52 protein-coding genes and 1 pseudogene (1 of these 53 running past the window's edge) are annotated in these 57,671 nt (G+C 44.6%); 20 read left to right on the forward strand and 33 right to left on the reverse strand.

Annotation, left to right across the window (positions count from 1 at the left end; all coding sequences use genetic code 11):
* Nucleotides 1-170: 170 nt before the first annotated feature.
* Complete coding sequence (gene cysQ / locus AC06MN_RS14770; RefSeq protein WP_475673141.1) at nucleotides 171-992, reverse strand: 3'(2'),5'-bisphosphate nucleotidase CysQ; 822 nt, start codon at nucleotides 990-992, stop codon at nucleotides 171-173.
* 196 nt (nucleotides 993-1,188) lie between these two features.
* Between cysQ and topA the strand changes: the two genes are divergently transcribed.
* Entirely contained in the window at nucleotides 1,189-3,510 is a 2,322-nt protein-coding gene (topA, locus tag AC06MN_RS14775) for a type I DNA topoisomerase (RefSeq protein ID WP_475673142.1), read from the forward strand.
* 75 nt (nucleotides 3,511-3,585) lie between these two features.
* Nucleotides 3,586-4,623 (forward strand): 1,9-bis(guanidino)-5-aza-nonane synthase, encoded by a 1,038-nt coding sequence (locus AC06MN_RS14780; protein ID WP_475673143.1) that lies wholly within the window; start codon nucleotides 3,586-3,588, stop codon nucleotides 4,621-4,623.
* 155 nt (nucleotides 4,624-4,778) lie between these two features.
* On the opposite strand, the gene AC06MN_RS14785 is transcribed toward AC06MN_RS14780, so the two are convergent.
* The 3 genes from AC06MN_RS14785 to AC06MN_RS14795 form a co-directional block, all read right to left on the reverse strand.
* A complete protein-coding gene (locus AC06MN_RS14785; RefSeq protein WP_475673144.1) occupies nucleotides 4,779-5,297 on the reverse strand; it encodes a hypothetical protein in 519 nt (172 codons plus the stop codon).
* A 211-nt stretch (nucleotides 5,298-5,508) separates the two neighbouring features.
* Entirely contained in the window at nucleotides 5,509-5,895 is a 387-nt protein-coding gene (locus AC06MN_RS14790) for a hypothetical protein (RefSeq protein ID WP_475673145.1), read from the reverse strand.
* A 197-nt stretch (nucleotides 5,896-6,092) separates the two neighbouring features.
* Entirely contained in the window at nucleotides 6,093-6,812 is a 720-nt protein-coding gene (locus tag AC06MN_RS14795) for a hypothetical protein (protein ID WP_475673146.1), read from the reverse strand.
* 96 nt (nucleotides 6,813-6,908) lie between these two features.
* On the opposite strand from AC06MN_RS14795, the gene radA reads away from it, so the two are divergent.
* The 4 genes from radA (at nucleotide 6,909) to ruvC (ending at nucleotide 9,701) form a co-directional block, all read left to right on the forward strand.
* Nucleotides 6,909-8,285 carry a DNA repair protein RadA gene (gene radA, locus AC06MN_RS14800; RefSeq protein ID WP_475673147.1) on the forward strand — a complete coding sequence of 459 codons (1,377 nt, stop codon included), beginning with the start codon at nucleotides 6,909-6,911 and terminating at the stop codon, nucleotides 8,283-8,285.
* Nucleotides 8,286-8,506: 221 nt separating this feature from the next.
* Nucleotides 8,507-8,761: a type II toxin-antitoxin system HicA family toxin gene (locus AC06MN_RS14805; RefSeq protein ID WP_475673148.1), complete on the forward strand. Its 255-nt coding sequence runs from the start codon at nucleotides 8,507-8,509 to the stop codon at nucleotides 8,759-8,761.
* A 10-nt stretch (nucleotides 8,762-8,771) separates the two neighbouring features.
* Nucleotides 8,772-9,107 (forward strand): type II toxin-antitoxin system HicB family antitoxin, encoded by a 336-nt coding sequence (locus AC06MN_RS14810; RefSeq protein WP_475673149.1) that lies wholly within the window; start codon nucleotides 8,772-8,774, stop codon nucleotides 9,105-9,107.
* Nucleotides 9,108-9,701: a crossover junction endodeoxyribonuclease RuvC gene (gene ruvC / locus AC06MN_RS14815; protein ID WP_475673150.1), complete on the forward strand. Its 594-nt coding sequence runs from the start codon at nucleotides 9,108-9,110 to the stop codon at nucleotides 9,699-9,701.
* Between the two features lie 240 nt (nucleotides 9,702-9,941).
* Here the strand turns inward: ruvC and AC06MN_RS14820 are convergent, their stop codons facing one another.
* Together AC06MN_RS14820 and AC06MN_RS14825 are read right to left on the reverse strand one after the other, a co-directional pair.
* Complete coding sequence (locus tag AC06MN_RS14820) at nucleotides 9,942-12,461, reverse strand: sodium:solute symporter family protein (protein WP_475673151.1); 2,520 nt, start codon at nucleotides 12,459-12,461, stop codon at nucleotides 9,942-9,944.
* A gap of 92 nt (nucleotides 12,462-12,553) precedes the next feature.
* Nucleotides 12,554-13,468, reverse strand: coding sequence for a dihydrodipicolinate synthase family protein (locus AC06MN_RS14825; protein WP_475673152.1), 915 nt, complete (start codon nucleotides 13,466-13,468; stop codon nucleotides 12,554-12,556).
* Nucleotides 13,469-13,603: 135 nt separating this feature from the next.
* Here AC06MN_RS14825 and AC06MN_RS14830 point away from each other — a divergent pair, with 135 nt between their 5' ends.
* The 3 genes from AC06MN_RS14830 (at nucleotide 13,604) to AC06MN_RS14840 (ending at nucleotide 17,141) form a co-directional block, all read left to right on the forward strand.
* Complete coding sequence (locus AC06MN_RS14830; RefSeq protein ID WP_475673153.1) at nucleotides 13,604-14,176, forward strand: hypothetical protein; 573 nt, start codon at nucleotides 13,604-13,606, stop codon at nucleotides 14,174-14,176.
* A gap of 75 nt (nucleotides 14,177-14,251) precedes the next feature.
* Entirely contained in the window at nucleotides 14,252-14,971 is a 720-nt protein-coding gene (locus tag AC06MN_RS14835) for a hypothetical protein (protein WP_475673154.1), read from the forward strand.
* 52 nt (nucleotides 14,972-15,023) lie between these two features.
* Nucleotides 15,024-17,141 (forward strand): GDSL-type esterase/lipase family protein, encoded by a 2,118-nt coding sequence (locus AC06MN_RS14840; protein ID WP_475673155.1) that lies wholly within the window; start codon nucleotides 15,024-15,026, stop codon nucleotides 17,139-17,141.
* Nucleotides 17,142-17,251: 110 nt separating this feature from the next.
* On the opposite strand, the gene AC06MN_RS14845 is transcribed toward AC06MN_RS14840, so the two are convergent.
* The 6 genes from AC06MN_RS14845 to AC06MN_RS14870 all read right to left on the reverse strand — a co-directional run bounded on the left by AC06MN_RS14845 (nucleotide 17,252) and on the right by AC06MN_RS14870 (nucleotide 25,470).
* Nucleotides 17,252-19,117 (reverse strand): MBOAT family O-acyltransferase, encoded by a 1,866-nt coding sequence (locus AC06MN_RS14845; protein ID WP_475673156.1) that lies wholly within the window; start codon nucleotides 19,115-19,117, stop codon nucleotides 17,252-17,254.
* A 1-nt stretch (nucleotide 19,118) separates the two neighbouring features.
* Nucleotides 19,119-20,384, reverse strand: a complete 1,266-nt coding sequence (locus AC06MN_RS14850; RefSeq protein ID WP_475673157.1) for a GDSL-type esterase/lipase family protein — start codon at nucleotides 20,382-20,384, stop codon at nucleotides 19,119-19,121.
* Nucleotides 20,381-21,895, reverse strand: a complete 1,515-nt coding sequence (locus AC06MN_RS14855; protein WP_475673158.1) for a GDSL-type esterase/lipase family protein — start codon at nucleotides 21,893-21,895, stop codon at nucleotides 20,381-20,383. Before AC06MN_RS14855 ends, AC06MN_RS14850 begins: the two co-directional genes overlap by 4 nt.
* Nucleotides 21,892-22,815 (reverse strand): lytic transglycosylase, encoded by a 924-nt coding sequence (locus tag AC06MN_RS14860; protein WP_475673159.1) that lies wholly within the window; start codon nucleotides 22,813-22,815, stop codon nucleotides 21,892-21,894. The genes AC06MN_RS14855 and AC06MN_RS14860 overlap by 4 nt, the downstream gene beginning before the upstream one ends.
* A gap of 290 nt (nucleotides 22,816-23,105) precedes the next feature.
* Nucleotides 23,106-23,714, reverse strand: coding sequence for a deoxynucleoside kinase (locus AC06MN_RS14865; RefSeq protein ID WP_475673160.1), 609 nt, complete (start codon nucleotides 23,712-23,714; stop codon nucleotides 23,106-23,108).
* Between the two features lies 1 nt (nucleotide 23,715).
* Nucleotides 23,716-25,470, reverse strand: a complete 1,755-nt coding sequence (locus AC06MN_RS14870) for an FRG domain-containing protein (RefSeq protein WP_475673161.1) — start codon at nucleotides 25,468-25,470, stop codon at nucleotides 23,716-23,718.
* Between the two features lie 313 nt (nucleotides 25,471-25,783).
* Between AC06MN_RS14870 and AC06MN_RS14875 the strand changes: the two genes are divergently transcribed.
* Together AC06MN_RS14875 and AC06MN_RS14880 are read left to right on the forward strand one after the other, a co-directional pair.
* Complete coding sequence (locus AC06MN_RS14875) at nucleotides 25,784-27,172, forward strand: MATE family efflux transporter (RefSeq protein WP_475673162.1); 1,389 nt, start codon at nucleotides 25,784-25,786, stop codon at nucleotides 27,170-27,172.
* Nucleotides 27,173-27,306: 134 nt separating this feature from the next.
* On the forward strand, nucleotides 27,307-28,122 hold the full coding sequence (locus AC06MN_RS14880; RefSeq protein ID WP_475673163.1) for an EFR1 family ferrodoxin: 816 nt from the start codon (nucleotides 27,307-27,309) through the stop codon (nucleotides 28,120-28,122).
* 2 nt (nucleotides 28,123-28,124) lie between these two features.
* Here the strand turns inward: AC06MN_RS14880 and AC06MN_RS14885 are convergent, their stop codons facing one another.
* Nucleotides 28,125-30,341 carry an alpha-N-acetylglucosaminidase gene (locus tag AC06MN_RS14885; RefSeq protein ID WP_475673164.1) on the reverse strand — a complete coding sequence of 739 codons (2,217 nt, stop codon included), beginning with the start codon at nucleotides 30,339-30,341 and terminating at the stop codon, nucleotides 28,125-28,127.
* A gap of 86 nt (nucleotides 30,342-30,427) precedes the next feature.
* Between AC06MN_RS14885 and AC06MN_RS14890 the strand changes: the two genes are divergently transcribed.
* Genes AC06MN_RS14890 through AC06MN_RS14900 form a run of 3 tightly spaced genes read left to right on the forward strand, consistent with a single transcriptional unit; the run spans nucleotide 30,428 to nucleotide 32,240 of the window.
* Nucleotides 30,428-31,063 carry an Lcl C-terminal domain-containing protein gene (locus AC06MN_RS14890; protein ID WP_475673165.1) on the forward strand — a complete coding sequence of 212 codons (636 nt, stop codon included), beginning with the start codon at nucleotides 30,428-30,430 and terminating at the stop codon, nucleotides 31,061-31,063.
* Nucleotides 31,064-31,067: 4 nt separating this feature from the next.
* Entirely contained in the window at nucleotides 31,068-31,535 is a 468-nt protein-coding gene (locus tag AC06MN_RS14895; protein ID WP_475673166.1) for a nucleoside deaminase, read from the forward strand.
* 12 nt (nucleotides 31,536-31,547) lie between these two features.
* The gene (locus AC06MN_RS14900) at nucleotides 31,548-32,240 is read left to right on the forward strand and encodes an HAD family hydrolase (protein ID WP_475673167.1); all 693 of its coding nucleotides are present in this window, start codon (nucleotides 31,548-31,550) and stop codon (nucleotides 32,238-32,240) included.
* A 24-nt stretch (nucleotides 32,241-32,264) separates the two neighbouring features.
* On the opposite strand, the gene mreD is transcribed toward AC06MN_RS14900, so the two are convergent.
* The 4 genes from mreD to purH form a co-directional block, all read right to left on the reverse strand.
* Entirely contained in the window at nucleotides 32,265-32,780 is a 516-nt protein-coding gene (gene mreD, locus AC06MN_RS14905) for a rod shape-determining protein MreD (RefSeq protein ID WP_475673168.1), read from the reverse strand.
* A 5-nt stretch (nucleotides 32,781-32,785) separates the two neighbouring features.
* A complete protein-coding gene (gene mreC, locus AC06MN_RS14910; RefSeq protein WP_475673169.1) occupies nucleotides 32,786-33,598 on the reverse strand; it encodes a rod shape-determining protein MreC in 813 nt (270 codons plus the stop codon).
* A 3-nt stretch (nucleotides 33,599-33,601) separates the two neighbouring features.
* Complete coding sequence (locus tag AC06MN_RS14915) at nucleotides 33,602-34,624, reverse strand: rod shape-determining protein (RefSeq protein ID WP_475673170.1); 1,023 nt, start codon at nucleotides 34,622-34,624, stop codon at nucleotides 33,602-33,604.
* Nucleotides 34,625-34,764: 140 nt separating this feature from the next.
* Complete coding sequence (gene purH, locus AC06MN_RS14920; RefSeq protein WP_475673171.1) at nucleotides 34,765-36,282, reverse strand: bifunctional phosphoribosylaminoimidazolecarboxamide formyltransferase/IMP cyclohydrolase; 1,518 nt, start codon at nucleotides 36,280-36,282, stop codon at nucleotides 34,765-34,767.
* Between the two features lie 279 nt (nucleotides 36,283-36,561).
* On the opposite strand from purH, the gene recJ reads away from it, so the two are divergent.
* Complete coding sequence (recJ, locus tag AC06MN_RS14925) at nucleotides 36,562-38,343, forward strand: single-stranded-DNA-specific exonuclease RecJ (protein ID WP_475673172.1); 1,782 nt, start codon at nucleotides 36,562-36,564, stop codon at nucleotides 38,341-38,343.
* Between the two features lie 103 nt (nucleotides 38,344-38,446).
* Here the strand turns inward: recJ and AC06MN_RS14930 are convergent, their stop codons facing one another.
* The 7 genes from AC06MN_RS14930 to AC06MN_RS14960 all read right to left on the reverse strand — a co-directional run bounded on the left by AC06MN_RS14930 (nucleotide 38,447) and on the right by AC06MN_RS14960 (nucleotide 47,232).
* Complete coding sequence (locus tag AC06MN_RS14930; protein WP_475673173.1) at nucleotides 38,447-40,435, reverse strand: glycoside hydrolase family 97 protein; 1,989 nt, start codon at nucleotides 40,433-40,435, stop codon at nucleotides 38,447-38,449.
* An 8-nt stretch (nucleotides 40,436-40,443) separates the two neighbouring features.
* Nucleotides 40,444-41,919: a TrkH family potassium uptake protein gene (locus AC06MN_RS14935; RefSeq protein WP_475673174.1), complete on the reverse strand. Its 1,476-nt coding sequence runs from the start codon at nucleotides 41,917-41,919 to the stop codon at nucleotides 40,444-40,446.
* A gap of 165 nt (nucleotides 41,920-42,084) precedes the next feature.
* On the reverse strand, nucleotides 42,085-43,425 hold the full coding sequence (gene trkA / locus AC06MN_RS14940) for a Trk system potassium transporter TrkA (protein WP_475673175.1): 1,341 nt from the start codon (nucleotides 43,423-43,425) through the stop codon (nucleotides 42,085-42,087).
* Between the two features lie 226 nt (nucleotides 43,426-43,651).
* On the reverse strand, nucleotides 43,652-45,229 hold the full coding sequence (locus tag AC06MN_RS14945; protein WP_475673176.1) for a right-handed parallel beta-helix repeat-containing protein: 1,578 nt from the start codon (nucleotides 45,227-45,229) through the stop codon (nucleotides 43,652-43,654).
* 22 nt (nucleotides 45,230-45,251) lie between these two features.
* A complete protein-coding gene (locus AC06MN_RS14950) occupies nucleotides 45,252-45,653 on the reverse strand; it encodes a HigA family addiction module antitoxin (protein WP_475673177.1) in 402 nt (133 codons plus the stop codon).
* Nucleotides 45,637-45,957, reverse strand: coding sequence for a hypothetical protein (locus AC06MN_RS14955; protein ID WP_475673178.1), 321 nt, complete (start codon nucleotides 45,955-45,957; stop codon nucleotides 45,637-45,639). The genes AC06MN_RS14950 and AC06MN_RS14955 overlap by 17 nt, the downstream gene beginning before the upstream one ends.
* Nucleotides 45,958-46,089: 132 nt before the next feature.
* Entirely contained in the window at nucleotides 46,090-47,232 is a 1,143-nt protein-coding gene (locus AC06MN_RS14960; protein WP_475673179.1) for an AAA family ATPase, read from the reverse strand.
* 240 nt (nucleotides 47,233-47,472) lie between these two features.
* Here AC06MN_RS14960 and AC06MN_RS14965 point away from each other — a divergent pair, with 240 nt between their 5' ends.
* Nucleotides 47,473-48,207, forward strand: coding sequence for a LysE family translocator (locus tag AC06MN_RS14965; protein WP_475673180.1), 735 nt, complete (start codon nucleotides 47,473-47,475; stop codon nucleotides 48,205-48,207).
* A gap of 3 nt (nucleotides 48,208-48,210) precedes the next feature.
* Entirely contained in the window at nucleotides 48,211-48,786 is a 576-nt protein-coding gene (locus tag AC06MN_RS14970; protein ID WP_475673181.1) for an HdeD family acid-resistance protein, read from the forward strand.
* Between the two features lie 197 nt (nucleotides 48,787-48,983).
* Here AC06MN_RS14970 and AC06MN_RS14975 read toward each other — a convergent pair whose 3' ends face one another.
* From AC06MN_RS14975 to AC06MN_RS14990, 4 genes are all read right to left on the reverse strand, one after another.
* Nucleotides 48,984-49,658 carry a DUF2461 domain-containing protein gene (locus AC06MN_RS14975; RefSeq protein WP_475673182.1) on the reverse strand — a complete coding sequence of 225 codons (675 nt, stop codon included), beginning with the start codon at nucleotides 49,656-49,658 and terminating at the stop codon, nucleotides 48,984-48,986.
* Between the two features lie 103 nt (nucleotides 49,659-49,761).
* Nucleotides 49,762-50,625: a carboxypeptidase-like regulatory domain-containing protein gene (locus AC06MN_RS14980; protein ID WP_475673183.1), complete on the reverse strand. Its 864-nt coding sequence runs from the start codon at nucleotides 50,623-50,625 to the stop codon at nucleotides 49,762-49,764.
* A gap of 124 nt (nucleotides 50,626-50,749) precedes the next feature.
* Nucleotides 50,750-50,956 carry a helix-turn-helix domain-containing protein gene (locus AC06MN_RS14985; RefSeq protein WP_475673184.1) on the reverse strand — a complete coding sequence of 69 codons (207 nt, stop codon included), beginning with the start codon at nucleotides 50,954-50,956 and terminating at the stop codon, nucleotides 50,750-50,752.
* Nucleotides 50,957-50,959: 3 nt separating this feature from the next.
* A complete protein-coding gene (locus AC06MN_RS14990) occupies nucleotides 50,960-51,454 on the reverse strand; it encodes a hypothetical protein (RefSeq protein WP_475673185.1) in 495 nt (164 codons plus the stop codon).
* A 188-nt stretch (nucleotides 51,455-51,642) separates the two neighbouring features.
* Here AC06MN_RS14990 and AC06MN_RS14995 point away from each other — a divergent pair, with 188 nt between their 5' ends.
* Complete coding sequence (locus tag AC06MN_RS14995; RefSeq protein ID WP_475673186.1) at nucleotides 51,643-52,098, forward strand: NanQ anomerase/TabA/YiaL family protein; 456 nt, start codon at nucleotides 51,643-51,645, stop codon at nucleotides 52,096-52,098.
* 110 nt (nucleotides 52,099-52,208) lie between these two features.
* A complete protein-coding gene (locus AC06MN_RS15000; RefSeq protein ID WP_475673187.1) occupies nucleotides 52,209-52,976 on the forward strand; it encodes a creatininase family protein in 768 nt (255 codons plus the stop codon).
* A 761-nt stretch (nucleotides 52,977-53,737) separates the two neighbouring features.
* Here the strand turns inward: AC06MN_RS15000 and AC06MN_RS15005 are convergent.
* A pseudogene (locus tag AC06MN_RS15005) lies at nucleotides 53,738-54,376 on the reverse strand (IS982 family transposase); the annotation flags it as partial.
* 30 nt (nucleotides 54,377-54,406) lie between these two features.
* Here AC06MN_RS15005 and AC06MN_RS15010 point away from each other — a divergent pair.
* Nucleotides 54,407-54,538, forward strand: a complete 132-nt coding sequence (locus tag AC06MN_RS15010) for a T9SS type A sorting domain-containing protein (protein WP_475673232.1) — start codon at nucleotides 54,407-54,409, stop codon at nucleotides 54,536-54,538.
* A gap of 186 nt (nucleotides 54,539-54,724) precedes the next feature.
* On the opposite strand, the gene AC06MN_RS15015 is transcribed toward AC06MN_RS15010, so the two are convergent.
* The 4 genes from AC06MN_RS15015 to AC06MN_RS15030 all read right to left on the reverse strand — a co-directional run.
* Nucleotides 54,725-55,369 carry a helix-turn-helix transcriptional regulator gene (locus tag AC06MN_RS15015; RefSeq protein ID WP_475673188.1) on the reverse strand — a complete coding sequence of 215 codons (645 nt, stop codon included), beginning with the start codon at nucleotides 55,367-55,369 and terminating at the stop codon, nucleotides 54,725-54,727.
* The gene (locus AC06MN_RS15020; RefSeq protein WP_475673189.1) at nucleotides 55,353-56,030 is read right to left on the reverse strand and encodes a DUF3990 domain-containing protein; all 678 of its coding nucleotides are present in this window, start codon (nucleotides 56,028-56,030) and stop codon (nucleotides 55,353-55,355) included. The genes AC06MN_RS15015 and AC06MN_RS15020 overlap by 17 nt, the downstream gene beginning before the upstream one ends.
* A 127-nt stretch (nucleotides 56,031-56,157) precedes the next feature.
* Nucleotides 56,158-56,796, reverse strand: a complete 639-nt coding sequence (locus AC06MN_RS15025) for a nitroreductase family protein (RefSeq protein ID WP_475673190.1) — start codon at nucleotides 56,794-56,796, stop codon at nucleotides 56,158-56,160.
* Between the two features lie 75 nt (nucleotides 56,797-56,871).
* Nucleotides 56,872-57,671: the 3' portion of an ATP-binding protein gene (locus AC06MN_RS15030; protein WP_475673191.1), read on the reverse strand. 511 nt of this gene lie beyond the right edge of the window; 800 of the gene's 1,311 nt are visible here — the last part of the coding sequence; its start codon lies beyond the right edge, outside the window; it ends in the stop codon at nucleotides 56,872-56,874.

Consider the following 57,671-nt stretch of genomic DNA (forward strand, 5'->3'; position numbering starts at 1 on the left):
ATTTCAGCAAAATTTCGTACTTTTGACATCGCAAGCTTTTTTGCGATTCCCCCAATTTTCACTTTTTCGCGGTGGTTGGGGGAATTCTGTTTCCCAATATCAAAGATACAAAATTCTAATGAATTATTAATCAATTTGTTAGAAAAGTTTTCAACATTTCCCGACTGCCCCTAATATAATCCTGCCGCAAACGCCACAAACGGCGGGTTAGGGTAATCCTCTTTGCTGTAGGCCAAAGGCTGTCCATCGCTGATGCGCATCACCTTGCCGCCTGAGGCACTGAGAATGGCATCGGCGGCGGCGGTGTCCCATTCCTTGGTCTTGCTGTAGCATACATACACGTCGGCACTGCTTTCGGCGAGGCGGGCAAATTTCAGGCTGCTGCCGCATGAATCGATGAGCAAATCGGAATGTTCGGGGCGAAGATGCTTGTCGATGTAATCGTCTACTTCCTGAGTGCGGTGCGAGCGGCTGACCAAAACCGTGAAAGGCCTTTCTGCATTCGGTTTGTGTGCTTTTTTCCAAATTTCACAATCCATAAGTCCATAAGTCAAATAGTCTAATTGTCTAAAAGCCCTATTGTCATGAACCATCGCAACTTTTCTTACACCTTTATTATTAATGGCATACCACAGCGTATCGGAAACAGGCGCATAAATCACGCCCAAAACGGGTCTTGCATTATCAATAAGCGCAATGTTCACGGTAAATTCTCCGTTTCGGTTGACAAATTCCTGAGTACCGTCCAAAGGATCGACGAGCCAATATTTAGAGAATTGCGAACGGTCGTCGGGCATATCCTCTTCGCTGACAAATGGCAAATTGCTAGTTTTCAGCATTTCCTTAATGAGATTACTGGCGTGCAAATCGGCTTGCGTGACGGGCGAATCATCGCTTTTCACATACACATCGAAAGGCGTGGCATACACCTCCATGATGATTTTTCCAGCTTCGAGGGCGGCATTGATGGCCAATGATAACAAAGTTTCCATGAGGGCAAAGGTAGGAATTTTTTTGTTTCTGGCTTTTGGTTGTTACTATTAGCTTTTAACCATTAGACATTGTCTTGCCAATAGCCAAAAGTAAAAATTATCTATCTGATTTTCAATAAAGTAAAAAAATAATTACAAAAAAGTTTCTTTTGTGCGCTTTTATTCTACTAATTTTGCGCCCACAAAACCCACACAAATGGCAAAGAATTTAGTAATCGTCGAGTCACCAGCCAAGGCTAAAACCATCGAAGGTTTCCTTGGAAAAGAATATACGGTGAAGTCAAGCTACGGACATGTCCGTGATTTAAACAAGAACACGCTTAGTGTCAATATAGAAAAGGATTTTGAACCTGAATACGAAATCAGCGACGACAAGAAGGCCTTGGTCGCCGAACTGAAGAAGTTAGCCAAGAGCGCCGAAACGGTGTGGCTCGCATCCGATGAGGACCGTGAGGGAGAATCCATTTCATGGCATCTTTATGAGACCCTTGGTTTGAAAGGCAAGAATACGAAACGTATTGTCTTCCACGAAATTACAAAGACTGCCATTCTGAACGCTATCGAAAATCCACGTACCATTGATATGGATTTGGTGGCTGCTCAGCAGGCTCGCCGCGTGCTCGACCGCCTTGTCGGTTACGAATTGTCGCCATTGTTGTGGAAAAAGGTTAAGCCGTCGTTGTCGGCTGGTCGCGTGCAGTCGGTGGCCGTGCGCCTCATCGTTGAACGCGAAGAGGAAATCAAGAATTTCGTGCAGACCAGCGCCTACCGCGTCACCGCACAATTCATGTTCAAGAAAGACGGGCTGGATTACAATATCGCAGCCGAACTTCCAACCCGTTTCGATACTGAAGCCGAAGCCCGCAAGTTCGTGGAATCGTGCGTCAAGGCTTCCTATCAGGTCGACAACATCGAAAAGAAGCCCGCTTCGAGATATCCGGCACCGCCTTTCACCACTTCAACCCTGCAACAGGAAGCCGCCAGAAAACTCGGTTTTTCGGTTGCCAACACCATGCGCATTGCCCAGCAGCTCTACGAATCAGGTAAAATCACTTATATGCGTACCGACTCCGTGAACCTTTCGAACCTTGCCCTCGGCATGGCCAAAAAGGAAATCGCTGCCAATTACGGTGAAGAATATGTGAAGACCCGTCAATATCAGACCAAGACCAAAGGTGCCCAGGAAGCGCACGAAGCTATCCGCCCGACTTATCTGGACCAGCACACCATTAAAGGCACTGCCGATGAACGTCGTCTGTACGAACTGATTTGGAAACGTACCATCGCTTCGCAAATGGCTGATGCACAGTTGGAAAGAACCAATGTAAACATCGCCGTTTCAAGTTCCGACAAACAGTTTGTCGCCACAGGTGAAGTCATTCTGTTCGAAGGTTTTCTGAAAGTCTACATGGAAAGTTTCGATGACGACCGCAACGAAGACAGCGCTGCCATTTTGCCACCAATCGAAATCGGCATGCCTCTCGACCTCGACAAGATGGAGGCCCAGCAACGCTACACACGCCATCCGTTGCGCTACACCGAAGCCAGTCTGGTCAAGAAAATGGAAGACCTCGGCATTGGCCGTCCTTCAACCTACGCGCCGACCATTTCCACCATTCAGAAACGTGAATACGTGGCCAAAGGCGATGTGAAGGGCGAAATGCAATCCTATAAAATTATCACGCTGAAAAACGACAAGGTCAGCGAGAAGACTGGAAAAGAGACTTACGGCACCGAAAAGGGTCGTCTGTTGCCTACCGACATCGGCGTTTTGGTCAACAAGTTCCTGTTGCAATATTTTGAAAGCATCATCGACTATAATTTCACTGCCAACGTGGAAAAGGAATTCGATAAAATCGAAGAAGGTCAGCGCGAATGGAATGCCATGATTAAGGAATTCTATCAAGGTTTCCATACGCAAATCGTCTCCACGACCGAAAATTCGGGCAAGTTCAGCGGCGAAAAACTCCTTGGCCTCGATCCTGCTTCTGGAAAGAAAGTATATGTGAAAGTTGGTCGTTTTGGTCCAGTAGCTCAAATCGGCGATACCGATGCTGACGAAAAACCGCGTTTTGCCGGTTTAAAGAAGGATATGAGCATCGAAAGCGTGACTTTGGAAGAAGTGCTCAAGCTGTTTGAGTTCCCACGCACATTGGGCGAATTTGAAGGCAAGGAAGTCAGCGTGTCCATTGGCCGTTTCGGTCCTTACATCAAGCACAACAGCGCATTTTTCAGTCTCGCCAAGACCGACGACCCGAACATGGTTGATTTGGAACGCGCCATCGAAATCATCAATGAAAAACGCCAGAAAGACCTGCAAAGTATCATCCGCACCTTCGACAACGATCCTGACATGCGCGTGCTGAATGGCCGTTTCGGTCCTTATATCTCTTACAAGAAGAGCAATTATAAGATTCCGAAGACCACCGACCCGGCAACTCTTACCTACGAAGACTGCCTGAAGATTGTGGAAGACCCTGCCAACGCACCGAAAAAGAAGGTGGCGAAGAAGAAATAAAGACGAGTTTTTTGGTATGAATTTTGAATTATCCTATCTTTGCAAATCAAATAATCACATAAAACACCTCAATCAATGGAGAAAAAAGAATTACTGAAAGAAGTTGTCGAACACATCGACATTAAGAGCTACGACTCAACCGAACTGATTAACGCCATGCGCAAGATGTCGTTCACTTCACGCGACACCGCCCGCGCTGCCGATATCCTGATGATGATGTGCCAGGAAAAGACCTGCACCAACATCCTCACCATCGCCGGTTCAACCTCAGCCGCCGGCTGCATGCAGGTTTACGTCGACATGGTACGCAACAAGATGGTCGACGTCGTCGTTTCGACAGGTGCTTCCATCATCGACATGGATCTGTTCGAAGCTCTTGGCTTCAAGCACTATATCGGCGAAAAGGAAAACGTCATTCCTGACACCACCCTTCGCGAACTTTACATCGACCGCATCTACGACACCTATATCGACGAAGAGCAGCTTCAGGCTTGCGACAACGCCACTTACGAACTGTCGAACATGCTCGAACCACGCCCATATTCATCACGCGAATTCATCTGGAACCTCGGCAAATGGCTTCACGATGGCCGTTACGTGAAGAAAGACAGCCTCATCCAGACTTGCTACGAATGTGGCGTGCCGATTTTCTGCCCTGCTTTCAGCGATTCATCAGCTGGCTTCGGCATCGGCAAACACCAGTGGGAACGCACCCACAAAGGCGAAAAATATGTCAGCATCGACTCAGTCCGCGATTTCATCGAACTGACCGAAATCAAGATGCAGGCTCCTGAAACTGGTTTGTTCATGGTCGGTGGCGGCACTCCTAAGAACTTCGCTCAGGATACCGTCGTTTGCGCCGAAATCCTCGGTTACGATGTTCCAATGCACAAATATGCCATCCAAATCACCGTGGCCGATGTGCGCGATGGCGCTTGTTCATCATCAACGCTGCTCGAAGCTGGTTCATGGGGAAAGGTGAGCGAAAAGCTCCAGCAGATGGTCTATGCCGAAGGCACAACCGTCATCCCGCTGATTGCTTCCTACGTCTACCACAACGGCCCATGGCAGGAAAGAGAGTACAAGAACTGGCAGAAGATTTACCAGAAATAAAAATATCCAAGATGAAATGAAAAAGCGTAGCGGAATCGTTCTGCTGCGCTTTTTTTATCGGTATATAGAATTCGAAACAGGGAAATCTCCTATACGATTTCGATTTTAGTCATACTTCCCACATGCCGACAAACTATCATGATCAGAAATGATTTCTAAAACAAAGAAACAAATGTCTTTGCGTCAGCGTCTTTCATGACCATGATTTTGCTTTCGGGACGAAACTCAAACGGTACATAGCGGAACACTTGCGCAGCCGCAAACTGGTTGTCTTTCGACCGTATGACGCGCATACGCACATTGCCATCGCATTGCGCCTTCATTTGCTTGATGCCGTTCAGATTTTTGTTTTCCAACGACTGTTTCAGACTTGCAAAATCATCGGCACCATAATAATAATCGTGGCAGCATGTGACGGAATTGGTCGGCGTGTAAAACCATTTTTTTGATTGCCAGATGATTTGGAAAGCACCGTAACAAACCAGTACGATGCCGACAAAAATCATAGCGTATGCTAATAATGTGTTTGCACTCATTTTCTGAATGATGAACAAGGCAATGCCCACTACGCAGGCAACGATGCCCAAGGCCAAAGCCGAAACGTTTGTTTTTCTTTCCAGACCTTCGATTTCGTATTTGTTGATGTCCGGGATATTGTTGATTTCAGTTGTCATTTTTATGTGTATTTATTGGTTGATAGTTTGGCTACTGGCTATCGGCTTTTAGCTACTGGCTTGGCTGTTCATCAAATAACGGTTTTTACTTTGTTTAGATGAAATACTAAGCCAGAAGCCAGCGACTAATAGCCAGAAGCCATTTAAAATCTAAGGCAACATGTGTAATGTCACCGATTAGTGAATTCAAAATACGTTTTTCTGGAAACCGCTAAATCAGGAGGCGTCTCAGCCGGATGATGTTACAATCCTTCGGGAACGCAACTAAATGGGTGATGGATTTGCGGCTCAGCTTGAACGAATTTGGCGTGCGGGCCGAAATCAAAGTGACGAAATGAACGGTATGGTTTGAATTGGTTCGGTTTCTTTCCGTCAGGTTGCGTAAGCTTGAAACAGGCAGCACGTTGGCCACTTCCTGCTGAACGGCGTTCCGCTGACTTGCCGTAGCATTGTAAAGCGACATTCGGGCGGCTTCGATATTGTCGGCGATGACAGATGTCTGCTTGTCGTTCAATTCATTGGTCGAAACTGACGAATTTCCAGTGCATCCGCAAAAGCAGAACAACAACAGAAACAATATGATGCCTTTTATTTTCATGCAAACCTATTTCGATACAAAAATAGAAATTATTCCAATTTGGTTCATTTTTTTGTCACAAAACTTTCAAAACTATGGCAAAATCTGAAATAATACTAATAACGGCGCACAACTGTGCCGCCGTTGGAAGCGTGCCAGTTGGCCGCTTCCTTACCAAAAGAAAAAGTTTTGTACAGGTTTTGATAGTTTTGTGAAACCTATCTCCGGCGGTTTCTCCGTCCACGGCCTTCAACGATTCTCGAGAACTTGTTCTTCGACCGTTTCATCTTTGAGAACGAAGTGACGGTTCCAGCCTTAGGTCCTTTCAGGCTCAAAATATGAGAACGCGCCGCCACGAAGCCATTTTCATCGGTATCATCAATCTTGCCGAACTTGTTCTTCTTGGAAGCGAAAATGATGACATTGTCGACAAACCAGCTGTTGACGTAGGCACCTTCACCCGTATAGTAAAGGCAGAAATACTCCGATTTGCTCGGCCATTCCTCCATGTCGAAAGTCAGCAGATACTGGCTTTGGACGACGCTGCCGGTTATCGTGTCTTCCCAAATGCTTTCCCACGATTCGCCGTCCTGCGAAATGCCAATGCCGATTTGTACGTTCAAGGTGCCCGCCGTCGCTTCCAGGCAATGATTAAACTGAAAGTTGATGAAATCGTATTTTTCCAATTCCACAATTGGCGTGATGAGCCGCGTTGTGCCGACAAAATTGTAATCGGGCGACATCTGCATTTCGCGTGCCTTGCCGCCGGCATTGACGGTGTTTGAGATATACCAGACCGCCCAATTGTCGCCTTTCACATCCCAGCCTTCCTCAAGCCAAGGGTTGAAAAAGCCCTCGCACAACACCACATCACCCCGCTGCGCAAACAGCGGCGCAAAGGCAAACAATGCGATGATGATGAGCAATCGGCTTTTCATAGAGGGCAAAATTAGGAAATGTTTCGATTGGTTGAGAAAAAACTCGCACTTTGCACAGACTAATTATGTACTTTTGCCTCATAAAGCACAAAAATCATGGCAGCAAAAGAGAAAACAGCGTTTTTTTGCAAGGAATGTGGCAACGAATCGCCCAAATGGTTCGGCAAATGTCCGGCCTGCGGCGCATGGAACACTTGCATGGAAGAAACCGTCGTGACGGGAAAAGACAGCAAATCGGTGCGGAAAAACATCGGTTCGGATTTGATACAGACGCTTCCCGTTCCCATTCAAGACATCACCAATGCCAAGGAACAACGCATCATCTTGCCTTACGAGGAACTGAACCGCGTGCTTGGCGGCGGCCTGGTGTTAGGCTCGCTTACCTTGGTCGGCGGTGAACCTGGCATTGGAAAATCGACCTTGCTTTTGCAGACGGCCTTGCAACTTGCTGATAAAAAGGTGCTTTACATTTCGGGCGAGGAAAGCCAGACACAAATCAAGATGCGTGCCGACCGCATCGGCATCAACAACGAAAACTGCTTCATCCTCACCGAGACCAACACACAGGAAATACTGAAACATTTCAAGGCTGTGAATCCCGACATCGTAGTCATCGACTCCATTCAGACCTTGGAATCGCCTTATATTGACGCAACGGCGGGCAGTCTGACGCAAATCCGCGAGACCGCCGCCGAGATGAACAAAATAGCCAAAGCCTATCAGGTGCCGGTTTTCCTCATCGGGCATATCACCAAGGACGGCAGCATTGCCGGACCAAAGATTTTGGAACATATTGTCGATACCGTCTTGCAATTTGAGGGCGACCGCCATTATGGTTTTCGCATCTTGCGCACCATCAAGAACCGCTTCGGTTCCTCATCGGAATTGGGCATTTTCGAAATGAATGCCAACGGTTTGCGCGAAGTGACAAATCCAAGCGAAATCCTCCTTTCGCAACGCGATGAGGAAGTGAGTGGCATTGCCATTGCTGCCACTATGGAAGGTCAGCGCACCATGCTCATCGAGACGCAGGCTTTGGTGAGCACGGCGGCCTACGGCACGCCGCAACGCTCGGCAACCGGTTTCGACATCCGCCGCCTGAACATGCTGCTTGCCGTGTTGGAGAAACGCGCAGGTTTCCGCCTTTCCACGAAAGATGTCTTCCTTAACATTGCCGGCGGCTTGCGTGTCGATGACCCGGCCATCGACATGGCTGTGGTGGCTGCGGTTTTGTCGTCGAATGCCGACATCCCGATTCCATCTGGTTACACGTTTGCTGCTGAAATTGGTCTTTCGGGCGAAGTCCGTGCCGTCACGCGCATCGATTCCCGCATTGCCGAAGCCGACAAGTTGGGCTTTGAGAAAATCTTCATTTCGAAATACAACGCCAAAGGCTTGGACACCAGCCGTTTCCATATCGCCATTGTGCCAGTGGCCACGGTTTATGAATTGGCGGGAGAGCTGTTTGGGTAAAATAACGAGAGATGTTACGCGCAACGTCGCTACACCGATACTTCTTCCGTAAGTCTTATTTTTTACGCGTTACGGAACAAATATAGTGTGATACTTCTTCCTTAACTCGATTTTTTTTAGCGTTACGGAAGAAGTATCGAATGATAGAGAAAGGCAAATATAATTAGAAAAACATTGTTTGTAACTAAAAAATAGTTACATTTGCCGCCAGAAAATGATTTATGGGAACTATTGACAAACTAATAGAGAGATTTAAAAGTCTTCCAACAGATTTCACTTTCAGTGAGTTGGAAAGGCTTCTTAGATATTTCGGTTATGAAAAATACGAGAAAGGGAAAACATCTGGTTCGCGAATAATATTTAAAAATACAGAGGGTTCTCCTATTATGATTCATAAGCCTCATCCCGGAAATATTGTAAAAGGATATGCTCTCAAACAGATTTTAGAAGAATTAAAACAAAAAGGTCTCATTTAATAATCGAAAAATGAACACATTATCATATAAAGGCTTTATCGGTTCCGTCAGTTTTTCGGAAAAAGACGGAGTTTTCTTTGGAAAAATCGAAGGTATTGATGGCATGGTCAACTTTGAAGGTGAAAGTGTGAATGAACTTACAAACGCTTTTCACGAAGCTGTTGACGATTACCTTGACTATTGTAAGGATATGGGCATTGAGGCTCACAAAAGCTACACTGGCGTTTTGAACATCAGAATCAACCCTGAAACACACAGCCGTATTGCTGTAATCGCCAAGCAGACAGGTGTTTCCATCAATGCTTTTATTAAGGCTGCATTGGAAAAAGAGGTTTCCTTAAACTGATTGTCTGAAATGGAAAACGAAAAAATCATTTTAGGCATCGACCCGGGCACCATGGTGATGGGCTACGGACTTATCAAGGAGCAAGGCAAGAAGATGGAACTCATGCAAATGGGCGTCATCAATCTGAAGAAACTGGAAAACCAGGCTCTGAAACTGAAGAGAATCTTCGAGCGCATTTTGGAAATCATCAACGAATATCATCCCGATGAGCTGGCCATCGAAGCACCATTTTTCGGGAAAAACGTGCAGTCGATGCTGAAATTGGGCCGTGCGCAAGGCGTGGCCATGGCCGCCGCCCTTTACCGCGACATTCCGATTTTTGAGTATTCGCCCAAGACCATCAAGCAGACCATTACGGGCAACGGCAACGCCTCGAAGGAACAGGTAGCCAAAATGCTGCAACTGATGCTGAAATTCGACGAAAACCCTGACTTTTTCGATGCCACCGACGCCGTCGGCGCCGCTGTCTGTCATGCCATCGACAAGGGAAAGGATGTGAACTACACCAAGCACACCACAGAGAAAGCCAAGGCCTCGCGTAAGCCCGACTGGAGCAAATTCATCGCCGAAAACCCGGATAGGGTGAAGAGATGATTAAGCATATTATGAAGCCATTGTATAAGTAGTTGCGCAAAATTAGTTTACATTCTGAATCTACGGTTATGGGTGATTCGGACTTTTAGACTATTTGACATTTAGACTTTTTGGACTGTACAGACATAATACTGGATAAGTTCAGTATGACGCATCTCTACCGATAACTGATAACTGAAAACCGATAACCAATTCATGTTGCAATTTAATTTTGAACAGTTACTTATCAAATTATAAACTTCATTCCAATTCCTTCCAAGTCAGTCCTTTCAAATCCTTGCGGTTAGGCGAAAACAGACTCACAAGATAGCCCACCGCCACTGAGACCATCATGCCGATACAGCCATAAAGCAGTAAGTTGAGGTTGGTGAAATATTTCACGCAGAAGACCGCCACGATGCCGCAAACAAAACCTGTCAAAGCCGACTTTGCATCAATGCGCGGGAAGAAAATGCCCATCAGGAAGAGGCCGCCCAAGCCCGAGGACAACAAGCCTAAGATTTCCTGGAAGAAATCGAGCAGGGAATAAATGCTCCAAGTTGCCATCAGTAAGGCCAAGCCCACACCGATAATGCCCGAAATCACACAAGCCCAACGCGCCACTTTAAGCATTTCATTGTCAGTGGTCTGAACACGCCAACGTTTGTAGAAATCGACGGAAAAAGCTGTGGCAATGGAATTGATGTTGGATGAAATCGTCGACATGGTGGCCGCAAAAATGGCCGCAATCAGCAAACCTGCTACACCAGCCGGCAACTGGCTCATCATAAAAAATGGAAATATGGCATCGGTCTTGGTCATGGAGATATCCAAATCAGCCGGATGGGTCTTGAAGAAAGTGTAAAGACCTGCGCCAATGGCAAAGAAAGCGATGGAAATCACGGCACTCATCACACCATTGAGCAGAATGCTATGCGAGGCGCTTTTCTCGTTTTTTGTGGTCAGGTAACGCTGAATCACCGTCTGGTCGGAGGTGTAGGAAATCAGGTTGTTGGCGATACCGCCCAAAACGACAACCCAAAACGTGGCTTTCGTGAAATCGAAACTCCAATCGACCAGTTTCAGTTTTTCATCCGCCATGGCAATATCGACAAAACCGCCGAAACCACCTTCTGTGGAGAAAATCAGATAAGCCGCCGAAACTAAAGCGCCACCCACCAAGATGATACCTTGTACCACATCGCCCCAAATGACGGCTTCCACGCCGCCCATAGTGCAATAAATGATGGTAATCACGCCCATCAAGGCAATGCAGACCCAAATGTTGATGCCCGTCACGGCAGTCAAAGCCAAGGAAGGCAGATAAAGCACAAGTGCCATTCGGGCCACCATGAAGATGATGAAGACCGCGCTTGCCATCAGGCGGACAGCACCACTGAAACGATGTTCAAGATATTCGTAGGCCGTAGTTACATTCAGTCGCCTGAAAAACGGCAAATAGTATTTGATGACCGGAAAGCTCACCAACAGAATGGTGATGAGCATCGGATAATAAGTCCAATTGGTAGCGTAAGCCTTGGCTGGATAAGCCATATAGGTGATGGCGCTCAGCATGGTAGCGTAAATGCTGATGCCCGCCGCCCACCAAGGAATACGGCCTCCGCCTTTGAAGAAATCGTCGCCGCCTTTTTCTTTGCGCATGAAATAATAGCCCAAAAGCAACATGCCGGCCAGATAGACAATCAGTACCAACCAATTCAGCCAACCAAACGATTTTTTGCTTTCCAAACTGACCAGTGAAACCTCGTTGGAACGGATGCCAGGCTTGCTCTCGCCGCCAATCACAAGCCAACCATTCTGATATGGAACTATGGCTGCACCTGCCTTGGCCAATTGCGGAAACGAGCCGTTTTCAAACCAAGTGTCAGTGAGCGTGTGATACACCAAAATCTTGTCGTTAAACTGATACCATTCAGCAGGATGCGACATATAATCGTGATGACTTTCACTCAATTTTCCGTTGATGGCCGCCTTAAAAATCCGGGCGTTTATGCCACCAAAGAAAACCAGATGCGAACCGCCCGAAACGGAACAGACCGCCCCAATCAGCGCACGAGACTCACCATCGGCATCAGCAAGAATGGGAGCCGTTTCCGACCAAAGGCCAGTCTTCAAATCGAGGCGCAATCCGTTGTGATGAACGACACCTTCACGACTTTCGGTCGGAGCGGCATAACCGCCCATCAGGTAAAGGTTCGGATTGCCGGCATTGCTCTGAACCGCCATGCAAGGCTGCAAACGGAAGTCGCCGGGAAAACATGGCATTTCATCCCACGATTCACCTTTTATTAAAGCCTCAACATTGATTTTGAATACACGATTTGAGCCAATGCCATCACTTTGTCCGCCAGCCACATAAATCATATTTTCCGACAAGCAGCCAGCCATGTTATCCAAAGCCACAGGCAAAGATGACAAGGCTGTAATTTTCAATCCTTCATTATGAAAACTGATGAGAAAAACATCGCTCAGACTATGGTTTCCATCGTTTCCGCCGAGGCAAATCAAGCCTTGTGGTGTGGAAACGCTCACGCCATAGGCCACGGTTTTTGGCAGTTTCCCGATGGATTTCCAGTTTTCGTTGTCTTTAAAAGCGTTTTCAAGGAGATAAATGTCGTCGTAAAAGACTTTTTCGCCGCCCTCGGCAGCAGGAACATTTGGAAAATTGCAGCCGCCTGCAACGATTATCTTTCCATCAACAACTCCTGCGAAATGCCCCGAAAGACCTCGCCCGCCACTGACTGACAATGGCGATAACATATTGAGGTTCATTTTGTTAATGTCAGTGTCTTTGCCAAAAGCAATCACTGATATCAAGAGTGTCAGGATTAAGAATAATCGTCGCATAAATTTTATTTATTACACTTATTAAAGAAATCGATGGCTTCAAGTTCCTGTTTCATAGCCTTTTCCTCTTCATCGGTCATGTTTTGGAATGGCGTGCGGTTCAGGCCCAAATCCAAGCCCAGAAGTTTCATGATACGTTTGCCAGCCACGATGTTGCCACGGTAATGGCAAATCACATTAATCACATCTTGGGCGTAGTTCTGCAACTCCCTCGCCTTGGCCAAATCGCCGTTTTTCCAAGCCTCGATGATGCCGACCAAGCAACGACCATTGTAGTTGGAAGTGCCGCAAATGCCACCTTGCGTGCCGCACATTTCCAACGAAGCCAGAATGGTCTCGTCCTGACCGTGAAGCATATCGAAACGGCCATTCTTGTAAAGCATACATTGGTTGAATTCATACAGGCTTTCAAACGTATATTTCACGCCGGCAAAATTCGCGATGCGGCCATCGACGGCTTCCAGAAACTTCACCATAGGCAGATAGGCATTGTTGAAAGCAGGAATGTGATAATAATAGAACGGCAGTTCGGGTGCGCCGCAAGCGATTTCCTCGCAATATTTCACCAATTCCTCCACGCGGTTGATTTTCGGGAAAGGCGTAGCCATGGCGCCAATGCCCCAGGCACCGATTTTCTGAGCGTGTTCGGCCAGCATCTTGCTGTTGCGGGCGCAGCAACTGCCCACATGAACGATGACCTTGAAGCCTTCGGGCGCAGCTTTCACCCAAGTCTCGGCCAACTTCATGCGCTCGTCTTCGGTGAGCATGTAACCTTCGCCAGATGAACCGTTTACAAAAACGCCTTTCAGTCCGTTGCGCTGCAACAAAGCGGCATATTCGGGAATAATATCGTAATTCACGTCTCCATTTTCCTTGAAAGGTGTAAACGGAGCATCTATCAAACCTATGATTTTCTGCATGATTTTGTCTTTTTGAAATTTTCGGGCAAAGATAAAGTTTTTCAGCATCGTATTTAGCCAAAACATTTAAAGTATAATTGCTTTTTTGCAAGAGTGGATTAAATAACTATATTTGCCTCGTTAAAAACATATATCATGAAAGCAAAACGGCTTATTTTTTTGATTTTGGCACTTGCTCAATACATTCCGATGCAAGCGCAATATGATGGGTTAATTGTCAAAATGGATTATTTTGACCCAGACGCTCCAAAGTACCATAGGCATGTTGAAATGTTATATGACATATTCAAGGATTGTTATTGGCTGACTGTTTCCACCACAAAGACTACGCTTAGCGAAGGTTCCACAAAAGTTGTAGATGATGTTGCCAAAACAAGGCATTATCATTGGTCGAAAACCACAACTGATACCATCGTTAGCCTTACCAAAGAAGATTTCAACGAACTTGCTGGTGATTGTTATAAGTCGGCATTAAAACTTATAACGGGAAAAATGAGGACTTCTGATTCTGAATTTGTTGGTTGGGCGGGGCCTACACTTGACTTGTCAATAGAAAATGGGACAGTAAAGATGGAGTTTTCATTTGAGTGTCCAATATGTCCCCAGGACAATTGTTATGAGGAGCAGTTTCGGGGTGTTCTTGCAAGGATTCTCTCTCAAGGTGGTCTTGATAGCGAGAAAATGCTGGGAACTTGCGGAAAAAAATGATGAGAATGACTCTTTTTTGGAACACTGAGTTTATAGTAAGTATTCCGTAATATTGCGGAAGCAAATTTCATCGACATGACAAAGGAAGAAGCATTAAAGTTAATAACCGCTGTCGAAAAACAATATAAAGGTTTCAAAGATGGTGGAGAATCGTTTCTTATCGGAATGACAAATGAGTTTTATCTGTTAAGAGAGAACGACCAACAAGATTTTTGTTCTTTTCTGATTGATGAAATTGAATACGACCGTTTTAACTTGTGTTCTTTGTCAATATGTTTGTTTAAGAAAATAGGCAAGCCGAAGGATGCTGTGGAAATTATTGGCATATTCAAGCGAAACAGAATGACAAAAACAATAGAGTGGAAAGTGTCTGTTGTTGAATTGCTAATTTCTTTGGATTATTTGGATGAGGATTTCTTTTATAGTATTGTAAATGAAGATTTTATAAAATGCCAAGAAAAGTTGTATTATATTATAGTTCAGTATTGCGCTAAAACACCTTTAAAAGGCATTCCTTTGTTGTCAGATTATTATTTAAAGAATCTGCTCCATCCAGATTTTGTTGACTTCTTAACAATAAGAATCGGTTATTTGTATGCTGTTTTCATCAAAAATGAGTTTTCATATTTATCGTCTTTGATAGATGCCTTATTCGAAAAGAATAAAAGAATATGTAGATATTTCGTGCTTATTTCAATTGATTTCCTTGAAAATGATTTGTCAAAAAATTGTTCAAGTCAACTATCTCAAAAAGGTTTATCATATTTATACAGTATGAAAGAGAAATGCAAATGAGCATTTTAAAGGGAAAAAGCATTTGTAGAATTTACAAGCAAATTTCATCGACATGAAAAAACTGTGTCTAATCATCGTTTTATTGTTGCCTTTGCTGCTGAAGGCGCAACCCGTTAAAGTGGCTTGCGTGGGCAACAGCGTCACCTTCGGCTATGGCTTGGAAAATCCTGAAAAGGAGAGTTATCCCGTTCAGTTACAACAACTTTTGGGCGAAAACTATTTGGTGAAAAACTTCGGAAAAAGCGGTGCAACGCTTTTGAGGGAAGGTCACAGACCTTACAACGAACAGGAGGAATACAAAAACGCCATTGCCTTTGCAGGCGACATTGTTGTCATTCATCTTGGCCTTAACGACACCGACCCTCGCGACTGGCCGAATTATGGCGATGACTTCATCAAAGACTATCTTACTTTGATTCAGGATTTTAGAACGGTAAATCCAAACTGCAAAATCTACATTTGCCGCATGACGCCTATCGGTCACAACCATTGGCGCTTTAAGTCGGGGACAAGAGACTGGTATTGGAAAATCCAGCATTGCATCGAAACCGTGGTTGAGCAAGCCGACTGCCAACTGATTGATTTGCAGGAAATACTTTATCATCGCCCCGACCTTTTCCCTGATGCCCTGCATCCGACGAAAGAAGGTGCCGGCATCATTGCGCAGCAAGTCTATGAAGCCATCACGGGCGATTTCGGGGGCTTACAAATGCCTGATTTCTATTCCGATAACATGATTTTGCAGCGCGATATTCCTTTGACAATCAGCGGAAAGGCAAATGCTGGCGACCAGATTTCAGTGCTGCTGCGCAAACCTGAAAAAAGAAAGGCGAAGGAAATACAAACGCAACAGGCCACGGCGGAAAAAGATGGCCGTTGGAGCGTAACGCTCAACCCGACAGCGGCAGGGACAAATTACACTTTGACGATTCGGTGTCTCACTTCGACAAGCTCAGTGAGCAACGAAATCACCTATAAAAACATTGCTTTCGGTGAAGTCTGGCTTTGCTCGGGCCAATCGAACATGGTTTTTCGTGTCGACCAAAGCATTGAAGATGAGCAAAATGAAATCAAGGCTTATCTTGCCACAAATCCTGACATCCGCCTTTTCAATGAAAAATGCAATTGGCTGACCAACGAATACGAATGGCCTGAAACGGCTTTGGATTCCGTCAACCGGCTGATGCACTTTGCACCTGCCAAATGGGAGAAGTGCAATGGGCAAAACGTCACGGAGTTTTCTGCTGTCGCTTTCCAATTCGGCAAAATGCTTTCCGATAGTCTGAATGTCCCCATCGGATTGATTCTGAATGCCGTAGGCGGTTCTCCTGCCGAATCCTGGATTGACCGCAGGACCTTGGAATTTGAATTTCCCGACATGCTTTACAATTGGAAAGACAGCGATTTCATCCAGCAATGGGTACGCGACCGCACCAAAAAGAACATCGCCAAATCGGCAAACAAGTTGCAACGCCATCCTTACGAGCCTTGCTATCTGTTCGAGTCGGGCATTTTGCCGCTGCAAGGCTGCGCCATCAAGGGCGTGATTTGGTATCAGGGCGAATCGAATGCGCACAACATCGAGACGCACGAAAAGCTGTTTCCGCTTTTGGTGCAAAGCTGGCGCAATTGTTTTGGCGAAAATTTGCCTTTCTATTTTGTGCAACTGTCGAGCCACGACAGACCGAGTTGGCCAGCTTTCCGCAACAGTCAGCGGCTGTTAATGAGCAAATTGGAAAATACGGGCATGGCCGTTTGCAGCGATTTCGGCGACAAATACGATGTGCATCCGCGCCACAAGAAAGCCGTCGGACAACGCCTCGCCCGCTGGGCTTTGCACGATTTGTATGGCTTCGATGTGGTTTCGTCAGGACCGCTTTTCAAATCCATTGAAATGAAAGACAACGCCATTTTCATCAGTTTCGACTACGCTGAAGGCCTTCACGCAAGCGACGGCAAAGCCTTGCGCACTTTCGAGATTGCCGAACAAGAAGGACAATTTGTCCCCGCAAATGCGGAAATCGTTGGAAATCAGGTAAAAGTTTGGAACGACAGCATCCAAAATCCGCGCTTCGTGCGCTATGGTTGGCAACCTACAACCGATGCCAATCTGGTCAATGGCGATGGATTACCGGCTTCGACGTTTTGCGAACATGGATATAAAAACTAACAGAAATTCATTTTCTATAACCATCCGCGTCACCCAACTTCATTTCAATCTTTGTTTTTGGAAACCAAATTGTTATGTTGGTTCTATCGGCCTCTTTGGTCAATAAAAATTTAAAATTGAAAATAAATAAACGATTGCAAATCAGCGGTAATGAACTGATAGATGACGAACACAATCAGAGCAACGACGAAAACCATCAGCGGAAGCGGCATCTTGGCAAACCAAATGCGGTAGCGGCGCTTGAAGTTTTCGGGCAGCCAGTGGATAATCATGCCTAAGACAATGAGGCCGAACACGTAACGGTAATTGTAGGCAATATCGGGAATGACTTTCAAATTCCAGTGGCTTCCAATCTGGTTGACCATGTTTTTGGCTGTGTTCCAAGCCGTTTCGTTAGCTTCGGCTGGGTCGAGGTTCGAACCTGAACGGAAAAACAGTCGCGTAAAGGTGATGAAAGTGAAGGTTTGGAAAATTGCCCAGGCATCTTGCAACCATTGCATCGTTTTTTTACCATGCAACAGATTGTAAATCAATCTGATAATGTTGCCTATGAAAATAATGGCAATCCAAACGAAGAACATGTTGAACACCGGTCGTGGAACATAATAGCAAAGCGCACCCAAAACGATTGTCAGCATGAAGACGACCAAGGTTCTTGTGTAAACCGTCCAGTCTTTCCAGAACTTGTAGACAATCATGCCGATGCCGTTCAAGCCGCCCCAAATCATGAAATTCCAGCTTGCGCCATGCCAAAGACCGCCTAGCAGCATGGTATCCATCGAGTTGAGGTTGGTCGTGATTTTGCGGCGTTTTTCGGGTTTTTCAATCGCCACAATGCCGATGATTCCCGTCAAAAGCAAGACAATGGCCGCTACCCAAAAGCTTCCCGAAAGGATTGTCCCAATGGCTGCAATGGAGAAAATGCAGGCGTAGGTGCCAAATGAAGCGTTGCGGTTGCCGCCCAGCGGAATGTAGAGATAATCCTGCAACCATTTGGAAAGCGAAATGTGCCAGCGTTTCCAAAACTCGCCTGGATTTTTGGCTTTGTAAGGCGAATTGAAGTTTTTCGGCAGATAGAAACCCATCAGCATGGCAACGCCGATGGCGATGTCGGTATAGCCTGAGAAGTCGGCATAGACTTGGAGGGAATAACCGAACAATGCCGTGAGGTTCTCAAAACCAGAATATAGCAACGGATTCTCAAACACGCGGTCGATGAAATTGATGGCGATGTAGTCACTCAGCACGATTTTCTTCACCAAGCCGTTCATAATCCAAAAGACGGCGATGCCAAACTGGGTACGACTCAGGAAATACTTCTTGTGCAGCTGCGGAATGAACTCATTGGCCCTCACGATTGGACCGGCCACCAACTGCGGGAAGAAACTGATGTAGAAGCCGAAATCGAGGATATTCTTCACAGGTTCAATGCGTTTTCGGTAGACGTCCATCACATAACTAATGGCCTGGAAAGTGAAGAACGAAATGCCCACAGGCAACAAAATGGCATCGACATTGAAGCGGTTGCTGTTCGTGATTTCGTTGCCAATCCATGAGAAAACATCGAAGACTGCGAAATGGGTTCCGAATATGTTGTTCACCACATCGGTGAAGAAATAAGCATACTTGAAATAACACAAAGTCAGCAAGTTGACAATGATGCTTAGGGCTAACACCGCATTTCGGCTCCAGTCCTTCTTCCGCGAATAGATCCATTTCCCGGCAAAGAAATTATAGATGACCGTGAAAATCAGAATCAGAGTGAACAGGCCGCTGGTCTTGTAATAGAAGAACAAGCTGACGAAAAACAGGAAACTGTTGCGCAGCAGAGTCTTGTTCTTGAAGAGGCAGAATATCGCAAAAACGATGGCAAAGAATGCCCAAAAATAGAATTGGGTGAACAAAAGCGGATGCTCCTTATCAAACGAAAAGAGGTTTTGAATGAAATTGAGCGCTATGTCGGGAAATGTCAACATGTCATTTTTTCTTTGCAGTTAAGCGGAGATGCTCCATATATCTTTCAATCAGTGCGTTATACAGCAAATCGCCCATTAATTCATAACCGGCATTCGTGAAGTGCACCTTGTCTTTTTGGGCCAGTTTTTCGTTTTGCCATTTTTGCATCGATTTCAGGCCGCCCATAATGTCAAATTGGTCCCAAACGGCAGCGTTATATTTCCTGCCCATCTCGTTAACGGCAATTTCAACAAGCAAGCCGTTGGTATTCACCTGATACTTTTTCTTTTTCACCTTCCTGAAACTGTCGTTGTTGCTCATGAAAAGTAAGGCACAATCGGGATTGACACGCTGTATGATTTCAATCAGCTGGGCATAATTGCTTTTGAAAGTATCCTTGTCGAAATCCTTTTCCGAAGCGTCGTTGATGCCGATGCCGAAAATAATCAGGTCGGGCTTGATCAGTTCCAAGTCGCGCTCGAAATCATCACAACGCAAATAGGAAGGCACGCTTGCGCCATTCACGCCCACGCCATGCACATTGATGCCCGGCATACCGTTTTCAAGCAAAATGCCCGTAATGGTGAACTCGCCCGGAACGGAATCGAAACAGATGCAGACGGAATCGGTGAGGCGCGGCAAAGTGAAGGCAAATGTCGACAAATCTTCATCGTATTTCCCTTGTATTGTGGTGCCATCGATGCTCACAATGGGAGCCGTGTCGTCGGTGTCGGAAAAACCGAGGATTGTCACCTTGTTGAACACAAATTGGGGCGTGCGTGATGAAGCCCTTCTTGCACGCGAAATGATGCTTACCGAAGCGTTCTCATCGCTTGTGGTAATGGCCGCGCCTGCCAAGCCCATGCGTTTGTCGGTTTCCTTTCGGACTGCATTTCGCGAATACGACCAATCGCCTGAATAGCGTACAATATAGTGAGACGGATTGTTGGTTCCGCCAGCCGAAAAAGGAAACACAAAATACTGTCCGCCAATCAAATCGGGAGCAATTTCCAAAAGGTTATCGCGGAACTGCTGCGTGAAAACGCCAGCCTGAACGTGAGAGCCGCCAATGTGCATGATGTTCAGATTACCTTGCCCCATAAACACAACGGAATCCATTTTTTGGAAAAAGCGCTCCATGGCAAGGCTGTCGCCCGGATATTGGATGTGGTTGCGCTCAAAGTTGGCAAAACCATATTCCGGCAAAGGCCGCATCAATGGCTTTGTTTGGGCTGATGCCGTCAAAATACTGAAAAACAATAATATGACTAATGAAAGTCTTCTCATTGTTTCACTTTTTTGAAAGGTTGGTAAGTCGGAATCTGATAGCGCAAGGCTGGCGGCAAATTGTCAGCTTCGCGTTTTACGTATTCTGAAACAATCTTATGCGGCACTCTTTGACGCAGTTTGTAGAAATCGTAATATGTGGTGAACGATTTCGCCAAATCGGCACCGATTTCCTGTGCGCCCGTAAATGTAAAATGCACATAATCAGGTCCAGCCAAGGCTGGGCTGTGTTTCACCCATTGTGCCATCGAGCCTTCGCCGCCCATCACGTGGAACATGTCCCAATAGGCCACGCCATTGCGCAAAGCCATGGCACGCAGCGAATCGTTCAGCTCGGGCAAGCCTTTCCAAGTGCCCATTACACCATTGTAGCTCTTGCCCATATCAGCGGGACCGATGAACAAAAACGTAGCATTTGGTGCGGCTGATTTCACATAACCAATCTGTTTTTCAAGTTCCTGCATATAAGCTGCAATGGATTTGCTGGTCGTGATGCCCGGCATACGGTTGCCGCCGAATTGCAGGATAATCATCTTGGTGTCAAGCAGTTCGTAGGATTGTTTCAAAAGTTGCTGGTTGATGCGGGTGAAAATGGTTCCCGAACAGCCCCTCAACGGCACATTGTCGAGAGCGACACCTGGGTTGCCATCGAGCAAAATGCCGTAGATTTCGGCATTGCCGCGCATCGTAATGGTACCTTTCCTGACATTGGCGGGCAAGTCCCAAGTGACAAGCGAAACGCTGTCGTTGGCATCAAGCACCTTTGGCTCGGTAGAAATCGTGTCGCATTTCAGCGAAGCGGTAAAGCCTTGGCTGTTACGTCCGAGCAAAACCGACACTTTCGACATTTGCTTCACATTGTCAAGCGCCTGGGAATGATTCGATTGCGAAAATGAAATGCTGCCTTCGCCATTGATTTGCCCGAATTGCGTCATCACGCCGTAGCGGTTGTGTGAGGCTTTGCGCGAAGTGGAATCGCCGATGATGGCATAACGCGAAACACCCGATGCACGCTGCGAAACGGAAATGGTTGGGACAGTCTGGATAGCCGGAATCATGTTCGGGCCTGAACCGCCAAACAGTTCCTGCAATTTCTGACGGAAAACCGAAGAAATGCGGTCCATCTCGATTTGCGAATCGCCATAGTGCATAATGCGATATATTTTACCATTTTCGCGGGCACTTTCAAACAAGGCGAAAATCGAGTCAAAGTATTCATAATCATCGCCTGGCAGATAAATTCGGTTTGGATTTTCGGTCAAGTAATCACGGAAAAAGCAAAGGCTGTCTTTCAACGATTCCGACTGTTTCATCTCAAAACTTTCATTGACGCTTTCGAGAACGGCATCAACGTCAACCTCTTTTTCTTCGCCAGCTTGAGCCTGGGCGTAGGATGGAAAGCGCAAATTCATGTTGCCGATTTTTATACCTTCGGCAGGAAAAAGCCACCAGGCAATTCCAAACAAGGCAAAGACTGCCAAAATAAACAATAAGGTGCGGTATGATTTCATAGTTTCTTCTTGATTATGAGTTTCTGACCATCACGGATTTTGTCGCTCTTCAAATGATTCCATTTTTTGAGATCATTGACGCTTACATGGTACTTGTGAGCGATTTTTGTCAACGTGTCGCCTTTTTTTACAGTGTATTTTTGAGTTTTAACTTCTTGTTTATCAGATTTTTTTTCAGCAACAGGCTGCTTTATTTCAGCAGGTTTGCTTTCTACCAACGCAGATGTGTCGAGTTTTGTGTCGGTTACTTCAGCGATAGGCTCTGCCACCAAACGGTCTTCCGAACTATAAACATAAAAGCAAGCCATGAAATCGGGTATGATTTTTGATTCAGGCAGCATTTTCTGATGATATAAATCCCACAAATCGAGATATTTATCACTTTTCATCAAGGCATGATGAAGTGCCGTCGGACTGTTGGCGTAGGCCAAAATGCAAAACCACCAGTTCTGATATTGCTCGTGCAAGTCGCACAAATAATCCAAAACCGCTTTTGTGGAAGCCTCGACAGAAAACCTTTCGTCCTGATTTTCATCGACTTCCAAGCCATAACGCAAAGCAACCAAAGTAGGCATTGCCCATACGCCGCAACGGTCGCCATTGGTGTATTTCCTTTGCATGGAACTCAACGCAACGGGTAGATACTTAATGCCGTCCGGCATATTGCGTTTGTCCAGTTCTGCTTCAAAAATGCTGTCGTATTTTAGGAAATCGGCGGCAAGCGGTTTCGAGTAAAAAGTCTTTATTTTAGTGGCCAAAACATCATCATAAGGAAGGGGCAATTCTTTCGTGGCAAGTCTGGAAAGGCGCCGTTCAATTGTCGTTGAGTCGGCATTTCGGGCACAAGCTTCGCCGACGAGTGCCAAAAGCCCCGCGATGATTATTGGTAAAAACTTTATTTTCAACAAGATGCGTCTCAAAACAAATCCCTTGAATTGAAGCGGCAAAGGTACGAAAAAGTTTTGTCGGTTTTTATTTATTAGAAGTATTGGTAATTGCAAAGCAATCAAAAATCACTTGTGTTGCAAACAGCTTTTTTGAAGCAATCGGCTTTGATCTAATTCTGTGTTACATATTTTAATCATCTGGTAATGAATGTAATAAATCAAATTCTTGTGCAGAACACTCACGAAATCTGTTGTGAAAATATTAGAAATTCAACACTATGCAATATTATAGGGACTATAGCCTTATCTTGCACTTTATTTTTCTACAATTTGAAATCAGACAACAATTTTAATGTTTTGTTGTAGGTTTCCTCTATAGTTAACACACTTGTGTCAAGTTGAATAATCGGTATTTTAAAGTCTTGATAAATGAGTTTTAGCCAATCTTGATAACATTCTTCTTGGTAGGTGATAAATTCAATGTCTATTTCAGATTCAAAATTCCGATTCCTTTGTAATAGCCTGTTTTTAATAATTATATTGTCTGCATACAAATGGATAATAACATCTGGTTTTCTATATCCCATAGATACTAAGTCCATTAAGTCTTTCAACGTGTCGTATTCTCTTTGATCAATAATTCTATTATTGAGGTATTGCTTGGCGAAAATATGCACACATTCATATATGCTTCTTTCCTGAATAATATCAAATTGTTTGGTGTTGTTAATGCAGTTGTGAATCTTTATGAATTCTTTAATAAAAAAAATCTCAGATTGAAATGCCATGCTCCCTTTTTGATATGCCATTGATAAAAAAGGGTTCGTCTCATAGGGATCTTGAAATACAAGAATGTTTTTGCAAATATTTTGCAGAGAATTTATTAATGAACTTTTCCCAACTCCTGTTGTACCAGTAATTAGTGTATACATATTATTTAGATTGAAGTTGACATTCAACATAATTCAAGTATTCCTCGAATTCAACGAACAATTCGTTTAACCGAACATCTTGGGGTTGATTATTTTGTTTATTCTTTGTGTTCGCAAAACTATTATATTCCTTTTCAATCGAATTTACATTCCATATAAACAATCCTTCGGATGGATTCTTTTGTTTGATATCTTTTATTAAATTAAGGAGTTCTTCTTCCTTATCATTTTCATTTTTCCCTTGAATAATATTATCTATAATATCGTATAATGTATAGATAAGATGAAATGTACCATTCTCAGATATAAATTCATCTTCTTTTATTTTTATGATATATTTCTCCTCAATGGGAACTTCGTCCATCTTAGAAAGCAAAACCATTTCTTTTTGTGTAAGTATATATTTATATTTATCTGTTTCTGAGTTTGTACTATCTTTGTACAAATTTTGACAAATCAATATCGCTTTTTTATAATCTTTGTTTTTATAACAGAGGTGAACGATTTCACTTTGTGCCCTTAGCCGTTTATTATTATAGTATGATTTTTCAAATTCAGTCAGATTGTTTAATTTTGAATAATTATCAGAAGATTTCTCGTAATAATGGATGGCTGAGTTTAAATCATTGAAATCTTCGGTTTGTTTATAACGGTTTTTGTAACAAGTCGCCATTGAAAAATTAGCATCTAAAAGTATACCATAAGATTCCTCATCAGACCTCTTTTCTTTGTTTTTATTAAGAAAGAAGAGTGTTAGCATCTTTATTGCGACATCATATCTACCTTCTAATTCAGCTTCAATACCTTTGTGATAGAGATCGCAAGTGTCTTTTGAATCGTTTGTTACTTTCAGTTTGTTACGAGACTGCGCAAATCCTACCTCATCACGATATATTGTATATTCATTAATATTAAAATATGTATTAAGAGCCTGCCTTATTATTGATTTTTGTCCCCTCGAAATTTTTATAGCTAAAACCCTATGGTTTTTGGGATTAAAATGAAAGGTCTCTAAACCAAACAGAAACATGCTGTCTTGCATTATTATCCTACTATTAATGGAAGATGGCTCCCATAAATAAAACCGATTTTCTAAATTTTTGGATGATACGTTAGACCATCTATATGAATTGGTAAGCAGTTTCCCTATAGGTTTTGAGTTTTCTTCTACAGTTAAAAACCGCACAGCGTTGTTGACAAACATATCATATTTTATGTCATAACAAAACAGATATGCAAAGGCTTCCTCATCAATTACATTCTCATCACTTGAATCAATCTCACGCTCGTCATAGTAAGATGGTTGACAAGCAAACCACAATGCTGTGAAAATATTCTTACTAAAGTCAATTAAACAAGTTGCCCCACCCTTATGCTGGATGTCAGCAAGTATATCTAAATCAGACATGTTATCATACATAGAAGGGTATAACAATTTTGCATCGTTTATGATCTTTTCAAGTTCATTCAGATAGTCTCCTTTACTATATTTTTGACTGTCGTATCGTTTTTGTAATTTTACAGAAAGTCCAGAACATATTTTTATTTCATCATTAGAAGGATCATCTGTAGCCACCCTATCTGTTTTGTATAGTTGATTTACACCACGATAGATTATTTGAGGACACCAATTTTCAAGGAACTTTCCCTCATCTACGAAGCCACTTGCAGCTTTTAGAATTTCTTTTATTGATTCTATAGAAGAAAGATCAGATCTTATTTCTATAGTGTTATCAGGGAGTTTAACTTTTTTCATTTTCATTGGAATTTATTACTATTTCTCTATGTCGTTATATGTATATGCATATATACGAGTGGTTTTGATTGCAAAACTACGAAGAATTTTTCGATTTGGCAAAGGATACTTTAGAAAAAGTTTTGATTTATTGAAAACTTTTACAGGTTTATCAAAATTTGGTGGAACGTAAAGACGCACGGTCGTGCGTCTTTACGTTCCAAACAATTACTTGCATTATTTTGAAGTCAGACAGAAATTATCGTTTCATTCGTGATAATTTGCGTTTCCAACCTCAATTTTCCGTAATTTTGCGCCCTCAAAATAGTGAAGAATGGAACAGTTGGATAAGACTAAAGAATTAGAAACCAGAAGCATAAAACGCTTATTATGGATTTACGCCCTGCCTGCCATCATCAGTCAGGTGATTGCATCGGTCTATAACATTGTCGACCGCGTGTTTTTAGGACAATGTGTTGGTTCGTTGGCCATTGCGGGTTTGGCCATCACCATGCCGATTATGAACATCATCCATGCTTTTGGCTCGTTGGTTGGTGCAGGTTCGTCGGCACGAATGTCAATCGTTTTGGGACAAAAAGACGTGCGTTGGGCAGAGAAAATATTGGGTAACAGCCTTTTGCTGACTTTTTTCTTCGGTGCCTTGTTCACCTCTTTCTCATACATTTTCATGGATAAGATTCTGACCATGTTTGGCGCAACGCACGAAACCATCGCCTTTGCTCGCGAATACATGGTTATCGTCATTCCCGGCATGTTCCTCACCACTGTCACTTTCAATTTGACTGGCCTGATTCGCGCTTCGGGTTATCCGACAAAATCCATGTTCATTCTGGCCGGTGGTGCCATCCTGAACATCATTCTCGATGCCGTTTTCATCTATGCTCTTGATATGGGCATTGCCGGTGCAGCTTGGGCGACGACAATTTCAATGGCTTGTAGTTCAGTGGCTTCCGTTTGGCATTTCTTCCAAAAGAAATCTTTCATCCGTTTCAAGAGACATGCCTGGGCACCTAAATTATACATCTTCCGCAACATCCTGATGATTGGTATCAGCCCATTTTCAATGAATTTGGCGGCTTCGGCTGTGGTGGCATTGCTCAACAGCCAGCTCATCCGTTTTGGCGGCGACTTGGCCGTAGGTGCTTACGGCATCGTCAATTCATTCGGCAGCATCTGCATCCTGCTGATGATTGGCCTCTGCCAAGGCATGCAGCCGATTGCGGGCTATAACTATGGCGCAGGCCATCCAAATCGTTTGAAGGAAGTTTACAAACTCACCATGATTGCCAACGTGCTTGTCGGTTTGGTGGGTTCCATTCTGGCGCTTTCCATCCCGCACATTCTGTTGCGCGCCTTCACCAAGGAAGCCAACCTTATCGAAATCGGCATTCCTGCCATGCGTTTCATGATGGTGATGTTCCCATTGGTCGGTTTCACCATTACAAATTCACAATTCTTCCAGTCCATCGACAAGCCTTGGATTGCCATTGTGACCAGCCTTTCGCGTCAGGTTTTGTTCCTGATACCACTTATTTACATCGTTCCGAATATTTTCCTCAACCTCAACCAATCAGGTTTGACGGGCGTGTGGTCATCGATGACGATAGCCGACACCTTGGGTGCCATTCTCGCTTTTGTTTTGATGTTGACCCAAAGGAGAGTGTTCTCGGTTGCTGAAATCGTAAACAGGCAAAGAAAATGACAAGTAACTGCTTTTGGCTTCTGGCAACTGGCCTTTGGCTCAACAAATCCTTAACATATAAGTAAGATTTTTGATTATGAACAATTATGCCAGTAGCTAAAAGCCAACAGCCAGGAGCCAATAAAACAAAGAAAATGACTATTAACAAAATAAAAGCCATATATTTTAGCGCAACGGGGACAACGCAAAAAGTTGTCCGTCAAATTGTTGCCACTTTATCCAACGAATTGAATGTTCCATCAGAGGAACTTGACTTCACACTCTTGCAAAACCGTCAGGAACCGATGGCTTTTGAAGCAACGGATTTTGTTGTTTTTGGTGTTCCCGTCTATGCCGGCCGTGTGCCAAATGTGTTGGTGAAATACCTGAACACGATGCAAGGCAACGGCGCAATAGCTTTATCCATAGCAGTTTACGGCAACCGCGATTTCGATGACGCCCTGATGGAAGCCACCGACATCTTGGAAAACAGCGGCATGAAAGTCATTGCTGGCGGCGCTTTCGTTGGCGAACATTCGTTTTCAACCACTTTGGCGGCAGGCCGTCCCGATGCCGATGACTTGCAAAAGGCTGCGGAATTTGCCCAATTAGTCGCTGAAAAAGTCAAGCGAAACGACTTGTCGAAGCCACAAATCAAAGGCGTGCCCTATCCATATCGGCAGCATTATCAGCCAAAGGATGCCCAACAGAATAGTTTCGACATTCGCAAGGTAAAGCCTTTGACTTCAGAGGATTGCGTAAAATGCGGCTTATGCGTGAAGGTCTGCCCGATGGGTTCCATCAATCCGGAAAACGTCGCGGAAGTAACGGGCATTTGCATTAAATGCGGAGCTTGCGTCAAGAAATGTCCGACCCACGCCAAGCATTTCAACGACCCGAACTACAATTACCATAAGACGGAATTGGAGAAAAACTACCAGCGTCGCGCTGTGGTAGAGTGGTTTGTGTAAGATTATTTTCCGTATCTTGCAGAAAGTCTATCTCTATATCTCTCAGCAATTTCGCTGGCGATAGCCTTTCCGTCGCCAACGGGCTCGGCATTGAACTCATAAAGACGCTCGCGCCACCATTGACCTTCGTATGCGCAAATGCGCTTGTGGTAAGCCTCTTCATCAAACGGCACATTGGCTTCGATGGCAGCATCGACATCCTTGAAGAATTCCTTCCAACGGTAGGCATAATAAGTCTTGGTCAAACCGGCCCATGAGCGGCTGCCGTATTCGTTGAGCAATGCATCTTCCTCGCCCCAAGTCGTGATGAGGTTGCGGGCGTTGCTTTCAAAATAATCCTTATCCTCATCGGTGATGCCGATGGCGCATGCATCTGCAATCCATTTGCCGACCAAAAATGCGCTTTCAGTGTTCAGCAAGGTGTCCAGATCATCAAGGATTTCAGTCATAATGGCTTCGTTTTCATGCAGTTTTTCATAATTGCCATCCTTATATGCCGCCACATATTTCTTTTGCAAATCGCTGAAATAATTGCCTAACATTTGGCGCGTGACGTTCACCACATCGAAATGCAAAGCACGGCTATCGCTATCAACGGCAAGCAGTTTGTCCAAAACGTTCAGCAGATCAAGATTGTTGTATCTGTAGCGCGGATTGACATAATACTGACGATAAGCGCCCATCGTTGGCCGCGCATTGACCATCACGCACTGGCCAGGCGTCGAAGGCCAGTTATAGATGCTGTCGGTCAAGAGTTTCCAAGCCTCGCGCATGTTCGGGTCTTCCTTTCCGGCACGTTGGTCGGCGAGTTTTTCAATCCAGGCTACCTTGTCGGTGTGCAAATCGCCCGTCCAAGCCTTTTCAAAAACGTATTCATACATGAAAGGATTGCAGTCGAAACCTTCCAAAGTGGAGCCAATGCCGCAGAAATTGTCGCCACCCTTGTCGAAAGCGCGTTCAATCCTTGCATTGATGGTGTCGAGGTTTCCGACCAACATTGAATTGCCGCCAAAATTGCCCAAATAGCACCAAATGTAAGGCACGCCGTAATAGGAATCGGTGCGCTCCCACACTGGTTGACGGTCGCAATAATAGTCGAGCAGAAGCTGTTTTTCCTTCGGAAAAGAAGTGATATATGCCTCAATGCGATTGTCGACTTCCCAATACTGGCGCTCGTTCCAGAACAGCCAAGTCATCTGCAGCCAACGCGCATCGGGGTCGGCGGCGGCAAGCGATTCATACACCTGACGGCTGACACGGCCCAGATAATCAGGCTCCCAGCTCGGCGGAATCATTTCATTGAAAATGTCGATGCCATAGATATGGTCGGTGCCGAACATGGCCGTTTCTTCAGCGATGAATTTCTGCTGGATTTCAGTGTATAAAGGCGACATCGGGTCGAGGAACTTGCACCAGCAGATGCTGTCGAAACCAGCCCAATCGCCCAACGAAGCCAAAGGCGCATCGGGATAAATCCTTGTGATGCAAGCCGGCACATGACCTGCGAAACCTGGCAGCACGGGCTTCATGTTGAGTTCACGCTCACGGGCAACAATCTGCTTTTGCAAGGCCTCCTGATTCTCGAGCCACGACATCGGCAAGGGACCGCCCCAGCGGTCGATGTTCTGCATACGGTGCCAAGGCAAATGCGCCGGCCCGGTGAAATAACTGCGGATTTCCTCGTCGGTCAGACCGAGATCGCTCCAGACTTTGTACCACACGGCTTCCTGTCCCGTAATGGCCAAAGGCAGATTGATGCCGTTCAGAGCCATCCAGTCGATGAAATGTTCCCATTCGTTCCAACTCCACCAAGGCATGGTGTAGCCGTAAGTGCAGTAATTTAGGAAGAAACGTTCCGGAACTCTTGCCTGTTCGCTCACTTTTTCAGGAATGGATGGAAGTTCGGCTGGCATTTCCAACTTGTCGGCCTCAAACCACGAATATTGCGCCTTGCAATAGTATTTCAGGTAATGGTTCAAGCCCACGGCCATTGAGTTGGCGTTGTTGCCACGGATGACGATTTTTCGTCCGACCGATTCCAATTCAAAGCAGTCAACGCTGTCGTTTTCAATGCGTTCCAATTTGAATTTGTCGGCATAATCAGGCACAACGCGGTTCAGCAAACCTTGCATGGCGATGATTTCAGAATCCGTTTCTGGCCTTGCGCATGAAACGCAGAGCAAAAGTCCGATAAAGGCAAAAAGTAAGTTTCTTCTCATAGCGAAATTATTTTGATGCACAAAAATAAGAATCTGAATGATAGGAATGTCAGAATTTTAGTATTTTTGACGAAAATTCATCAACTATGAAAAAATACATGATTTTACTTTGCGCCATTATGATGGCCTTCTCGTCCTGCCACAAGGACAACACTAACAACAGCAATAACGAAAACAATGATGACAACAATCAAAGCGGGAACGATGTTCCGACTTACAGTATTGGAGAATGTTACAAAAACCAAGGCATTGTTTTTCAGACTAATTCGGGTGGCAAACACGGCCTGATAGTCTCGTTTGACGAGGCACGTCTTGCTTGGTGTGTCGAAAGTCAATTGTCGACAAACACTTATGCAACCAATGCTTCAGACGGCTGGAATAACGCCAATGCCATTGTTACAAAACCGAATTGGAAAGAGAATTTCCCTGCTGTGGCTTGGACGGTAAACAAAAACTCAAACTACACCAACGGACAGATTCAGTCAAAACAATGGTATCTGCCTGCAAAAAATGAGTTAAGAAACCTGATACTCAACCAAGAAAAAGTCAATCAGACACTTACATCCTTGGGCTATCCGACTTTGAAAAACAAAACCTATTGGTCAAGTACGGAAATCAGCGCAAAATATGCTTTTTCAGAACAAGAAAATCATGGCGAAATGGCATTATGCGACTCCTTAAAGACCTATCAACATTACGTTAGAGCCATCAAATCATTCTGATTTTATGCTAGCGACAGACAAATACATGCAAATGGCCATCGACGAAGCCCTTTTGGGCATCAACGAAGGCCACGGAGGGCCTTTCGGCACCGTCATCGTCAAAGACGGCGAGGTCATTGGCCGAGGACATAATAAAGTTTTGAAAAACAACGACCCGACTTGTCACGGCGAAATTGATGCCATCCGACACGCTGCCGCCGTTTTAGGCACTTTCGACCTGATGGGCTGCACTTTGTACACCACCGGCGAGCCTTGCCACATGTGCCTTTGCGCCTGTATGTGGGCCAACATCGACCATATCTATTACGGCTGCACCATCGAAGACAACGGCATGATTGGCTTCCGCGACGACAAATTCGACCAGATTTTCAGCGGCAGAGACAAACTCACCCATTTTATGGAGGAACTCGACCGTGAAGCCTGCCTAGAACTTTTTGCGCAGTATTCATCGATGCAACATGAATTGTATTAAACAAAATTAGAAATGAACATATTCCAAAATATCAAAGTCATTGCTTTCGATGCCGATGACACTTTATGGGATAATGAATCTCATTTTCAGCAAGTTGAGAAAGACATGTGTCGTGTGCTTGAAAGATATGCTCCTGCTGAAGAAGTCTCGAAAAGCCTTTTTGCCACCGAAATGGCCAATATGGAAGATTACGGTTACGGTGCCATGGCGTTCACGCTTTCACTGGTCGAGAATGCCATAAAGGTATCGAAAGGCAAAGCCACCGACGATGAAATTCTGCAAGTGCTCAATTTAGGCAGGTCGCTGCTGCACCTGAAAGCCACGCCTTTGGCGGGCGTTGAAGAAGGTTTGTCGGCGCTGAAAGGCAAATTCCGCATGGTGCTTTTCACCAAAGGCGAACTTCTGACCCAGGAACACAAGCTGCAACGCTCAGGCTTGCTGCCTTATTTTGAAAAGGTCGTCATCGTGTCCGACAAAAAGGAAAAGCAATATTTGGATTTATGCAAAGACCTGAACATCAATCCGAAAGAACTGCTCATGGTGGGCAATTCGCTGAAATCAGACATCAGGCCGGCATTGGAAATCGGGGCTTTTGCCGTTCACGTTCCTTTTGAAGTGATGTGGCAGCACGAAGTGACCGAAGACTTCGAGCATCCGCGCATGGCAAGGATTAAGAGTCTGGCTGAATTGCCGGAATTATTGTGAACTTACCGTTAATCTTGATTTATCTCACTCTCTTTTCTTACTCGAATTAAACAAATATAAAATCATGATTATCAGGAAAATCGTCACAGGTGCGCTGAGCAAAATGCGTAGCAGCACTTGACCCATCAGCCTGAAACTGAACGATTCGAGCACGAAAAGCGCGAAATGATGTACCAGCACCATGCAAACGGAATATCTGATGAACCACACAAGTCCTAACTGACTCAAATTAGGTTCCTGAATGCTTTCGAATTTCTGACGCCCGGAAACGAATTTTATGATGCCCGGACGGCAAAACGCCATCAGCGTGGTGGCACCGGCATGAAGTCCGAGCGTGCCCGAAAACAGGTCGACAGCCAGCCCGATGCCGAAACCGCAAAACAGCAGTTGCCATTTCGGCATATTGATGGGCAAAAGCATGACAAACAAGACATAAACGTAAGGATGCACATAGCCGCCCAAACGGATATGATTGACAATCAGCACTTGAAACAGCACCAATGCCACAAATCGTATGATATTTATTATCGTTCTGTTCATAGCGCTTAGAATTTTGCTCTGAGTGAGTCTAGCTCCGTGGCATACAGGTTCCTAATGACATACACATGGCGCAAAGTGGCGAAGTTCGTTGAGAACTTGATTTTTGCGCGGTTCAGGTCGCCACTCGGCGACTGATACAATTCTTCAACGGTTCCCACCATCAGGTCTTTCGGGAAAATCTCGGAATTCGGACCCGTCAAAACGGTGTCGCCCTGCACAAACACAAGGTGCGTGGCAATGTCTTCAACCATGCCGTAACGGTAGTTGCTGGTCGTCCATTTCAAGGTGGCCAGTTCTTGGTTTTTTTTGAAACTCACGCCGACACTCGAATTGCTGTGCAACAGGCTAAGGATGGTGGCGTAATGCGAACTCACATCCAAAACCACACCCACGATGCCATCGGGCGAAACCACACACATGTCGGGCATAATACCATCGTTTTCACCTTTGTTGATGATGATGTAGTTCTTCGCCTGATTGATGCTGTTGTTCACCACTTGGGCCGGAATGTATTCATAAAGCGTGTCGCGCTCATTCACTATATGAGTGCTTTGAGCCGTGTCGACAGCAATTGACAACTGCTGGCGAAGCAGGGCGTTTTCCTCGGCAAGTTGCTCGTTGGTCTTTTTCAGACGGAAATAGTTACCCACATCGCTGCCCCATTCGTAAATCTTTCCCACCACATTGTTGGTCGTGTTCATCACGGCCTGCTTGTGATAGTTCTGACTTCGAGAAAGCATCAAAATACAAATCACTTCGAGAACTATGAAAAGAATGACGAAGTGATTTTTCTGTATGAACCGAATCAGATTCCACATACCTTATTTAATAAGGAATGTAAAGCGGTCGAAGTTCTTCAAAGCGATGCCCGTGCCGCGAGCCACGGCGCGAAGCGGGTCTTCGGCAACGTGGATAGGCAGTTTTGTCTTGGCATTGAGACGCTGATCCAAACCACGGAGCAAAGCACCGCCACCTGTCAGATAAATGCCCGTGCGGTAAATATCAGCCGAAAGTTCAGGCGGAGTTTGTTCCAAAGCATTCAGAACAGCGGTTTCAATCTTCATGATGCTCTTGTCAAGGCAATGAGCGATTTCCGAATAGTTGACCTTGATTTCCTTAGGAATACCTGTCAGCATATCGCGACCCTGAACGGCGTAATCCTCTGGCGGATTGTCCAATTGCGGAACGGCTGCACCGACTTCAATCTTGATGCGCTCAGCCGAGCGTTCACCAACGATAATGTTGTGCTGTTTACGCATATATTCCTCAATATCAGCCGTAAAGTCATCACCTGCAATACGGATTGACTTGTTGTTGACGATACCGCCCAAAGCGATGACGGCAATTTCGGAAGTACCGCCACCTATGTCAACAATCATGTTGCCGGCGGGTTCAAGCACATCAATGCCGATACCGATGGCAGCAGCCATAGGTTCGTGAATCAGACGAACATCCTTTGCGCCAGCCTGTTCAGCCGAATCTTTAACGGCGCGTTCCTCCACTTCGGTAATGCCCGAAGGAATGCAGATGACCATTTTCAGCGAAGGCGGAAACAGGGTATTCTTGAAATTAATCATCTTGATCATTTCGCGCATCATGTATTCAGCGGCCTGAAAATCAGCGATAACGCCGTCACGAAGCGGACGGATGGTCTTGATGTTTTCGTGTGTCTTTCCATGCATCATCATGGCGCGTTTACCGACGGCTATGATTTTTTTCGTGTCACGTTGCAAGGCTACGATGGAAGGTTCGTCAACCACAACCTTATCGTTATAGATAATGATCGTGTTGGCCGTACCCAAGTCGATAGCAATTTCTTTATTTAGGAATGAAAAAGCTCCCATTTTATCAATTATTTATTATTCAATGATTTAAAGATTCAATAATTTAAAATTTAAAAATTTAATATTTGATTATTAGACTTTTGGACAACCGATAACTGTAAACTGATAACCGATAACTGAAAACCGAAAACCAATTATAATTAATGACGGAAGTGACGATAACCGGTAAACACCATGCTGATGCCGTTTTCGTTGCAGCAATCGATGGATTCCTGGTCGCGGACCGAACCGCCAGGCTGAACGATAGCCGTAATGCCAGCTTCGTGAGCCAGTTCCACACAATCCTTGAATGGGAAGAAAGCATCGGAAGCCAAAACTGCGCCGTTCAAATCAAAATTGAATGACTTTGCCTTTTCAATGGCTTGTTTCAGTGCATCGACACGCGATGTCTGGCCGATTCCCGAAGCGCACAGTTGCTTGCCCTTGGCAAGGACAATGGCGTTTGAGCGGCTGTGTTTCACAATCTTATTGGCAAAAATCATGTCTTCGATTTCGGCATCAGTCGGGGCCTTTGTCGTGATGACTTTGAAATCGTCGGCAGTTTCGGTGTGCAGGTCGCGGTCCTGAACCAGATAGCCATTCAAGGCCGTCTTCACGACTTTAGCCTTGTATTGGTCGGCTTTCAGTTTCAGAATGACCCTGTTTTTCTTCGAGAAGAGAATGTCAAGGACACCTTCCTCATATTCAGGAGCCACGATGACCTCAATGAACAGCTTGTTGATGTCTTGCGCAGCATCCAAATCGATTGGACGGTTGCAAACCAACACGCCGCCGTATGCCGAAACCGGGTCGCCGGCCAAAGCATCCAGGTAGGCCTCCTTGACAGTTGGGCGGCAAGCCGTTCCGCATGGATTGTTATGCTTCAAAATGGCAAAAGTCGGTTCATCAAATTCGCGGATGAGGTTCAAGCCGGCATCAAGGTCGAGCAGATTGTTGTACGACAGTTCCTTGCCGTGCAGTTTTTCAAACATTCCGTTGATGTCGCCATAGAAAGTGCCTTTCTGATGCGGGTTTTCGCCGTAGCGCAGGGGCGTTCCTTCTTCTTCACAAACCCTCAGTTGCTGGCTTTCGTCATCCTTGGCAAACCAATTGTAAATGGCGCTGTCATAGTGCGAACTCACGCCAAAAGCGTAGGTTGCAAAACGGCGGCGGTCTTCAAGTGATGTTTCTCCGTTCTGGTTTTCAAGCAGTTGAATTAATTCGCCATAGTATTTTCTTGAAGGCACGATGACTACATCGTTGAAATTCTTTGCACCGGCGCGAATCAGCGAAATGCCGCCGATGTCGATTTTTTCGATGATTCGGCTGTGGTCGTCGGTGGTGGCGACGGTTTCCTCGAAAGGATAGAGGTCGACAATGACGAGGTCAAAAGCCGGAATTTCGTAATCCTGCATCTCCTTTTGGTCGGATTCCAACTGGGTGCGTCCCAAAATGCCGCCAAACACTTTGGGGTGCAAAGTCTTCACGCGACCGCCCAAAATGGACGGGTAACCCGTGAGCGATTCGACGGTTTTCACCGAGTCGTCGATGCGTTTTATATAATCGTAAGTGCCTCCCGTGGAGTAAATCTGCACTCCGTTTTGTTTCAACAAACTGACGATGGTATCGATGCCATCTTTGTAAAATACTGATATTAAAGCAGTTCTAATTTTCTTCAAGGTACAAGATTTTAATGAGAATAATTATGCAAGATTATTAAAAATATGGCAATCGCGCAACGGCATTTTGCTTTTTTTTTAAACAAAATATCAACAGCCTGATTTTGTTTGAAATGGAAGAAAAAATGGAAGTTTTTTAGACGTTATATAGAAAAACAAAATAATTCAATTTTTATTTCACTAAAAATCAACATTTTAAAGATAAAAATCATTCTAAAATAAAAATCATACTTGGAGCAAAGGAAATTCTTCTTATTTTTACAAATTCAAAATTATGCGATGGAAACAAAGTGGATTTTAAACAAACAGGCTGATGCTCAGCAAGTTGCTGAAATCATGAAGGTTCTCAATGTTGACGAGAACCTTGCCACTTTGCTTGTCCAACGTGGAATTACCAACTACGAAGAGTCGAAAATCTTTTTCCGCTCTTCGCTGTCGCAGCTGCACGATCCATTCCTGATGACGGATATGGACAAAGCCGTTGAGCGTGTGCTTCGCGCTATTAATAATGGTGAAAAGGTTTTGGTTTACGGTGACTATGATGTTGACGGAACTACCGCTGTAGCAGTAGTTTACACTTACCTCAAGCCATTCTTCAAGAAGAAAAAGATTGAATTTTACATTCCCGACCGTTACGACGAAGGTTACGGCATTTCACACAAGGGCATTGATTATGCCGCCGATAATGGTTTCAAGCTGGTCATTGCCCTCGACTGCGGCATCAAGGCCGTTGAGCGTGTGGAATATGCCAACGAGCGCGGCGTCGATTTCATCATTTGCGACCATCACCGTGCCGGCGATGTTATTCCGAATGCCGTTGCCGTGCTCGACCCGAAACGCCCTGATTGTCAGTATCCATACGATGAACTTTCAGGCTGCGGTGTCGGTTTCAAACTGATTACGGCTTTGGCCATGCGCGGTTTGGGCACCATGGAACAGGTCTACGAATTGCTCGATTTGCTCGCCGTCAGCATTGCCGCTGATATTGTCCCGATTACGGGCGAAAACCGTGTTTTGGCCTATTTCGGTCTGAAACAGTTGAACAAGCGTCCGCGTCCGGGCATTGAAGCCATCTTGCAACATGCCAACATTCGTCGCCGCGATGATGATGCCGAAAACATCGAAGACGAAAATGTCCTGACAAGAGAACTGACAATCAGCGATTTGGTGTTCCTTATCGGGCCTCGTATCAATGCGGCTGGACGTATAGACAAGGCTTCCGATTCCGTCCGTCTGCTCATTGCCGATAAACAGGAGCACGCCGAAAAACTTGCGGCTTCCATCAACGATTTGAACGACATGCGCCGCGAGTTCGACAACAATATCACGAAAGAGGCACTCGACATGATTGCCGCTGATGAGCAACTTCACAATGCGGCAAGTACGGTCGTTTTCAATGAAAACTGGCACAAAGGCGTCATCGGGATTGTGGCTTCGCGCCTTACCGATTATTATTACCGCCCGACCATCGTCTTGACAAAAGCCGGCGACTTGGTGACAGGTTCGGCCCGTTCCATCAAGAATTTCGATATATACGATGCCATCGACAACTGCGCCGATTTGCTGGAGCATTTCGGTGGTCACAAATATGCTGCAGGACTTTCCATGCGGCCCGAAAACCTGGCCGAATTCCAGCGTCGTTTTGAAAAATATGTGCAAGAAAATCTCACTGCTGAAGATTCAGTTCCCGAAATTGAAGTCGATCTGAAAATCAATTTCAGCGACATCACGGCCAAATTCATGCGCATCCTGAATCAGTTTGCACCATTCGGGCCTGGCAACCTCGCTCCGATTTTCTGGACCGACAACGTTTACGATACTGGCGCATCGCGTCCCGTCGGCGGTCATCGCCACCTGAAACTGAGTTTGGCTCAAGAAGGCGATAAGGAATTGGGAATCAGTCCGTTCTCTGGTATAGCTTTCTCGAAAGGCGACCTTTATGACCGCATCCATAGTGGCGAACCTTTCAGCATTTGCTATCACCTTGAATACAACACCTGGCAAGGCAAAACCACGCTGCAACTGAATGTAAAGGACATCAAGTTCAAGGAGGATTTGTAAACGCTGTTTTTTAATTTCTTCAATTATTTTTCGATTGATTTAATGGGAAAAACATAGAGACGCAGCACGCTACGTCTCTACGTATCAATATCTTACAACCCTATTACCAAACCAGCACCATGCCGCCGCCTTTTGCAAGATGGACTTTCACTTTATTGCCCATCACTTGAGCGGTTTCCGAAACGTAATCCTTTGCCACATTGTTGGCGTTTGGACCGTCGCGGTAAATGTGTCCCGATTTGGCACCGCCGTTCAATGGTTTAAGGTCGATGACCAAATCGCGCTCCTCCCAATTGGTAATGGCACCGATGTACCAGCGGAAATCTTTCTTTCGTGCAACGACAATGTATTCGCCGACCTTGCCATCGAGGACAACCGTTTCGTCCCAAGTTGTCGGCACGTTGGCGATGAACTGCGTACATTCGTCTTCTTTCAAATAGTTTGTCGGACTGTCGCAAAGCATATTGAACGGCGATTCAAAAATCACATATTCAGCCAATTGGCGACAGCGCGTACCTTGGCTCATCGGCTCGGTGTAAATGGCGCGGAAATTGTTTTTGTTGGCATTGTTCATGGCACCTTGCGTGAAATCGAATTGGCCGGCCACCATGCGGATAAAAGGAATAGTCACTTCGTAGGTCACCAAATCGTCATCATTGTCCCATTTGGCTTGTTCCAAACCGAAAACACCTTCATAATTCAGCACGTTTGGATAAGTGCGGCTCAAACCCGTCGGTTTGTAAGCGCCGTGAAAATCAACGAAAAGATGATATTTTGCTGCCGTTTCAGCCATGCGGTAATAGAAATCGACCACTTTCTGATCGTCGCGGTCCATGAAGTCGACCTTGAAGCCTTTCACGCCTATTTCAGAATAGTATTTGCAGACGTTTTCCATGTCTTTGTCGATGGCCGCATAGCCAGCCCAAAGCACGATGCCCACATTGCGTTCCTTACCGTAATTGACCAATTCCTGCAAATCGATTTCGGGCACGACCTGCATCAAATCAGCCTGCAAATTGACAGCCCAACCTTCGTCCAAAATGACATATTCGATGCCATATTTGCTGGCAAAATCAATGTAGTATTTATAAGTGTCGTTGTTGATACCTGCCTTGAAATCAACATTATAGATGTTCCAAGCGTTCCACCAGTCCCAAGCCACTTTGCCGGGTTGAATCCACGAAACATCGCTTACGCGGCAAGGCGAAGCCAGCTTGTAAACCATGTCGCTGTCGGCCAATTCGGCATCGTTTTCGGAAATGACGATGCAGCGCCAAGGGAAATTGCGTTTGCCTTGCACCTTTGCAATGTATTTTTCGCGCTCAGTGACGACATATTGCAAATTGTTGTGTCCGCCTTGGATTTCCGTTTTCGGATAAGCGGCATGAATGGCCGAAAACCCCGTTTTCCCCGTTTCATTGCGGAGCAACAAACCCGGAAAATCTTCCAAATCCGATTCGGTGATGACGGCTTTCTTGCCATCTTTCAGTTCAACCATAGCCGGCAGAAAAACCAGCCTATCGGATTCCATTTTACTCAATGGAGTTATAGTATAAAGGTTTTCGAACGATGTAAAGAACTGTTGCTGAATGAAATCGCCATCGCCTTTGCGTGCATTGACGTATGGAATGCGAGCCGTATAGTCAGCATCAAAATTGAAATCGGCGTTTTCGTTTTCAATGATGATTGGCTTCTTGAAATCCGTCACGAAACGATAGGCAACGCCATCGTTGTAAGCACGGAAAACAACGCTGTAATTGCCTTTGAAAGACAAGCTCATTTCGCAATAATGATTATCTATTTCGTTGCGTTTGTAAAAGTTAGCTGCAATTTTTTCAGTGTTTTCAACTGTCTTTTCCGATTTCAGAATTGGTTTTTCGCCCAAAACGGTTCCGTTGTCAAGTTTCATGGCAATGGCCGATTCGGCAAGAACTACAGTGCCATTATGCGTTACGGAATAGGTCAGATTATCGCCCACATTCACTTTTATAGTAATGTCTTTGTCAGGCGATTGCAGCGTGAATTGCTTCTGGGCAAAAAGATTTGCCGAAAGTAAAAGCATCACGGATAATAACAAAGTATTGATTTTCATTGTATTGATTATTGAATAGTTATCTGTTTCCAAAAAGTTTTAGAGAATAATGTTAGAAGCGAGAAAAGCTCAACCCTACCAAAAAGCATGAAAAAAATCAGCACCCATTTCCCGATTTGTGGCAGAAAAGCATACGAACCGTAAGGCCCGACCTTGCCGATGCCCATGCCGATATTGCTCAAAGTGGCGACGGAAACGCCCAAGGATGTATCGAAATCGACACCCAGAATGCGGAAAATCACGACACCGATAATGAAGACGAGAAAATAAATGAAGACAAAAGTCATGCTCTTGTAAATCGTGCTTCTGGAAATCGACTTGTTATTGATTTTCACAGGAATAAGGGCATTGGGATGAATGAGACGCTTCAATTCGACGTAGGTGTTTTTCACGAAAATCAGGTGCCGTTGCAATTTCACGCCTCCCGAAGTCGAGCCTGAACAGGCACCGATAAACATCAGCATAAACAACATGACCCACAGGAAATTAGGCCACAACATGTAATCGCTTACGAAAAATCCAGTTGTCGTGATGCACGAAACGACGCTGAAAAACGATTCCCTGAAAGCTGCACCGAAACTCATTTTTGAAATGAAAATCAGCGATAAGGCGATGATCGTGCCAATACCTATTATATAAGTGACAAAAGCCTTAAATTCCTGGTCTTTGAAAATGGAAAACGATTTCCAACTGACGGAAAGCAGGAGAAGCGAAAAATTACAGCCCGATATAGCCATGAAAACCGTTACAACGACTTGCGAATAATCGGAAAAAGCCGCCATGTTGGCATCGCGGGTCGAGAAGCCTCCCGAACTGATTGTCGTCATGGAATGGCACAAGGCATCGTACCAATCCATGTCACCCAAATAAAGCAGCAATGTCTCTAATAAAGTGAAAAACAAATAGATAAACCATATTCTATGCGCCGTATGCATGATGCGTGGATGCAGTTTGTCGGAAGTTATGCCATTCATTTCGGAAATGAAAAGCTGCATTCCGCTCATGCTCAGGAAAGGCAAAATGGCGACTGTGAAAACGACAATGGCAAGACCGCCCAACCATTGTGTCATGCTGCGCCAAAACAAAATGTCTTTCGCCACAGAATCGATATTGGTCAGCATGGTGGCACCCGTCGTGGTGAAACCCGACATGGCTTCAAAGAAAGCATCCGTGAAATTTGGTACGGCATTGCTCAGCAAAAAGGGCAGACCGCCAAACAACGACATAACTAACCACGACAGCGAAACAACCACAACGCCTTCATGGTCAGTAGGTTTTTGGTCTTTGTGTTTCCGCGTTGAGAAAATGGCAATAAAGCCTGTCATCAAGGTCAAAATGGCAGAAAACGGAATGCTAAAAGCGTTCAGGCCGTGATGGAAATAAGTCACAGGAATCACCGAAAGCATGAACAAGCCCTCGATGAGCAGCATGTAGCCCTCGATGCGGACAATGATGGGAATATTTAGCTTTAACTTGAAACTCATTCAATTTTTAGGGTTGTTAGTTATTGGTTATCAGTTTTCGGTAATCAGTTTTCCATGAAACTTCTGAAACTTTGAAATATGAAACTTTCACCTTTGGACCGCCGTTTCGACAAGCTCAACGATCTGACTACTCCTAACTCCTAATTCCTCACCCATCACTTTAAATTAATAGAATAGTCTTTCGACCGCCGGAATGCCGCTCGGCAAAGCCAACACAACAACATGGTCATCGGTCTCGATTTGGAAATCTTCAGTTGCAATGTAACTTTCACCGTCGCGCGTAATGCCACAAATGATGGCATCGTCAGGCATTTGAAGCTGGCCTATCACTTTTCGCGTGACAGCGGAGCCAGCCCTCACTTCAAATTCCACGATGTCGGCATCAATGCCACTCAAGCATTTCAATGATGAAACTTTTGCCCCCAAAGTGTATTTTACCATGTAGCTCGCCGTAATCAGTTTCTTGTTGATGATGGAATCAATGCCAATGTTTTGCGAAATGTCGATATAGTCGATGTTTTCAACCAAAGCTATGGTCTTTTTCACTCCGAAAGTCTTGGCCTGTAGGCAAGTAAGGATGTTCGTTTCAGTGTTGTCGGTCACAGCGATAAAGGCATCCATATTCTTGATGCCCTCGTCTTCCAGCAAATCGAGGTTACGCACATCGGCGTTGACCACCAAGGCCTCCGAAAGATAGTTGGTCAAATCCATGCAACGTTCCTTGCTTTTTTCCAAAATCTTGATATTCAAGTCTTTCTCAAGACGCTTTGCCGTAATTCTGCCTACACGGCCACCGCCGGCAATCATTACGTTATGCACATTAATCTGGCGTTTTCCGCTCAAATGAATAATGTCCTTGATGGCATGAGGCTTCGTGACAACATACACCATGTCGCCGATTTGGAACTTGTCATCACCTCGCGGAATGAAAGTGTTCTGACGACGGTGTATGGCCGCAATACGGAAATCAATATGCTGATACTGATCATCAACTTCATCGACGGTTTTGCCAAGTATTTCAGCTGACGACTCCAATTTCACCATGAAAAGCTGTAGTTTTCCGCCTGAAAAATCGTAGGTTTCAAGCGAAGCATTCTGTTTCAGAAGCGAGATAATTTCCTGTGCAGCAATGTCTTCAGTTGATAATAAACCATCAATGCCCAAATCCTGATACATGCGCCACACATCGGGATTGAGGTTTTCCATCGTATTGACACGCGCAATGACTTTTTTTGCGCCCATTTTCTTTGCCAAGATGCCAGTCAGCAGGTTGATATGTTCGTCGTGGACAACCGCAACCACTAAATCGGCCTTCTTCACGTTGGCACGTTGCAAGACGGAAGTCGAGGTTGAATCGCCCGTAATGGTCATCAAGTCGCTGTGCGATTCCACTAACTTCAGCAATTCCTCGTGCGGGTCGACAATCGTAATATTGTGATTGCTACGCACTAAGGCCTCCGCCAAATGCAAACCGACTTCACCATCTCCAGCTATGATAATATCCATTTTTCTTAATTTATTTGGACTGCAATTTTAGGAAAAAAACATTTGCTTCGCTTGAAAAACGTGGATTTTTTGATTTGAGATATTGGCTTCTGGCTGTTGGCTTGGCTTCGCCGTGGGTTTGGCTTACACCCATCACCATTCACTCGTCACCATTAATCCACCGTTTCGACAAGCTCAACGGGCTGTATAATCCATTACCATTCACTAATAACCAGTCATCTTGAACTTATCGCTGGATGATTTTCGCAACATGAGTTTCCATTGAGGTTTTCACCTTTATAAGATATAAGCCTTGCTTGACGGAGTTGGACAAATCGCCAATTTCAAGATGTTGCAAACCGGCTTCAAGACGGCCAAAATCCTTTGAATAGACAAGGTTTCCTGCCATCGAATAGACTTCCATCGTCACAAATTCGGCTTCTTTCAGCGTAAGTTCTGCATAACTCGTTTCCGTCAGCGGATTACCGACAATATGCAAAGCCTTGTTTTCCCTGGCAAATTCGTTGAGGCCAACGCCTGAAAACTCGTAAGCACCCATATCAATCTTTCCATTGCTGACGCGTGGCATTCCGTCCAAATCGAAGCCGTTTAAAACTTCAGGATTGGTGTTCGGGTCGCCGGCATCGCGGCAAGGACTCTCTGCCGAAAGACGGAAGTCAAAGTTTTGCTCATCGGCAAACAACGGGTCGGCATCAATCATGTTTTCATAGACTGTTATGTGTTCGAAGCCACTAATGGAATCCAAACCGCCTTGAACCAAACCATTATAAAACAAAGGTGCATCGGGTTCGAAAGTCCATACCCACATCTGCACATTGGGCATTTCGGGATGAACATTGTAATTGCCTTTTACAATAATGTTGCGCATCACGGGACTGCTGTTTTCATAGAAAAATATGCCTCCGCAGTTGACACCGTCGGACGAATTGCCGACGACAGTAATGTTGCTCACTTCGGGTGAGGCATTCGAAAAAGCCAAGCCTCCGCCAAAATGTCCGGCATGGTTGTTGGCAAACAGACAGTTCGATATGGAACATACCTTGTCGTTGCAGCGCATGATGTAAAGTCCGGCACCATTCAGGCCGATATTGTCTTCAAAGACAGCCCTGTCGATTATCACCGAACAGCTATCCAGACTCAAGGCGCCACCAATGCTGATTTCGCCGTAATTGTTGCGGAAATCCATGTCGGTCATTTCCACGTCGCAATTGATGAAACGCAGGCCGCCGCCATACATGAAATAAAGGTTGTCCTTGGTGTAGAGCTTGTTTTCGCTCACGCTGCAATTGCTCATCTTCACATTGGAATGTTCGGCATTGAGCGCGCCGCCATGTTCGCGGGCAAAATTGCAACGCAAAACACTGTTTGTCAGTTCCACATCTTCGCAATTGATGATTTCCAACGCGCCGCCGTGCTGACGCAAGGTGTCGGCTGCCTTGCCGTATTGGAAAACGCAATGGTCGAATTTCGCCTGCTGCGCCAAATCCAACGTGATGCCGTTCCATCCGCCACGACCTGAATTGTAAATGTGAAACCCCGTCGTGTCGGGTACGGTGAAAACTACCGGTTCATCTTCCGTTCCCAAAGCCGAAATGGAACCTTTACGGACTGAAATGCCGTAAAATCCGTTGAAAACTACCGTTGTCCCTGAAGAAATTTCCAAGGTTTCCTGGACATAAACATCGCCGGTAACAAAAACAGTATCAGCGTCCCAAGTGCCCGACTGCAAGCCGCTCACTTCAATGTTTTGCGCTTTTGCCAGCAACGAAGCCATGACGAAAAGCAGTAAAAATTTGATTTTCATAATGTATGTGTGTTATTTGTTATTAATTCGTTTTTAATGTCATTGTTACTTGTGCTCCGGCGTCAGCCATGATGCCAATTAAACCAGCCAAAACTTTGTCGTTTTTGTCGAAAGTCACGGTGTAGGTGGTAAGGTTTTGTGACTTGTCGCTACTTGACCCCATGTGCTGTATGTCATAATCGTATTTCGTCTGCATATTGACTAACGCAATGGCGGAAATGCCTAATGCCAGTTCTATTTTATCTGCAATGGCTTGTGTCATAGGTCTTTTGCCTTTGACAAGTTCATTCAAATGAGAGCGTTGCATACCTATTTGTTGTGCAAAATCCTTTTGGCTTATGCCGCGTTCTTCCAGTTCATACATCAGGATTTTTCCAGGATGTGTGGCTGTCCAAATTGTCGTGTTGTCATTTTCCTTTTCCATAGTGTGTGTTGTCTAATTCTATCAATGTGATGATAAATCCTTCTTCCGTTTCCCGAAACAAGAGTCTTTCAACCCGATTGTTGAAAACTCTAACGGAGCTTAAATCGATATGTTTTAGTTTTTCGTAATGTAAGAAACTAAATTGCGCCAAATCATTTGCTTTTTCTACAGAAGACATGGTGTTGTAAATATCTGCGAGTTTTTGCGTAAACTTCTTGTCCCGCGCAAATACTTTATATTTTCCATGGTTCGTGCCTGTCTTTATCAATTCTTCCAAATCGGTTTCTTCAAAGAGAACTTTCATCCGTTTAAATTTAAATGCAAAAGTAATAATAATTCCCAAATTCGGGAACTTTTATCATTGTTTATCAAAATTATGCTATTAAAATAATGTTGTCAACATATAGTTTTCGGATTATTTTTGGAATCACATTTTTTATTTTTCATTGTAAATCCGATTAATCCATAAGGCAAAAAACTTGTCCGTAACCGAATATTCCTGGTGGATTTCAGTGATATAGCCTTGCATAAGTAATTGTTTAACTGCCGATTGCACTGAACTTGCCGAAGGCAGGTTGTGCTTTTTTGAAAAAGCCATCGAAGTCAGGCCTGTTGCCGTTCCTTCCTGGGCGATGGCATAAAGCAATGGTTTTTGCTTTTCCGAAATGCCCGAAAGGATTTCCTTGTAGGTGGTCTCCTTATCATTCAAAATGAATTCAATGGAATCGTTGACGATGGACATGTCGCAAGTCTTTCCTTTCGCCGTATAGGAAAATGCCTCGTTGAAAACCTTCTGCATATAGAAAGTGTGACCTTTAAATAAATTGTAGACATATTCGATAACATCCTGATTCACATTGCGTTGAAATTCGTTGAATAGCCGAATTACAAAAGTCCTGTAGGTTTCGAAAGGTATTTCTTTAAGTTCAAGAATGTCAGCGCTTTGGTAAAAAGGTTTGGCCGATGAAGTAAACATTTCCTGCATGATGCTTCTTTCGCTTCCAGCAAACACAAAACGACAGTTCTGCATATTCTGAATGTGACTTCGGAGCAAGGCCTCTATGTTTTTTTCAGGATAATGCGTTATCTGCTGGAACTCATCTATCGACATGATGCAGGGTTTGGAAGCGGTTTCCAGATAGTTGAAAATCTCTTCCAGAGTGAGTTCCGGGTTAGCGATGTCGCCCAATTCCAAACCGAAAGCAGGACTTCCATCCAAAGAATCGATGCTGAACTTGCCACTGATGGATTTCAAGGCCTGAATAAAGCCCTTAACCAATCTTTTTCCTTTTGGAACCAGTTCCTTATAGATGCTCCGGCCAAGATTATAGGTAAATTCCTTTAGGTTTGAAGTGTGTAAAATGTCGACAAAAAACGTGAAATATTCGTTTTTTATTGCCTCGTTATCATAGCAAAAATGTATCAATCCCGTTTTTCCCATTCTGCGTGGAGAGATGAGAACGACATTGTTTCCATTGCTCAAAGCATGGATAAGTTTCTGTGATTCAACCTCTCGGTCACAGAAATAAGTGGCAGGTATTTTCCCCATTACCACAAAAGGATTTCGGACGTTTGCCATAGTCGAATATAATTACGCTGCAAAAATAATTATTTTATCAAGATTATGCTGACAAAATAATTCTGTCGACATAAAAACAGATGTTAATCTGCAAAAATCGAAGAATTGTCGGCAAATTCAAAATGAATTGCTACTTTTGCAGCTGTATTTTCATATATGCTGCGGCAGTAGTGGAAACCGAAGGCAGGCAATTTAAATGTCAGTTTTTTTCATTTTGCCGACACAATTAGAATAGATAGAATGAACGAGACGACACAATTATTCAAAACTCTTCCCGAATTAAGCAGAATCGGTTCTTTCGGTTTTTTGTTCGGTGCCATCCTGATAGGCGTTTTCCTTTCCCTTTTCATCAATATGGGGCCGGCGTTCCTTACCTTGGTCCAGACCAGTCTTCACTATGATTTCAGGTCGGCTGCGTGGTTTGCTCTGGGTGTCTTGGCAAACGATGCTATGATTATTTCGCTTTGCGTCCTGACTTCGGTTCAGGTCGTTCTGACAAGCCATCAGGAAATACAACTGTTTATCATCGGCGCGGGAATAATCCTGCTCATATTTGGTCTTTACACCTTCAGGCGAAAAGTCGATGAGGAGAAGGTGCAGCAGCAAGTCGATGAGAACGAGAAAAAGACACAGGCCATTCTTGAGAAGAAAAATCCCAAACGTCCAGGTGGCATATTTTTCGGCAAAGGCTTCGCTATGAACATCTTGAATCCATTTGTTTGGTTTTTCTGGTTTTCAGCCGTGGCTGTTGTTGCTGGTAATACGGGTGGAAGTAAAATCAATACCTTGTTGTTTTTCGCCATTGCTCTGGGTTCTTGTCTTGCCGTTGATTTGCTCAAGGCGAAAGGAGCTTCCGCGCTGAAAAGGTTTTTCAATTCAAACCGAATCAACATTATGAACAAAATGGTTGGAATTGCGTTGATGCTGTTCGGATTGTATTTCATCATTGTCAAAGGAATATTAGCTATATCTTAAATTATGGAAATCGTAAAAGTCAAATCAAACTGGTGGTCATTCGTCTTCAGCGGACTGATTGCCATTATTTACGCCTTGTTAGCCTTGTTAGTGCCAGGCGAATTGGCTCAGACCATCGTTAAAGTGTCGGGCATCATCATAGTCTTAATCGGTGTCGTATGTTTATTAATAGCCATGCGTCGCAAACGTAACACATTGCCTTGGGGAATGCTTCTTTTCGAATCAATTGTGCTTCTAGCATTAGGAGGAGTGGCTTTTTTCTGGTCGACGGCTACCATAAAACTCATCATCTTTGCCATCGGATTATGGTCGGTCATCATTGGCACTTTCATGCTTCTGGTGATTCTTAGTGCAAGAGACATCATGATTAATAGAGGTTTTTTCATTTTCTGCGCCATCCTGAGCCTTTTGTTCGGCATTCTGCTTCTTATCAATCCGTTTGAATCGGCGACTGTATTTGTCATCATTTCGGGCATTATCGCCATGGTTTTCGGCATTATTATGATGATGTTCGGCTTTGCCGTCCGCAAAGTCGATGCGGATGTGAAGGTGATTAGTGAAAACCAGGAAAATTCCTGATTCCAATAGTATATTTGTTTGTAGAGGTCTCTATTGTTTTATTGGAAACCGTCTTGTGTTTGTGATTTTATGGCGTTCAGAAACGCATGGTGTGTTTCTTAGCGTTTCGTTCAATTGCTTCGATTTATCGTTGGCGAGGCAGACTATGTGTGCAACGTCTCTACATGACAACTACTCAACAATTAAACAAATAAACATCAACAATCCTCTTCAAATTCAATCATTCTGTTCAGTGTCTGACAGAAATCACGAGTGGTCTGAAATTCTTCTAAAGCCCACTCAACCAGGCGTTTGCTGTAGAGCATGTCTTTTGGAATTTCACGTTCCAAGAGCCAGTCGCGATGCTTGAAAAGTTCGGCCTGCGGATGGTCTTTCGGATAGCCGTTCGGCACGCGCACCATGTTTCTTGAAGTGTCGCAAGTGAAATGCTTGGCTTTTTTGATGGATTTCACCAAAGGCTCGGCATCAAAGAGTACGCCATCACGGATGCTTTTCAGCATGGCCGTATCGGGACAATACATGCCTGTGCAAAGCATGTTTCGGCCCAAATATTCGGCACCTTCGGGTTCGATATGGAAGTAGTAGCCTGATTTCATCGACTTCTTTCCGCCAGGGCAAACGAACACGCCGAAATGGGTCTTGTAAGGTCGTTTGTCGGACGAAAAGCGCGTGTCGCGGTAGAAACGGTAGGTGCAGTCTTTCAATGTCAGGCCTTGACAGGTTACGTCGAATTTCTGCACGCCGGCGATGATCTGCTCGGCTATCTCGTTAAACTTGCCTTGCGCTTTCAGATATTCATCCTTGTGCTCCTGAAACCACTGACGGTTGTTGTTGTGCAATATGCCGTCGAGAAATGCAAATATGTCTTCCATAATGAGGATTTAAAGATTTAAGATTTAAAGATTTAAGGCTGCGCAGCCTCACGTTGTTTATTCGGCAAAAATAGTCAATCTTTCAGAACCACAAAACAAAATTCTATTGCAACACATGCAGCCAGAAAGCAGGTCCGACAGCCGAGATTTTCTCCCATGCGCCTTGGCTGGCATCTCTGCCACACATATTGTTCAGGAATGTGCCGGCATAGCCGATTCCGTCAGGGTTGTAGCCTTCGGTTTCCTGCTCAACTTTTTGAGGCTCAGCTTTGTAGTGAACCTTCACCAATTCAAGCGTTACTGCAATTTCGCCTTGAACCACAATGTTGTATGGCAAAAGGTTGACGCATTTCTCGTATTCCGACTCGTTGTCCGTCAACGTGACATAAATGTTTTCTTTCAACACATTCGTAAATTCCTCGCCATCAACTTGATAGATATTCACACGCATCAAGGCGTAATCGATATTGCCGAAAGTCACTGCCTGAAAATTGAAATCCTTCAAAAGCGACGGCTTCTTCTTCGACAATTTCAACATGGTTCCAAATTCGTAGCCGAGATGGCTGGCATTATCTTGAAACTGAACTATATTGTTGCCTGCATGTCCGACTTTCCTTTCGCGCATTTTCCCAACCGAAACCGTAACTTCCTGCAATTCATAGATTTCAGGAACGAGCAGCAAAGTGTCGACACGTTTTCCGAATGAATTAACGGCAACGTTTTTTTTCTGATAGCCGATGCGCGAAAAGGTCAAATCATGTTTTGCCAGACTGTCGGGAACGGCCAACACGAAACGCCCGTTTTCATCAGTGACGGTGCCGATGTTCTTTTCCATAATGCCGATATTCGCATATTGGACAGGCTTTTGCGTCTTCGCATCCATCAGGAAGCCTTGTATGTCAATGGATTGTGCGTTTAGTGCCAAAAACATGACGCACGAAATCAATGTTAATGCTATCTTTTTCATATTCGTTAGTTTTTGCTTTTGGCTACTGGCTTTTAGCTGCTGGCTCAATAATCATTAAAATCAAGTCTTGACTTTTTTAATGAACCAATGGAGCCAGCAGCCAAAGGTCAAAAGCCAGTAGCCATTATTCCTCCTCCCGATACTCCAAAATGTCTCCAGGCGTGCAGTCCAAATGTTTGCAGATGGCATCCAAAGTCGAAAAGCGGATAGCCTTGGCCTTGCCCGTTTTCAGAATGGAGAGATTGGCTATGGTGATGCCGACTTTTTCGGCGAGTTCGCTCAGCTGCATCTTGCGCTTGGCAAGCATCACGTCTAAATTCACGATAATCATGGCTCAAATGGTTAGATTGTTTTCCTCAACAGCTTGTGATGCAACCTTATACATCATGGCAAGAATCAGAATGATGAATGGTGTGGTGAAATTGTCGTGGTTAAAGTAGATGCTGTTGAAACCATAAAGGAAAGTGGAATTCCTGTTGACGGCCATATAAATGAAATCGGCAAATGCCATCCAATAGAACAGCTTCACGTTGCTTTTCGGAAAAACCACGCCCTCTTTGATGCCTTTCAGGATGTTGCAAACGGCCTTCACACACAGCCAAATCATGACAATTGTACTTATCACATATAATATGAAATATATGATTTTCGCTTTGGTGTGCGTGCTCCAATCCATTATTTTCAAGCCTACCATTTTGCCGAAGAAATCATGATTCGGAGCGAGGCTCATTGTTAGGAAATGCCCCAGCATCACCAATGCCCAGATGCCGCACAAGGCCAAGGCGATGATGCAAACCGTTCTGATGTTTTTGAAAGTTTTCTGTTTCATAATTCGATAAATTTTTATTGTTAAACGATGCGCAAAAGTAAAACTATTTATCGAATAACAATAAAATATTATCAAAATTTGGTAAATTTATATTCTTTCTAAATAAGAAACGAAAAACTGAAACTCAGATAATGGATTTTTCCATAATTTTGTGTGCTGAAAAATAACTTCAAAATTCGAATTAGAATATGATTTTAGCCAAATTAACTGATAGCAGCCGTTACGAAAACCTGCATCCAATGTTCAAGCAATTGTTTGATTATGTGAAATCAAACGATTTGATGAACAAGGATTTGGGAAGAATCGAACTGCAAGGCAGCGATTTGTTCATCAACAATTCCGAACCGACATTATTGAGCAAGGAAAAACAGGTTTTGGAAGTCCATCAGCAATATATTGATGTTCATATTCCGCTGAATGGCAACGAAATAGTGGGTTGGAAAGCCCCTAGCGATTTGCACGAACCGATGCATCCTTTCGATGTTGAAAAGGATTTCGCAGTCTATGACGAACCTGCATCAACTTATTTTGAAGTGAAGCCAGGCGAGTTTCTGATTGTTTTTCCGGAAGACGCCCACGCGCCCATCATCGGCGAAGGCAAGTTGAGGAAATTAGTCGCAAAAGTGAAAATAAGTGGAAAGTGAAAGAGTTAGGAGTGAGGAATTAGGAGTTAGGAGAATTTAGCTCCGTGAGGCTGTAAACCGATAACCAAAAACCGTAAACCGAAAACCGATAACTGATAACTATATAAAAAATGAACAATCACAAAATAGGTATCGACCTGACCGTCAGTCCATTTGGAAAGGTCAAAGATGAAGATTACAAACTGGCCGTTTTGCCTTGGGGCGCAACCGAACCTCACAACCAGCATTTGCCCTATCTGACCGATTGCATCCTCTCTCAGGAAGTTGCCTTGGATGCAGCTAACCGCTTGTTTGAACAGACTGGCTTGCGTGCAATGGTTTTGCCTCCCGTTGCCATGGGCGCACAAAACCCCGGTCAGCGCGATTTGAAGTTTTGCATTCATTATCGTTACGAAACGCAGAAAGCCATTTTGAGCGACTTGGTGGCTTCCTTGTATCATCAGGGCTTCCGTAAGTTGGTCATTATCAATGGTCACGGCGGCAATTCCTTCAAGCCTATGATTCGTGATTTGGCCGTCGATTATCCTGATTTTCTGATTGCTTCTACGGAGTGGTACACCATTGTTCCACCGCAAGGTTACTTTGAGAAAAAGGATGACCACGCCGGCGAACTGGAGACCTCGGTGATGATGCACTATCATCCCGAATGGGTGAATCTTGCCGATGCAGGCGAAGGCAAGTCACATCCTTTTGCATTGCAATCGCTGAACGACAAGACGGCTTGGGTGCCGCGAAACTGGTTGAAAGTCACCAATGACACAGGTATTGGCAATCCAAAGAAAGCCTCTGCCGAAAAAGGTTGCCGCTATGCCGAAGCCGTGGTGGAAAGGTTGGTAGCCCTGTTTAAGGATTTGGCTGAGAATGAGGAGATTTATTGAATTGAATCGTAAGATATTCTGAGCATTTTTTGATATGTTTTTAGTTCATAAATACTAACTATTTTAGATACAACAAAATAGATAGTGATTTTTTACTCTAATTAAATCATAAATAATTATTAATCAATATTATATATATTTTTTTCAAGAATTAAAACATATAAAATCACTCAAAATATTGATGGAAAACACTCATAATTCAGCTTATTTTTCTTGTTTTTGATTGGATTTTACTCATTTTTCAAACCTTTTTCTGCAAATATTTAGCAGAACACGGTACATTTGCTTTTACTGTTTTTTTAGCAATTTTTTTTGTTTTTCCGTTTGAGTGAGCGAAAAATCCCTATTTTTGCCCCCGTATTACATACGAAAACGACAGGCCAATAACCTGTTCACATAGAGCTGACGCTCTTATTCTCTTGGATGGAAATCCGGAAAATTTCTAAAGCACAGAGAATAAGTATAGCGGATAGTTCACGCTTTAGGCGTGAATTGTATCCTATCTTATTTAGTGCAAGGTCATTTCCGGAACCCCCATTCAAAATAAGCTTCAAAAGGACAATTCCGCCTTATTAATCATTTCGCGGGAAAGTCAAGTAAAACAGGCAGTTGCAGTCATCGGGCTGTGACTTAGGAGGCGAAGCTGTGGAAAGGGGTTTGGAAACGAACCCGACATAAATGCCATCCTGCCAATATCACCATTGGACAACGTAATTCCTACTGAGTACTGAACCTAACTAACGTGAGTTCGATATAAGTAATCAAAAGATAGTCAATTGGTTATCGGAATAGGTTTCAATTGAGATAGAGGGCTTCTTGGGGAAGAAGCAGTATGCGGCGATGGCGGCGACGGCGTTGACGATGAAGTTGTTGAACGAGCGGTGTCTCGAATGTTCCAGCTGCGCGATGTTCTTCAGTTCGTCGTTGACCGACTCGATGACCGCCCTTTTGCGAAGCAGTATCTTGTCGGAGACGCTCATCAGGCAGTTCTTCATGTTGTTCTTCACCTTGGTTATCAGCTGAATGCCGTCGACAAACAGTTCCTGGAACAGCTCTTTTGATATGTAGCCTTTGTCTGCGACCAGCTTCCCGTAAATCTCCTTCACGAAGTCCATGGACTTCAGCGGCTCGCGGTCGTCAACGTCGGCTGGAGTGAACATGAAGGAGAGGATTTCGCCCTTCTCGTTGATGATCAGGTGCAGCTTAAATCCGAAGAACCACCCCATCGAGCACTTCCCGCGGGCGGCGATGCCCTTGAACACCTTGTGGCAGTGTATGCGCTGGTTTTTGCACACCCGCATGGATGTGGAATCCACGAAGCTGATGCCCGTACACTTGCCCAAAAGCACGTGCTTGACGAATACGAGCAGCAGCAGTGCGACTTCACGCTCCAGCTCCACGGCCAGTTCACCGTTTCGGGCACAGGCAAGGTGGTCATCAGCAACGCCCTCGGCCAAACCGTAAAGGAAATGGAAATCGATGGCAAGCAGATGATTGAACTGCCTGCGGGAATGTATTTCGTGCAGGTGAATGGTTTGGTACAGAAGATTGTTGTGGAATAAGTCCATCCGCATAAAGTAAAAGACAGACATTCATTTTTCGGGAGGTGTGGTTTTCCGCACCTCCTGTTTTGGTTTGTAGGGACGCACCGCGTGCGTCCTTTTTTTGTTCTTTTTCGTTTGCGGACGCACGCGATGCGTCCCTACAAGGTATCCATTCAGCAAACATAGCGCAGCGAAATCCATGTTTCAGCTGCAAATCACCTCTGGCGCACAGCCCAACACTCTCGACAGGGCAAAGACCGTGCGTGCCTCTGCTTTCAGTATGTCTTGGTCGCCTTGTTCGTATGCCTGAATCATGCGAAGGGTCACTCCTGACTGTTCGGCAAGTTCGCTTTGGGTAAGATGCGACTGCTTCCGAATGGTTTTCAGCATGTTTTTGCGCGAATCTTTTTGCTGTTTGATGCGCTCATCGGCGATTTGAACGAACTTTGAAAGGTCGGCTTCGTGCAGGGCTGAGTAGAGCGAAAGAATGGTTCCAATATTCAATCCATTCTTTTGGATAAAAGAGAACGTATATGCGCTATGCCATTGGTAATAAGCCACTATCCAGCCAGCCCAATATTCAGGTGTGCGGTCGAATGGCTGGTATTCCTCAATTGTCACAACTTTGTCAGTTGACCTTTCTAATACGAGTTGCATCAATTCCATCCCTGAGAGTCCACAGAGATAACGCGGATTCCCAGCTTGCATTTGGGTGGCGACACCACTGGAAAGGAACATGTCATAAAAGTCAAACAAGTTGCAATGCGCTGCATGGACGGCACAGTCGAGCATCGAACCGAGGTTGTTCATGGCATCTTCGAGATACAACTGGTTATAGGCGTGGGTCATCGTTGGTCCATTTTTGTCGCAGAATATCAATCATATAGATAGCATCATCAGGAGAAGACGATAGTTTCTCTTTCTGAAAATCCTCCCGGGCTTGCCTGTCGCGTGCCTGCCGTTTTGGATAATATTGGCTGCTATCTATGGAAATACTTTCCTTAAAGGTGAGGCACGAAAAAGCTTTTTCGCTTTTCAGCACCACTTGTTCGCCTAATTTGCCTAAAAACATGGCTTTGCGCAATTGTTCCAACGAGATTGTGTTGTTTAGGAAAGCGTTGGCAAACGAAAAATAGGAATCGTCGGCACGATAACCAACAATCAAGTCGTACGGCTCGTAGTTGGGCAAGAATTCATCCAACAGATATGCCTTAGCTTCAGAAGGGAGTCCTTGTGACAAGACAAAAGTTCTGTTTTTCAGCAATATAGAAAGCCAATTCAAGATATGATAAGGCTTCCTGTTCAGATAGAGGATATCCATTCCCTTCAGGTCGAATTCATAGCTGTTGACAAAGCCATCGTTCCGTTCGGTTACCGCCCATTCCTTTGCAAGTTCAATGTTTTTGGTGCAATAAAACCCTAATCCGTAATCGTTTTTCGGATTTCCAAAGCCTAAAATCGGCTTCTCAATAATTTTTGTCGAACCATGATATAAGATAATGTTATCCATAAAACTATCGTTATAACGAGATTTTGCAAAAGTAATAATAATATTTTATTGTCAGATAAAAAATCCGAAAAATATCATAATTCACGGAAACGCCATTTGCTGCGTTTGCTCCTGATTATAATTCTAATCACAAAATCAGTTGTTCCGCCTTGACTTTCGGCACATAATGAACACCGTTCTCATCACGGTAATAGGCGCGGCTTTCGCTTTCGTCGATGCTCACTAACTTGATTTTTTCGGCACCTTTTCCGATGGCGACAATGGCCAAAGGCTCGTAAGGAAGGTTGAAAGCCTCGGTGATTTTGGCCTTGTTGAAAGCGCAGATAATGATGCCGTTCAGACCCATTTCGGTGGCTTTCAATAACATGCTCTGCATTGAAATGCCAAGGTCGATGTCGATGATTTTCGTTTCGGGTGCCGAAGTGCAGACAATGATAAATGCTTCAGGTTCAGTGCCTTGATAGGGCAAATGCAGTTCGGGCAACATGCCGCCCAACTTGATGTTTTCCAGCACTTTTTCGGCCCCAGTGTCTTTCGTGACCAATTTGAAACGTAGCACCTGTTGGTTTTTGCCCGTTGGTATTTTTGTGTTGACAGCCACAATGCGTTCCAGCATTTCGCGCTTCACGACATAGTCTTTTTGATAGCCGCGATAACTGCGGTTTTTTTCCAATAAAGTATCTAAACTGTTGTGTTTCACTACGGTTTTCTTGGCACCTGCGCCGAAAACCTCTTCATATCTTTTTTCCAAATAGCCGTCTGCCATTGTTGTTTAATTGTTTGTTGTTTAACTGTTTATTTGTTATTATTGCTCGTTGAGTTTGTCGAAACGAGTTTATATTCACATGTCTTCCAGAGAAAATCCTTTTAAAGTAACATCATATTTTGACAATTCATGATGCAGCGTTTCTGTTTTCCGTTGCAAATCGTTCATATTTATCCGCTGTGGATTGCGTTTTACTTCGGCAACTATGGCCGTTTTCTCGATGTCATTCAAGGCAATCATGTCGATTTCGTTCATGCCTTTGCTATCCCAATAATTTCCCACAAAAGTCACCCTCTCGTTTTGTGCGGTTTTTTCGCGGAAATATTTTTCCAACAGCAATCCGCTGTATTGTTCGTATTGATTTTCAACGATTTCCTTTAGCAAATCGAAACGGTTCATTTCTATTAGCATCTGATTAGGATAGATGAAACGGAACCAGAAACGAAGGTAGTTGTCGTAGATTGACCAATGTGCTTTTCGGCTGTTTGGTGCAGCAAACATGGGCTTGTTGCGACAAATCAGCATGTAATCTTTCTCCAGATTTGAAAGATAAGCTCCCGTGTTTTTTCCAATGACGGAGTCAATTTCGTTTTGCGTGGTTTTGCCGCAGGCAATGAGGTGCATGATGGAAAAATATACGCCATATTCTTTGCCAAATTCAGAGACAAGCATTTCCTTGCCTTCGTTTAGGAATGGCGAATTTGCCGATATAACCCTGTCTATCATCTTTTTGCGGGTCGTCGCCTTAGCTTCCATAAGCAGCTCAACATATTTCGGAACACCGCCAGTGAGCATGTAAAGACAAAGCAAATCTTCGGCAGAATAAGTTGGATTATAATCTCCCAAAATCTGTTTCAATACGTTGATTTCAAATG

The sequence above is a fragment of the Candidatus Limimorpha sp. genome, assembly GCF_056203535.1.

What these genes read in the sequence shown, in the direction of transcription:
- AC06MN_RS14995 (WP_475673186.1), top strand. Translation starts at nt 51,643, where the DNA reads ATGATTTTAGCCAAATTAACTGATAGCAGCCGTTACGAAAACCTGCAT.
- AC06MN_RS14945 (WP_475673176.1), bottom strand. Translation starts at nt 45,229, where the DNA reads ATGAAAATCAAATTTTTACTGCTTTTCGTCATGGCTTCGTTGCTGGCA.
- AC06MN_RS14985 (WP_475673184.1), bottom strand. Translation starts at nt 50,956, where the DNA reads ATGATTATCGTGAATTTAGACGTGATGCTTGCCAAGCGCAAGATGCAG.
- AC06MN_RS14825 (WP_475673152.1), bottom strand. Translation starts at nt 13,468, where the DNA reads ATGCAGAAAATCATAGGTTTGATAGATGCTCCGTTTACACCTTTCAAG.
- AC06MN_RS14960 (WP_475673179.1), bottom strand. Translation starts at nt 47,232, where the DNA reads ATGGCAAACGTCCGAAATCCTTTTGTGGTAATGGGGAAAATACCTGCC.
- AC06MN_RS14930 (WP_475673173.1), bottom strand. Translation starts at nt 40,435, where the DNA reads ATGAAAATCAATACTTTGTTATTATCCGTGATGCTTTTACTTTCGGCA.
- AC06MN_RS14830 (WP_475673153.1), top strand. Translation starts at nt 13,604, where the DNA reads ATGAAAGCAAAACGGCTTATTTTTTTGATTTTGGCACTTGCTCAATAC.
- AC06MN_RS14885 (WP_475673164.1), bottom strand. Translation starts at nt 30,341, where the DNA reads ATGAGAAGAAACTTACTTTTTGCCTTTATCGGACTTTTGCTCTGCGTT.
- AC06MN_RS14950 (WP_475673177.1), bottom strand. Translation starts at nt 45,653, where the DNA reads ATGGAAAAGGAAAATGACAACACGACAATTTGGACAGCCACACATCCT.
- AC06MN_RS14915 (WP_475673170.1), bottom strand. Translation starts at nt 34,624, where the DNA reads ATGGGAGCTTTTTCATTCCTAAATAAAGAAATTGCTATCGACTTGGGT.
- mreC (WP_475673169.1), bottom strand. Translation starts at nt 33,598, where the DNA reads ATGTGGAATCTGATTCGGTTCATACAGAAAAATCACTTCGTCATTCTT.
- AC06MN_RS14835 (WP_475673154.1), top strand. Translation starts at nt 14,252, where the DNA reads ATGACAAAGGAAGAAGCATTAAAGTTAATAACCGCTGTCGAAAAACAA.
- AC06MN_RS14840 (WP_475673155.1), top strand. Translation starts at nt 15,024, where the DNA reads ATGAAAAAACTGTGTCTAATCATCGTTTTATTGTTGCCTTTGCTGCTG.
- AC06MN_RS14895 (WP_475673166.1), top strand. Translation starts at nt 31,068, where the DNA reads ATGCTAGCGACAGACAAATACATGCAAATGGCCATCGACGAAGCCCTT.
- AC06MN_RS14850 (WP_475673157.1), bottom strand. Translation starts at nt 20,384, where the DNA reads ATGAGAAGACTTTCATTAGTCATATTATTGTTTTTCAGTATTTTGACG.
- AC06MN_RS14955 (WP_475673178.1), bottom strand. Translation starts at nt 45,957, where the DNA reads ATGAAAGTTCTCTTTGAAGAAACCGATTTGGAAGAATTGATAAAGACA.
- AC06MN_RS14865 (WP_475673160.1), bottom strand. Translation starts at nt 23,714, where the DNA reads ATGTATACACTAATTACTGGTACAACAGGAGTTGGGAAAAGTTCATTA.
- AC06MN_RS14780 (WP_475673143.1), top strand. Translation starts at nt 3,586, where the DNA reads ATGGAGAAAAAAGAATTACTGAAAGAAGTTGTCGAACACATCGACATT.
- AC06MN_RS14965 (WP_475673180.1), top strand. Translation starts at nt 47,473, where the DNA reads ATGAACGAGACGACACAATTATTCAAAACTCTTCCCGAATTAAGCAGA.
- AC06MN_RS14975 (WP_475673182.1), bottom strand. Translation starts at nt 49,658, where the DNA reads ATGGAAGACATATTTGCATTTCTCGACGGCATATTGCACAACAACAAC.
- mreD (WP_475673168.1), bottom strand. Translation starts at nt 32,780, where the DNA reads ATGAACAGAACGATAATAAATATCATACGATTTGTGGCATTGGTGCTG.
- AC06MN_RS14980 (WP_475673183.1), bottom strand. Translation starts at nt 50,625, where the DNA reads ATGAAAAAGATAGCATTAACATTGATTTCGTGCGTCATGTTTTTGGCA.
- AC06MN_RS15020 (WP_475673189.1), bottom strand. Translation starts at nt 56,030, where the DNA reads ATGGATAACATTATCTTATATCATGGTTCGACAAAAATTATTGAGAAG.
- AC06MN_RS14810 (WP_475673149.1), top strand. Translation starts at nt 8,772, where the DNA reads ATGAACACATTATCATATAAAGGCTTTATCGGTTCCGTCAGTTTTTCG.
- AC06MN_RS14875 (WP_475673162.1), top strand. Translation starts at nt 25,784, where the DNA reads ATGGAACAGTTGGATAAGACTAAAGAATTAGAAACCAGAAGCATAAAA.
- AC06MN_RS14820 (WP_475673151.1), bottom strand. Translation starts at nt 12,461, where the DNA reads ATGTTATCGCCATTGTCAGTCAGTGGCGGGCGAGGTCTTTCGGGGCAT.
- AC06MN_RS14785 (WP_475673144.1), bottom strand. Translation starts at nt 5,297, where the DNA reads ATGACAACTGAAATCAACAATATCCCGGACATCAACAAATACGAAATC.
- AC06MN_RS14890 (WP_475673165.1), top strand. Translation starts at nt 30,428, where the DNA reads ATGAAAAAATACATGATTTTACTTTGCGCCATTATGATGGCCTTCTCG.
- topA (WP_475673142.1), top strand. Translation starts at nt 1,189, where the DNA reads ATGGCAAAGAATTTAGTAATCGTCGAGTCACCAGCCAAGGCTAAAACC.
- cysQ (WP_475673141.1), bottom strand. Translation starts at nt 992, where the DNA reads ATGGAAACTTTGTTATCATTGGCCATCAATGCCGCCCTCGAAGCTGGA.
- radA (WP_475673147.1), top strand. Translation starts at nt 6,909, where the DNA reads ATGGCAGCAAAAGAGAAAACAGCGTTTTTTTGCAAGGAATGTGGCAAC.
- AC06MN_RS15000 (WP_475673187.1), top strand. Translation starts at nt 52,209, where the DNA reads ATGAACAATCACAAAATAGGTATCGACCTGACCGTCAGTCCATTTGGA.
- AC06MN_RS14990 (WP_475673185.1), bottom strand. Translation starts at nt 51,454, where the DNA reads ATGAAACAGAAAACTTTCAAAAACATCAGAACGGTTTGCATCATCGCC.
- AC06MN_RS15025 (WP_475673190.1), bottom strand. Translation starts at nt 56,796, where the DNA reads ATGGCAGACGGCTATTTGGAAAAAAGATATGAAGAGGTTTTCGGCGCA.
- AC06MN_RS15015 (WP_475673188.1), bottom strand. Translation starts at nt 55,369, where the DNA reads ATGACCCACGCCTATAACCAGTTGTATCTCGAAGATGCCATGAACAAC.
- AC06MN_RS14900 (WP_475673167.1), top strand. Translation starts at nt 31,548, where the DNA reads ATGAACATATTCCAAAATATCAAAGTCATTGCTTTCGATGCCGATGAC.
- recJ (WP_475673172.1), top strand. Translation starts at nt 36,562, where the DNA reads ATGGAAACAAAGTGGATTTTAAACAAACAGGCTGATGCTCAGCAAGTT.
- AC06MN_RS14935 (WP_475673174.1), bottom strand. Translation starts at nt 41,919, where the DNA reads ATGAGTTTCAAGTTAAAGCTAAATATTCCCATCATTGTCCGCATCGAG.
- AC06MN_RS14855 (WP_475673158.1), bottom strand. Translation starts at nt 21,895, where the DNA reads ATGAAATCATACCGCACCTTATTGTTTATTTTGGCAGTCTTTGCCTTG.
- trkA (WP_475673175.1), bottom strand. Translation starts at nt 43,425, where the DNA reads ATGGATATTATCATAGCTGGAGATGGTGAAGTCGGTTTGCATTTGGCG.
- AC06MN_RS14790 (WP_475673145.1), bottom strand. Translation starts at nt 5,895, where the DNA reads ATGAAAATAAAAGGCATCATATTGTTTCTGTTGTTGTTCTGCTTTTGC.
- AC06MN_RS14795 (WP_475673146.1), bottom strand. Translation starts at nt 6,812, where the DNA reads ATGAAAAGCCGATTGCTCATCATCATCGCATTGTTTGCCTTTGCGCCG.
- AC06MN_RS14870 (WP_475673161.1), bottom strand. Translation starts at nt 25,470, where the DNA reads ATGAAAAAAGTTAAACTCCCTGATAACACTATAGAAATAAGATCTGAT.
- AC06MN_RS14970 (WP_475673181.1), top strand. Translation starts at nt 48,211, where the DNA reads ATGGAAATCGTAAAAGTCAAATCAAACTGGTGGTCATTCGTCTTCAGC.
- AC06MN_RS14845 (WP_475673156.1), bottom strand. Translation starts at nt 19,117, where the DNA reads ATGTTGACATTTCCCGACATAGCGCTCAATTTCATTCAAAACCTCTTT.
- AC06MN_RS14880 (WP_475673163.1), top strand. Translation starts at nt 27,307, where the DNA reads ATGACTATTAACAAAATAAAAGCCATATATTTTAGCGCAACGGGGACA.
- AC06MN_RS14805 (WP_475673148.1), top strand. Translation starts at nt 8,507, where the DNA reads ATGGGAACTATTGACAAACTAATAGAGAGATTTAAAAGTCTTCCAACA.